This window comes from Rossellomorea pakistanensis (assembly GCF_016908495.1).
Classification (GTDB): Bacteria; Bacillota; Bacilli; order Bacillales; family Bacillaceae_B; genus Rossellomorea; species Rossellomorea pakistanensis.
The window spans coordinates 115,344-173,014 of record NZ_JAFBDZ010000001.1 but is presented as its reverse complement, the minus strand read 5'-3'; the positions used below and the strand labels follow the sequence as shown (position 1 = coordinate 173,014).

The 57,671-nt window shown below is 36.7% G+C and carries 53 protein-coding genes and 2 pseudogenes (2 of these 55 cut by a window edge); 18 read left to right on the top strand and 37 right to left on the bottom strand.

What is annotated here, in order from left to right; genetic code table 11:
- The 7 genes and pseudogenes from JOC86_RS00885 to JOC86_RS00855 all read right to left on the bottom strand — a co-directional run.
- On the bottom strand, positions 1–787 hold the 5' portion of the coding sequence (locus tag JOC86_RS00885; RefSeq protein WP_205167903.1) for a PIG-L family deacetylase. It extends 1,715 nt beyond the left edge of the window; only the first 787 of its 2,502 coding nucleotides appear in the window; the start codon lies at positions 785–787; its stop codon lies off the left edge, out of view.
- Between the two features lie 13 nt (positions 788–800).
- Positions 801–2,000 (bottom strand): ROK family transcriptional regulator, encoded by a 1,200-nt coding sequence (locus tag JOC86_RS00880; RefSeq protein ID WP_205167902.1) that lies wholly within the window; start codon positions 1,998–2,000, stop codon positions 801–803.
- 367 nt (positions 2,001–2,367) lie between these two features.
- A pseudogene (locus JOC86_RS00875) lies at positions 2,368–3,182 on the bottom strand (lipid II flippase Amj family protein).
- Positions 3,183–3,535: 353 nt separating this feature from the next.
- Positions 3,536–4,369: an aminoglycoside 6-adenylyltransferase gene (locus JOC86_RS00870; RefSeq protein ID WP_205167901.1), complete on the bottom strand. Its 834-nt coding sequence runs from the start codon at positions 4,367–4,369 to the stop codon at positions 3,536–3,538.
- Between the two features lie 48 nt (positions 4,370–4,417).
- Entirely contained in the window at positions 4,418–4,783 is a 366-nt protein-coding gene (locus JOC86_RS00865) for a nuclear transport factor 2 family protein (RefSeq protein WP_205167900.1), read from the bottom strand.
- Positions 4,784–4,812: 29 nt separating this feature from the next.
- On the bottom strand, positions 4,813–5,436 hold the full coding sequence (locus tag JOC86_RS00860) for a GNAT family N-acetyltransferase (RefSeq protein WP_205167899.1): 624 nt from the start codon (positions 5,434–5,436) through the stop codon (positions 4,813–4,815).
- Positions 5,437–5,620: 184 nt separating this feature from the next.
- Positions 5,621–6,142: a GrpB family protein gene (locus JOC86_RS00855; protein ID WP_205167898.1), complete on the bottom strand. Its 522-nt coding sequence runs from the start codon at positions 6,140–6,142 to the stop codon at positions 5,621–5,623.
- 164 nt (positions 6,143–6,306) lie between these two features.
- Between JOC86_RS00855 and JOC86_RS00850 the strand changes: the two genes are divergently transcribed.
- The 3 genes from JOC86_RS00850 to JOC86_RS00840 all read left to right on the top strand — a co-directional run bounded on the left by JOC86_RS00850 (position 6,307) and on the right by JOC86_RS00840 (position 8,104).
- Positions 6,307–6,546: a hypothetical protein gene (locus JOC86_RS00850; RefSeq protein WP_205167897.1), complete on the top strand. Its 240-nt coding sequence runs from the start codon at positions 6,307–6,309 to the stop codon at positions 6,544–6,546.
- Positions 6,547–6,738: 192 nt separating this feature from the next.
- Complete coding sequence (locus tag JOC86_RS00845) at positions 6,739–6,975, top strand: hypothetical protein (RefSeq protein WP_205167896.1); 237 nt, start codon at positions 6,739–6,741, stop codon at positions 6,973–6,975.
- A gap of 13 nt (positions 6,976–6,988) precedes the next feature.
- Complete coding sequence (locus JOC86_RS00840; RefSeq protein ID WP_205167895.1) at positions 6,989–8,104, top strand: GerAB/ArcD/ProY family transporter; 1,116 nt, start codon at positions 6,989–6,991, stop codon at positions 8,102–8,104.
- Between the two features lie 88 nt (positions 8,105–8,192).
- Here JOC86_RS00840 and JOC86_RS00835 read toward each other — a convergent pair whose 3' ends face one another.
- The gene (locus tag JOC86_RS00835; protein WP_205167894.1) at positions 8,193–10,010 is read right to left on the bottom strand and encodes a LamG-like jellyroll fold domain-containing protein; all 1,818 of its coding nucleotides are present in this window, start codon (positions 10,008–10,010) and stop codon (positions 8,193–8,195) included.
- 595 nt (positions 10,011–10,605) lie between these two features.
- Here JOC86_RS00835 and JOC86_RS00830 point away from each other — a divergent pair.
- Both JOC86_RS00830 and JOC86_RS00825 read left to right on the top strand, forming a co-directional pair.
- On the top strand, positions 10,606–10,749 hold the full coding sequence (locus JOC86_RS00830) for a YjcZ family sporulation protein (RefSeq protein ID WP_205167893.1): 144 nt from the start codon (positions 10,606–10,608) through the stop codon (positions 10,747–10,749).
- 131 nt (positions 10,750–10,880) lie between these two features.
- A complete protein-coding gene (locus JOC86_RS00825) occupies positions 10,881–11,021 on the top strand; it encodes a hypothetical protein (protein WP_205167892.1) in 141 nt (46 codons plus the stop codon).
- A 592-nt stretch (positions 11,022–11,613) separates the two neighbouring features.
- Here JOC86_RS00825 and JOC86_RS00820 read toward each other — a convergent pair.
- From JOC86_RS00820 to JOC86_RS00770, 11 genes are all read right to left on the bottom strand, one after another.
- Positions 11,614–12,291, bottom strand: a complete 678-nt coding sequence (locus JOC86_RS00820; protein WP_205167891.1) for a GntR family transcriptional regulator — start codon at positions 12,289–12,291, stop codon at positions 11,614–11,616.
- 190 nt (positions 12,292–12,481) lie between these two features.
- Positions 12,482–13,111: a DUF421 domain-containing protein gene (locus JOC86_RS00815; protein ID WP_205167890.1), complete on the bottom strand. Its 630-nt coding sequence runs from the start codon at positions 13,109–13,111 to the stop codon at positions 12,482–12,484.
- 333 nt (positions 13,112–13,444) lie between these two features.
- Positions 13,445–14,560 (bottom strand): Ger(x)C family spore germination protein, encoded by a 1,116-nt coding sequence (locus JOC86_RS00810; protein WP_205167889.1) that lies wholly within the window; start codon positions 14,558–14,560, stop codon positions 13,445–13,447.
- Complete coding sequence (locus tag JOC86_RS00805; protein ID WP_205167888.1) at positions 14,557–15,669, bottom strand: GerAB/ArcD/ProY family transporter; 1,113 nt, start codon at positions 15,667–15,669, stop codon at positions 14,557–14,559. Before JOC86_RS00805 ends, JOC86_RS00810 begins: the two co-directional genes overlap by 4 nt.
- 20 nt (positions 15,670–15,689) lie before the next feature.
- Positions 15,690–17,213: a spore germination protein gene (locus JOC86_RS00800; RefSeq protein ID WP_205167887.1), complete on the bottom strand. Its 1,524-nt coding sequence runs from the start codon at positions 17,211–17,213 to the stop codon at positions 15,690–15,692.
- A 206-nt stretch (positions 17,214–17,419) separates the two neighbouring features.
- Entirely contained in the window at positions 17,420–18,280 is an 861-nt protein-coding gene (locus tag JOC86_RS00795; protein ID WP_205167886.1) for an MBL fold metallo-hydrolase, read from the bottom strand.
- Positions 18,281–18,422: 142 nt separating this feature from the next.
- The gene (locus tag JOC86_RS00790; RefSeq protein ID WP_205167885.1) at positions 18,423–19,343 is read right to left on the bottom strand and encodes a cation diffusion facilitator family transporter; all 921 of its coding nucleotides are present in this window, start codon (positions 19,341–19,343) and stop codon (positions 18,423–18,425) included.
- A 5-nt stretch (positions 19,344–19,348) separates the two neighbouring features.
- Positions 19,349–19,663: a metalloregulator ArsR/SmtB family transcription factor gene (locus JOC86_RS00785; RefSeq protein ID WP_205167884.1), complete on the bottom strand. Its 315-nt coding sequence runs from the start codon at positions 19,661–19,663 to the stop codon at positions 19,349–19,351.
- Positions 19,663–20,706: a flavin-containing monooxygenase gene (locus JOC86_RS00780; protein WP_205167883.1), complete on the bottom strand. Its 1,044-nt coding sequence runs from the start codon at positions 20,704–20,706 to the stop codon at positions 19,663–19,665. The genes JOC86_RS00785 and JOC86_RS00780 overlap by 1 nt, the downstream gene beginning before the upstream one ends.
- Positions 20,707–20,793: 87 nt before the next feature.
- Positions 20,794–21,222: a disulfide oxidoreductase gene (locus JOC86_RS00775; protein ID WP_205167882.1), complete on the bottom strand. Its 429-nt coding sequence runs from the start codon at positions 21,220–21,222 to the stop codon at positions 20,794–20,796.
- The gene (locus tag JOC86_RS00770) at positions 21,222–21,893 is read right to left on the bottom strand and encodes a DsbA family protein (protein WP_205167881.1); all 672 of its coding nucleotides are present in this window, start codon (positions 21,891–21,893) and stop codon (positions 21,222–21,224) included. The genes JOC86_RS00775 and JOC86_RS00770 overlap by 1 nt, the downstream gene beginning before the upstream one ends.
- Before the next feature lie 249 nt (positions 21,894–22,142).
- Here JOC86_RS00770 and JOC86_RS00765 point away from each other — a divergent pair, with 249 nt between their 5' ends.
- From JOC86_RS00765 to JOC86_RS25240, 4 genes are all read left to right on the top strand, one after another.
- Positions 22,143–22,574, top strand: a complete 432-nt coding sequence (locus JOC86_RS00765) for a MarR family winged helix-turn-helix transcriptional regulator (protein WP_205167880.1) — start codon at positions 22,143–22,145, stop codon at positions 22,572–22,574.
- 73 nt (positions 22,575–22,647) lie between these two features.
- Positions 22,648–23,193: an NADPH-dependent FMN reductase gene (locus JOC86_RS00760; RefSeq protein WP_205167879.1), complete on the top strand. Its 546-nt coding sequence runs from the start codon at positions 22,648–22,650 to the stop codon at positions 23,191–23,193.
- Positions 23,194–23,789: 596 nt separating this feature from the next.
- Positions 23,790–24,002, top strand: a complete 213-nt coding sequence (locus JOC86_RS00755) for a hypothetical protein (protein ID WP_205170243.1) — start codon at positions 23,790–23,792, stop codon at positions 24,000–24,002.
- The gene (locus tag JOC86_RS25240; protein WP_205167878.1) at positions 23,900–24,160 is read left to right on the top strand and encodes a DUF2512 family protein; all 261 of its coding nucleotides are present in this window, start codon (positions 23,900–23,902) and stop codon (positions 24,158–24,160) included. Before JOC86_RS00755 ends, JOC86_RS25240 begins: the two co-directional genes overlap by 103 nt.
- Positions 24,161–24,399: 239 nt before the next feature.
- On the opposite strand, the gene JOC86_RS00745 is transcribed toward JOC86_RS25240, so the two are convergent.
- Complete coding sequence (locus tag JOC86_RS00745) at positions 24,400–25,293, bottom strand: R2-like ligand-binding oxidase (protein ID WP_205167877.1); 894 nt, start codon at positions 25,291–25,293, stop codon at positions 24,400–24,402.
- 109 nt (positions 25,294–25,402) lie between these two features.
- A complete protein-coding gene (locus JOC86_RS00740; protein WP_205167876.1) occupies positions 25,403–26,815 on the bottom strand; it encodes a LysM peptidoglycan-binding domain-containing protein in 1,413 nt (470 codons plus the stop codon).
- Positions 26,816–26,985: 170 nt separating this feature from the next.
- Here JOC86_RS00740 and JOC86_RS00735 point away from each other — a divergent pair, with 170 nt between their 5' ends.
- Together JOC86_RS00735 and JOC86_RS00730 are read left to right on the top strand one after the other, a co-directional pair.
- A complete protein-coding gene (locus JOC86_RS00735) occupies positions 26,986–28,623 on the top strand; it encodes an acetolactate synthase large subunit (RefSeq protein ID WP_205167875.1) in 1,638 nt (545 codons plus the stop codon).
- A 16-nt stretch (positions 28,624–28,639) separates the two neighbouring features.
- On the top strand, positions 28,640–30,076 hold the full coding sequence (locus JOC86_RS00730; RefSeq protein ID WP_205167874.1) for an aldehyde dehydrogenase family protein: 1,437 nt from the start codon (positions 28,640–28,642) through the stop codon (positions 30,074–30,076).
- 305 nt (positions 30,077–30,381) lie between these two features.
- Here JOC86_RS00730 and JOC86_RS00725 read toward each other — a convergent pair whose 3' ends face one another.
- Positions 30,382–30,555 (bottom strand): hypothetical protein, encoded by a 174-nt coding sequence (locus JOC86_RS00725; protein ID WP_205167873.1) that lies wholly within the window; start codon positions 30,553–30,555, stop codon positions 30,382–30,384.
- 396 nt (positions 30,556–30,951) lie between these two features.
- Between JOC86_RS00725 and JOC86_RS00720 the strand changes: the two genes are divergently transcribed.
- Positions 30,952–32,163 (top strand): S8 family peptidase, encoded by a 1,212-nt coding sequence (locus JOC86_RS00720; RefSeq protein ID WP_205167872.1) that lies wholly within the window; start codon positions 30,952–30,954, stop codon positions 32,161–32,163.
- Positions 32,164–32,365: 202 nt separating this feature from the next.
- Here the strand turns inward: JOC86_RS00720 and JOC86_RS00715 are convergent, their stop codons facing one another.
- From JOC86_RS00715 to JOC86_RS00680, 8 genes are all read right to left on the bottom strand, one after another.
- Positions 32,366–34,840, bottom strand: a complete 2,475-nt coding sequence (locus JOC86_RS00715) for a S8 family serine peptidase (RefSeq protein ID WP_205167871.1) — start codon at positions 34,838–34,840, stop codon at positions 32,366–32,368.
- A 182-nt stretch (positions 34,841–35,022) separates the two neighbouring features.
- The gene (locus tag JOC86_RS00710; RefSeq protein WP_205167870.1) at positions 35,023–36,444 is read right to left on the bottom strand and encodes a S8 family serine peptidase; all 1,422 of its coding nucleotides are present in this window, start codon (positions 36,442–36,444) and stop codon (positions 35,023–35,025) included.
- 178 nt (positions 36,445–36,622) lie between these two features.
- Positions 36,623–37,270, bottom strand: a complete 648-nt coding sequence (locus tag JOC86_RS00705) for a response regulator (RefSeq protein WP_205167869.1) — start codon at positions 37,268–37,270, stop codon at positions 36,623–36,625.
- Entirely contained in the window at positions 37,245–39,107 is a 1,863-nt protein-coding gene (locus JOC86_RS00700) for a GAF domain-containing sensor histidine kinase (RefSeq protein WP_239587326.1), read from the bottom strand. Before JOC86_RS00700 ends, JOC86_RS00705 begins: the two co-directional genes overlap by 26 nt.
- A gap of 254 nt (positions 39,108–39,361) precedes the next feature.
- A complete protein-coding gene (locus JOC86_RS00695; protein WP_205167868.1) occupies positions 39,362–40,633 on the bottom strand; it encodes a metal-dependent hydrolase family protein in 1,272 nt (423 codons plus the stop codon).
- 13 nt (positions 40,634–40,646) lie between these two features.
- Positions 40,647–41,834: a hypothetical protein gene (locus JOC86_RS00690; protein ID WP_205169907.1), complete on the bottom strand. Its 1,188-nt coding sequence runs from the start codon at positions 41,832–41,834 to the stop codon at positions 40,647–40,649.
- A 54-nt stretch (positions 41,835–41,888) separates the two neighbouring features.
- A complete protein-coding gene (locus JOC86_RS00685) occupies positions 41,889–43,079 on the bottom strand; it encodes an amidohydrolase (protein ID WP_205167867.1) in 1,191 nt (396 codons plus the stop codon).
- Positions 43,079–44,305 (bottom strand): M20 metallopeptidase family protein, encoded by a 1,227-nt coding sequence (locus JOC86_RS00680; RefSeq protein WP_239587325.1) that lies wholly within the window; start codon positions 44,303–44,305, stop codon positions 43,079–43,081. The genes JOC86_RS00685 and JOC86_RS00680 overlap by 1 nt, the downstream gene beginning before the upstream one ends.
- A gap of 233 nt (positions 44,306–44,538) precedes the next feature.
- Here JOC86_RS00680 and JOC86_RS00675 point away from each other — a divergent pair, with 233 nt between their 5' ends.
- Positions 44,539–45,480, top strand: coding sequence for a LysR family transcriptional regulator (locus tag JOC86_RS00675; RefSeq protein WP_205167866.1), 942 nt, complete (start codon positions 44,539–44,541; stop codon positions 45,478–45,480).
- Positions 45,481–45,643: 163 nt separating this feature from the next.
- On the opposite strand, the gene JOC86_RS00670 is transcribed toward JOC86_RS00675, so the two are convergent.
- Entirely contained in the window at positions 45,644–46,603 is a 960-nt protein-coding gene (locus tag JOC86_RS00670; protein WP_205167865.1) for a metallophosphoesterase family protein, read from the bottom strand.
- A gap of 951 nt (positions 46,604–47,554) precedes the next feature.
- Here JOC86_RS00670 and JOC86_RS00665 point away from each other — a divergent pair.
- The 4 genes and pseudogenes from JOC86_RS00665 to JOC86_RS00650 all read left to right on the top strand — a co-directional run bounded on the left by JOC86_RS00665 (position 47,555) and on the right by JOC86_RS00650 (position 52,221).
- Entirely contained in the window at positions 47,555–48,349 is a 795-nt protein-coding gene (locus JOC86_RS00665) for a helix-turn-helix domain-containing protein (RefSeq protein WP_205167864.1), read from the top strand.
- A 164-nt stretch (positions 48,350–48,513) separates the two neighbouring features.
- Positions 48,514–50,001: a DHA2 family efflux MFS transporter permease subunit gene (locus tag JOC86_RS00660; protein ID WP_239587324.1), complete on the top strand. Its 1,488-nt coding sequence runs from the start codon at positions 48,514–48,516 to the stop codon at positions 49,999–50,001.
- A gap of 474 nt (positions 50,002–50,475) precedes the next feature.
- Positions 50,476–50,896, top strand: a pseudogene (locus JOC86_RS00655) (Lrp/AsnC family transcriptional regulator).
- 593 nt (positions 50,897–51,489) lie between these two features.
- The gene (locus JOC86_RS00650) at positions 51,490–52,221 is read left to right on the top strand and encodes a DUF421 domain-containing protein (RefSeq protein ID WP_205167863.1); all 732 of its coding nucleotides are present in this window, start codon (positions 51,490–51,492) and stop codon (positions 52,219–52,221) included.
- A 325-nt stretch (positions 52,222–52,546) separates the two neighbouring features.
- Here the strand turns inward: JOC86_RS00650 and JOC86_RS00645 are convergent, their stop codons facing one another.
- The 3 genes from JOC86_RS00645 to JOC86_RS00635 all read right to left on the bottom strand — a co-directional run bounded on the left by JOC86_RS00645 (position 52,547) and on the right by JOC86_RS00635 (position 54,862).
- Complete coding sequence (locus JOC86_RS00645) at positions 52,547–52,951, bottom strand: hypothetical protein (protein ID WP_205167862.1); 405 nt, start codon at positions 52,949–52,951, stop codon at positions 52,547–52,549.
- 517 nt (positions 52,952–53,468) lie between these two features.
- Complete coding sequence (locus tag JOC86_RS00640; RefSeq protein ID WP_205167861.1) at positions 53,469–54,251, bottom strand: alpha/beta fold hydrolase; 783 nt, start codon at positions 54,249–54,251, stop codon at positions 53,469–53,471.
- 386 nt (positions 54,252–54,637) lie between these two features.
- Entirely contained in the window at positions 54,638–54,862 is a 225-nt protein-coding gene (locus tag JOC86_RS00635; protein WP_205167860.1) for a hypothetical protein, read from the bottom strand.
- A gap of 177 nt (positions 54,863–55,039) precedes the next feature.
- Here JOC86_RS00635 and JOC86_RS00630 point away from each other — a divergent pair, with 177 nt between their 5' ends.
- The gene (locus tag JOC86_RS00630; protein ID WP_205167859.1) at positions 55,040–55,627 is read left to right on the top strand and encodes a lysophospholipid acyltransferase family protein; all 588 of its coding nucleotides are present in this window, start codon (positions 55,040–55,042) and stop codon (positions 55,625–55,627) included.
- A 428-nt stretch (positions 55,628–56,055) separates the two neighbouring features.
- On the opposite strand, the gene JOC86_RS00625 is transcribed toward JOC86_RS00630, so the two are convergent.
- The 3 genes from JOC86_RS00625 to JOC86_RS00615 form a co-directional block, all read right to left on the bottom strand.
- Positions 56,056–56,508 carry a VOC family protein gene (locus JOC86_RS00625; RefSeq protein WP_205167858.1) on the bottom strand — a complete coding sequence of 151 codons (453 nt, stop codon included), beginning with the start codon at positions 56,506–56,508 and terminating at the stop codon, positions 56,056–56,058.
- A 343-nt stretch (positions 56,509–56,851) separates the two neighbouring features.
- Positions 56,852–57,352: a hypothetical protein gene (locus JOC86_RS00620; protein WP_205167857.1), complete on the bottom strand. Its 501-nt coding sequence runs from the start codon at positions 57,350–57,352 to the stop codon at positions 56,852–56,854.
- A 135-nt stretch (positions 57,353–57,487) separates the two neighbouring features.
- Positions 57,488–57,671, bottom strand: the end of a protein-coding gene (locus JOC86_RS00615) for a DUF3888 domain-containing protein (RefSeq protein WP_239587323.1). Its footprint extends 212 nt past the window's final position; only the last 184 of its 396 coding nucleotides appear in the window; its start codon lies beyond the right edge, outside the window; its stop codon occupies positions 57,488–57,490.

The following is a 57,671-nucleotide window of genomic DNA, read 5'->3' as shown; positions in this document are numbered from 1 at the left end:
GCGGACCTGGTTCTATCTCTCTTCCCATTCCTTGGCTTTTATGAAGGTAACGTGATTCTTCACCGATTTGAGGGTATGTCTTCCCGTAAACAGGGTCATAATCACCGACTTCCACACCAATCGTGGCATTTTCTGCATTGGCTGGTAAATAAAGCTTCTTGATCTGCCATGTTTCCAGCCCTTCATCAAGTTGCTCTGGAAATACATTCGGGTCAGCTGCATCCTCAAAGGCTTTCAAACTTAATTGATTGATTGCACGATGATGGCCATGCTGACTTTCAACGTCTAAGAAGGATGGCATGACAATATCAGGCTGATATTCACGAATCAATCGGATAAAACGTTCATACGTAACTTCTTCTCCCCATTTTTCCAACGTTTCGGCTGGAGATTTTGAAAAGCCAAAGTCGTAAATTTCATCACTTGTTGTTTCGCTTAAATGAAAGACTTTTACTCCAGTTACTTTAGAAGCTTCGATCATTTCACGTGATCGGATGATTCCAAGACCGTTCCCCAGTTCACCACCAATTTCATTTTGTCCGCCTTCACCTCGGTTAGCGATAATACTAGCCGTATGAACTCCAAGACCCCTCGATAAATAAGCGAGCAAATGACTTCTTTCATCATCAGGGTGTGCACCTGTATTCATGAAACTCATTATCGTATCCAATGGTTTAACAGCGCTCCATAATTCTTTATCATGTTGTAGTTCTTCTTTGGCCATAGCTGGAGTGAATGAGGACCCAATCAGTAATAGAATGAATAAGAGCAAATGCCATTTTCTCATCTTCACAACCCCTTTACATTTTTAAAATACTTTCATGTTCATTCAATAGCAATGAAACCGCTCCTAGTACTCCCCCCCTATCACCTAGAGTAGCTAACTTAATATCTGCCTGAACAGGGGTCAAACTCTTTACGATTTCCTCTACCCTTGGCAAGAACCAATGTCCACTATTGGAAATTCCACCTCCTAAAAGGACCACCTCAGGATTTAGCAACGATATCGCATTTGAAAGTCCAATCCCGAGCTGTAGGATGACATCTTCAACACATGATAAGGCTAACTCATCTCCTTGCATTGCATCTTCAAAAATTTCCTTTACAGATGGAGGACTGTTTGCATAGGGATGTTCTTTATAGGGTTCTGCGATTTTCATCATCCGCTTAACAATACCTTGCCCACCTACCCGGCGATCTAAAAATCCATACCCTTTAAAACTGTCATTCGTTTCTAACATCGTTTGGCTATCTGTTACCATAAAACCTATTTCACCAGCAGCAAAGCTGTTTCCCCGATATAACTTCCCATCAATCATGATGCCACTGCCGACCCCTGTTCCAATCGAAACCAACAGAATAGTGTTCTTCCCTTTTGCTGCCCCAAGCCAGCTCTCCCCAAGAACAGCAACATTTACATCATTATCAAGATAGACGGGAAGCTTCAACTTCATTTCTGCTTCAGCTTTTAATGGATAGTTTATCCATCCCAAGCTCGGGGCATCAATGACTACTCCATTTTTCACATCCGTCATACCTGGTGCACCAATTCCAACACCTAGGATTTTTTCTGTGGGTACTCCAGTTTCTCTTAAAAGAGAAGCTAATGAATAGTCAATTTTGTCTAACAACCGTTCGTTTAAATGGATTTGCGTTGGAAACGTAGTTTCAGCTAAAATCATCCCACTTAAATCCGTTAGAACCATCATTGTATTCGTACCACCAATATCGACCCCTACAGCATAAGCTGCATGATGATTAAAATAGAGATAAACGGGCTTTCGACCACCTAATATAGAAGCTTCCTTACTCTGTTTCTCCATGATCCATCCTTCATTCAAAAGTTCCTCGACAAGATTAGAAACGGTTGGCTTACTAATAGAACACTGATCAGAAAGCTCTGCACGTGATACTGGTGCATTCTCACGAATATGCTTTAACAGCAATTTCATGTTTTGAACTTTTAATTCTCCTGGAGTTCCTCTTTTTGAAAATTCCATACCAAGCTCCTTACGTTAAGAAGTTAGTAAACTTTACTAACTAACTTAATGGCAAGGAATATTTTTCTCAATATTCTAAAAAGTATTCTGATCTATATTTAGGAAAAGAAAATCTATATTAGCTTCCTTTTTCTTTCATTTTCTTTTACTTACTCTCGATCTTTACTATTTAGGGATATTGATTTAGGTTATACTTTTTTACAAAATAAAAAAATGGCGAAACTTGTTCAAAACGAACAAATCTTACCATTTTAGTGACAGGATAGAATATTTTTATTGAGAAAATTGTCTAAACTTTAGAAAGAAGTACCTATTTATTTCGGGCACCTAAATTTATGACAAAATACATTAGTTCTTTATGAGGAAATTAAATCCACTTTGAAAACCAAGCGACATAATAGGCAGCTGGGATAAATAGTAGTTGTGCCACAACTGTTCCGACTAGCTTCGAGCTAATCATGGTCAAGGAATAGCTTTTCAAATAAATATATTTACTTTCATTCTTAACGACTCGGTCTGCTAAGACGGATGCCCTAGGGTCAATAAATAAGGTTAATAGGATCGTCGCGATTCCATTTATGATACCAGATGATAAAACTGCCGTCTGTGCATAAATCTCTGGCACTAACAAAGAGGCAAAAACTGAGGATAACACCCCTACAGTATAGATAGCTGTAATCATCACATTAGTAACAAAAAGACGCTTAGGAATGGTCTGTAATGTAATTCCGTTCAAATCGGAAAGTCGTGGCAATTTGATACAAGAAAAAAGCTTCATTAGGCCATTTAAATTACACCATTTTTTATTAAAGTAATAATAGAACCTTTTTCATTCGAAAGCTGAATTATGGCTCTCGAAAAAATTTGAATGAATGTTGGAAAAAGGAGAATTCCTAAGCATACTCCTATTGATGTGACAGCAATTAGAATTCGAAATTAATCCTCTAAAAAGGCTAATTGATTGGTTTCAGGTGCTTCTACAATTAGTTTGCCTGTAAGAGGCTGTTGAAACATGGTCGAAAATCTAGAAAGGATAACAAGAGTGCTAAATAACGATACGGCGGTTGCTATTAATTTCACTCTAGCTCCAGAAATTCTAGTAGAGTAGGCCAGGGTTTCAATCATGGTCACAATTAATAGCAAGATAGCAATGAATATTAAATTGCTTGTGAATAAATTCATTTTTGGGACGCCTTAGAAAATGATTTTACATTAAAAAGAATAATTTGGAAATGAAGTGTGAATTCTCCAATAAAATGTACAATCTTAGAAGAGATTACGGCAATAATGTGTTTATTAAGTTTAATTCCCCTCTAATTAAAGATGCTGAAGGAAAAAAATTTAGACGTAAAATGAATATTTTACCTAATAGAGGTAATAGTTGTTTCGATATAGTGAGTTCTAACAGTGTGTACGAAAAGCCAATTTTCAACTAATTGTGTTTTATTTTTAACTTGTGGGGTATTATTTTCAACTTCCAGGTGTTTATCGATTTCTCTACAAATATTGACCAAATCTGCATACTATGCAGGATATCACAATACTTTATTAATAATCTCCTCAACCCAGTCAGAATCCACTACCACTCCAAGCTTTTCACAAAGACTTTGATGAATTCTTTTAAACTCTGGTATCATCCTTTTAGTCATTTTCAATATTTCAAACCCATCCCTACTGCAGTCCCAGCTCTTTAGTAGAGTTAATTGACTAGAATTCAACAAACTTCTCTTACCTTCAATTTTTGCCCAATCCCCTAATCCATTTGGTTGGAATCCAGCATCCATATACCAGCCCGTTGTGATCAAAAGTCTCATGCTATCAAGGCATTTTAAGGCATAATAAATTTCATCTCTTTTAACTCTTCTATAAACCTCGTGAATATAGGCGAAAAATTTAGTACGCCAGAATTCCACTTCTTCAACGGTTGGAGTATATACTACATTCTTAGATTTCTTTTGAATTTCTGCCATTATTCCATTTCGGTCAAGAGCGATCTTACTATTTTGTAACCAAACGGAGGGGCGAAGATCCTCTTGTCTATAATAAAAACAATCTACTTTGATAAAACAGTCAAAATGGATAACAGTATAATTTGACTGTGGATTGTCTTCATAAAATAACACTCTACCCCAATTCGTTGCTCTCACCCTTTTATTTTTTCGATACTCTTCAAATGAATCTTCAGCTACAATGATTCGGAGGTCTATATCAGAATATAAATCTGGATTTTCATTTCCGATTGATCCTCCATAGAACACAGCTTCTATATTTTTATCATCAAGTAAATCATTTTCTATCACTTCTAGTATTCTTTCCCGGTCCTTTGGCAAAGCTAAATCTCTTTCCTTATGACGATCATCAAATCCCACACATTTTGATTACATCTCCTCTATAGTTAACTCCATTCGTTATAATCATTAAATCTTCCGATTGATTATTGTCCCTTGATGAAAAACCATCTGCCATCTTTCGTCTATTAGCTTCCAAATAGAACTCCTTAAAGTTTGCAGGTTCCTCGTTTTGTCTATTACTCGATAGGTGGCTAAGACTACATCAGGAGCTAGAGACTGAATGTCAAAACCTTGGAGTCTCATTTCTCTTACACTAAGTCCACCTTCGCCAAAACAATCCTTTTTCAACCATACATTCCCCGAACTTCCAAATTCAAAAAACTCGTCTGCTAGTATTTGATTCAGTTCTTCTGGCGATTTACGAATTTCAGGGGTTAACAATTGCTCCTCTAAATGAAGTAGATGTTTTTTTAACATAGTTCGATCTTCCATTTCAAATCTCCTTCTTAACCATTTCAGGTTTATTCAAGAATGACTTCTTCAAAAGTACCCGTCTCAATAAATTCTAGTTTCTTATAACAATTGATTGCCGGGACATTAGCTTCTTTGACATTTAATGTAATGGTTCGATAGGTAGGGTATAAATTTTGGATGAGTGCAGAAATGGTTTTGCTAGCTAAATTTTTCTTCCGATATAGAGGATGTGTTGCTACGTTCCCAATTGATACCACACTGTATCGTTCAGACTTAGCCACCAGCCCTGCAATGCTGATAAGGGAGTTATCGCGTTTAATTCCAAAGTAGCACCCTTGATTAATGTACTCTTCGTCTAAAAAATAATCAGGATGGACTTCCTTCAAGAATGATATGATTTCTTCTTTATCCTTCTTCCCAAATTTTTGTACATCGTCGATCTCAAAATCATGAATGGTGTCTATAGAAGAGATTTTCATATTTTTATAGGGAGTGACCTGAATACGATTAGTTTGATCAATTAGATCATTTGCCGAATCTCTATCCAAATGACAGTAAATTCTGTTAGGAAGGAAGGGTTGTAATTTTTTCACTAACTCTTTCTGATAGGAATGATTTCTCTGGTAGCTGCTAGCTAATAACACTGGAATGTCATACTTCAATATAAACATCGCAATGGCTTTTAATTCATTATTGATAGCCAGCCCAAACCACTGAGTACTCTCCCAAAAGCTTCCCTCTAAATTGTTGCAATGATAAAACTAATTATCTGTATCGCTTTTATTAAGGAACCTTTCAATTTGAATTCGATCATGGATTGCAACCATTCTCATTTCTGTATATTCCCTCCTTTCATTATTTTATGTTATATCTCAAACAAGCTAATTTAATTATATCGTTTATAAAATTCGTTTTTGCTGCTGTATATGCTGGTCGATCAAATTTAAACTTGCTTGCTAATTTCTTTTTTAATTCAAAGTATTCATCCCTTTTGTTTGGATGCGCTCTTAAGAAGTCTCTAAAAAGAAGTTTTTCTTTCCATTCATTACTTTTGTATTCACATATATGTAAGTGGACTGTTCCCTGACGCCACCTTCCCTTTCGAAAAAATTTTCGATCAATGACTTCCTGTTTTGGGACATATTCATAGTCGAGCAAATGAAGTGGATCAATGAATTTATTGAAACCATTCAAATGGGACACACCTGCCATCATATCGATGATCGGCTTTGCCCCAAGCCCTGGAATCGCTGTACTTCCAATATGCTGGATATCGATTATAAAATCACCAATGGCATTTAGGATGTTTGTCTTTTCATTCTCATATTGTGTTATCCAATGATGATTGTACTTCTCAATAATCACTTCAATCCCCACCGAAGGGAACCTCCTTTGAAATGTCATCTATTCTTAAAGAATACCATATTTCCAATTTTCAAATTATTGAATGTGAAAATCAATTAATCATCATTATCAATATGAAATTTCATAGGTTTGTCTCATATACATAATGATAAATAATGTTAAGGATTTGATAATCAATGAAGAAATATTTAACCTTTATCATTTTATTTGGCTTCTTTTTTACCCTTGCACATAAAATTGCTTTAATGAGTCTAATCATGTTTTTTAAGGAAGATCCCTTTATGTTAGTCAACTACTATAGTGATTTTGGATTATTAAGCATTAAGAATTTAATCCTTTCTACTCTAGGGGGCACTGTGGCATTTTTCTTTGCTCTCCGCTTTATGAAGTGGGAAAATTCGAAGAGAGAAAAATAAATACTCCATTTAAACATTATTCATCTTAGTAGTAGCGAATGAAGATGAATAGAATTTACATTATTTATTCAACCTTAAATTCCTCAACTTTCTTTCAGTAACTATGGATGTATTTATAGTTTAAAACCCTTAACTTAAGGAAAACATGAAGAAGAATTATATTATGATTCCAAGATAAAGGAGTAGCGTCTTATGTCAGTCATTGTGGGGATTATATTAGTCGCTGCTATACTATTTAAGATCGAAGCTTCACCCCTTATAAGAAAGAAGTTAAAGAAGGAGACTTGGGTGTTTTCAATTTTACTCTTATTTGTTGTAGGATTAAGCATTATCTACAGCTTGGACATCCCTATCCCAAATCCTACTAAAGGTCTTGCGGTGATATTCAAACCACTCAGTGACCTTTTATTTGAGAAATTGTTGAAATAGAAGGTGAAAGACCATGCTTGAAAACGCTAAAATTTCACGTCGCCAATTCAGGTGTTTAGTGATTTTTTTTACTATCGGAACTACGATTCTTGTGATCCCATCCGGTTTAGCATTCCATGCAAAGCAAGATGCTTGGATTGCTGCAGCCCTTGGTGTAGCAATCGGATTATTAGTGGTCATATTATACACCCAATTAAGTCTTCGGTTTCCTCAAAAGACCTTCGTCCAAATGAATGAACAACTGTTTGGAAAATGGTTAGGAAAAGGCTTTTCTATTATATTTATTTCAATGTCATTTCTCTATACGTCTATGGTTTTGTATTATGCAGGAAATTTTCTGAAGACACAATTTTATCCTGAAACACCTGTTGAAGCAATCCATATCATTATGGCGCTAATTTTAATCATGGGCGTGCGTCTTGGACTTGAAACCTTTACGCGAGCGGCAGAAATTTTATTTCCGACGTTCTTCCTGCTTTTCGTTATTCTAGTTATCTTTATTTCGCCACAAATTCAATTTGAAAATATACTGCCCATATTTGATGTAAAGTTAAAACCGTTATCACGGGCCACTTTGTCAGTAATTGTAACTTCATCATTTAATTCAATTGTATTATTAATGATTTTCCCTGCCTTTGTAAATCAGCCAAAAGAAGCACGAAAAGCATTTCTTATAGGAAATTTGATTGGAGGGATCGTGATTGTTCTGATTACATTATTATGTATATTAGTCCTAGGTGCGGAGACTTCCTCTAGACTACTATATCCAAGTTTCGCATTAGCAAGAAAAATCAATGTTGGTGGTTTTATTCAACGAATCGAAGCTGTTTTAGCAATGATGTGGTTTTTTTCCATGTATTTCAAGATGGTCCTTTACTTCTATGCTTCTTGTATAGGAATCGCACAGGTTTTGAACCTAAAAGGATATCGCCCGCTGACGTTACCTTTAGGGGGGATGATCGTTATTCTATCTTTCTTAATTTATCCAAATGTAGTTTACCAACAAAATTGGGATGTCAAAACATCTGAACCCTTTTCGATAACTGTTGGTCTATTGTTACCACTTTTAATGTTAGCTGTAGCTATGGTTCGAAAACGAAAGGAAAACAAGAAAACAACCTCTAACTAGGAATAAGTGATGAAGACCGTTCTGAATTAATCGATTCATAATCATTTTCTAAACCGGAAAGAGCATCCGATGCTCATCCTGTTCAATATTATTCAACAAAATCAAAACGGTCTTCAAAAGAAAAAGGAATCTCAAATTGATCATATTTCCCCGTTAAAAACTTCACATCAAAATAAGTCTGTTTGGATTTTGGAAGCTGATCCACCCATGGTGAATAAGTCTTGAACGATATTTTATTATGTTCCTCATCAAATTCAGCAAATCTCATCCAGCCATTGCCTCCATGATAGTCTTTCTGATAATCAACAAGCATTTGAATTACATCATTTCCTTTTGCATTCTTTTTAATTCTATGAGTTGAACCGAGGTGGTGGCCACTCACTGTCATAAATATCTGGTTGTAATTATTCACCAGCTTGTCCCAAAGCAATGATCCTTTCCCAGTATTAATCGCTGATTTGCCATCACCAGAAACATTGATAATTTGATGTGAGAGTAGGATAGTTGGGACATTCGGATGTTTTTTTAGAATATTTGTTGCCCATATTATGTCTTTTTTAATATGTTTCATGTCAACGGCTAAAAATAAGTAATGATAACTTCCGGCTTTAACGATGGAATAGGAACTATAACCTGTTGGTGATGCTCCTTTATAATATTTTTTGTTGGCGTAATGATCAGGGCCATAATATTTTAAATAAGGATCACCTTTACCGTAATCATGATTCCCAGCGATCGTTATATAGGGTGTATCGGTTTTATCCAGCAGTAATACACTGTTAAATGAATCTTCCCATTGTTGTTTAGAGTCACTTTGGTCAACCATATCACCTAAAAACGCTGTCATTTCAATGTTATAACGGTTTTCCTTTTTTGATATCCATTTCATTTGTTCTTCAAATATTTTTGGCATATATCTTACGGTTTTTTGGGGGTCGGGAACGAATAAAAAGTTATAATGATCCCGATCTGATAGAAGTCGGATATTTTTATTCGTTCCTTTATTAATGTGGTCATTCCGATTATGAGTAAATAACCATTCATCCTCTGTTAGTGGTTTGTTTGCAATTCGAATTTCTTGAATATTGCCAGCAAAGAGCTTATCAATTTCATTGACCGATTCAGAAGCAACATTCCAACCTTTTCCCTTTTGTGCATTAATTCCAACGATTTCAGCGGTAGTATTTCGAAAATCTTGTTCTCCATTGATGTATAACTCAGTGTTTTGTCCATCATTTACGACAGCGATATGATACCAATCGTTTTCACTGTTTAGTGAAAACGACCGATTTGTTTCATTACGATTTGTATTAGTAGGTAAACTTGACCATTGAATATCCGGTAATTTGGACACAGATAATGTAGCAAGAGTCTCTTTTTTGTTCTTATTACCAGCTGTTTGTCCCTGTCTTGTTAGAAGTCCCATACCGTTGTGTTTATCTGGAGAGAAATTTTTCGGTAATTTCATAACCGCCTCTATTGTGTAACCTTCAGTAAAGGTGTCATCATTTATTGGGGCATTTTTTGCCGTCTCAAAGTAGCGACCGACCGAAAGTTGTTTAGAGTTATGAAAAATCATACTCTGTACATTTTCTAATCCGTAATAATCCTCTTCAGACCATTGGATTAAGCGGTTAGTTTCTTTCGGAGATGGTTGACCAATGGTCTTTAACTCTAAGTGATTTTCATTTCCACTTGCATCTTCCATTACCATGTTCCCTTTTGCTATGGAACCTGACTTAATATATTTTCTGGAAAACTTCCAATCGGCTACAATCGAATCCGAAATTGATTTAGACGTACTATTTTGTACCTCAGAGTATGTAGGATTTGAGGCTAATAATGTCAATAGTAATGTACAAACTACTCCAAATTTAAACAAATTCCGTCCCTTACTATTTTCCATTACCTCGGATCCTCCTCACATTGTTTTAATTTCATCCAGTCCAATAAGATTTTACGTAAAAAAACGCTAGGATGTATTTCCTAGCGTGTCCTTATTTCATTATTTAATGACTTGAATTCAGATGAAATTTAATTTGGTGAAATCGACCTATTTACCAATATCAATGTTTTTCCTCGCATTTTTTCAAAGACTGTTTTCGTAAACATTGTTGTTATTTGAAAAGGAGTTAGTTGGAGCGGAAGGATCTCGCTTTCCGCGCGGCGGGCGGTATGCATCCTCGTCGCCTTGCTCCTGCTTAGGTCTCACCTGTCCCGCTACTCCCGCAGGAATCTCGCACTTTCCGCTCCAATCAACCTTTTTTTCTTTAAAAAAACAACAATCTTTTTTTGAAAACAGCCTTTTCAAAAGATTTAATTTAAAATAATTTAAAGCACTTATTGTAGGTTAGATAAATGACAAACCAAACTAGGAACCAAAGACAGGAGTCACAAAAGTAATTTTGTTTGGATATCTTTTATACGGCTATTTAAAATACCTATACAAATAAAAACATTTCACATACACTGTACCATCCCTAAAAAAGGAGTGTTGGTGTATGAGTGAAAAATGTAATGGATCAGGGTTTGCTTTAATCGTAGTTTTATTCATTCTTCTAATCATCGTAGGATCTGCCTATGTAGGTGGTTCTAACTACGGTGGGGGTTGTTGTGGCTTTGGATACGGCGGCGGATGGTACTAAACAAAGAAATTTTTAGGGCAGGTCACTTTGACTTGTCCTTTTTTAGTTTATCTTATATATAGAAACAGAAACGACATGAATACATAGCCTTCCATTGCGGGAAAATAATAGATAGAAGGGAGGGAATCTGTATGAAGAAAAAGAAATTATTTCTCCTATTGGTATCCACAATGCTATCAGGTAGTTTATTAATTGGATGTGATGATGTTGATGAGGATGAACCAGATCCGTCTGAAGAACCAACTGAACAACAAGAAGATAATTCTCAATAGTTACGACTTGAGGCTAATCCGGAACCACAATGATTTTCCATATATAAGGAATGGCTTGTGGCTTTCTCCTTTATATGATATGGAAATTGTGGTTCCTGACATCTTGGTAATGAGTAAGCTCTAACTTTTGGCTATTATCGTATAAATGGTTGTTTTTTGAACAGAATAGATCCCCGTTATGATGAAGGTTTCGGGCATCTTTTCGGCAAAGCAACAAAGGGTTATAAAAACTACCTTTTAATGATATTTATACGAATATCCATTTTAGTTCTCTCCATGGCTAAGTACTATCATCATTTTCATTATCTTGAATGTGGTAATGCAAAACTTTTTGATTTTATGCACGAAAACTTTGAGTAAATGCATAAGGATCAAAATTCATGCACAAAAATGACCAATAAATGCATTAGTTTCCAAATTTATGCACAATTAATTATAAAGGAAACTCCTCCTTCAGCAATTACAAATAAGAACAAAGGGCTTGCCTAAAACCTTATGAATCAGGAATCATTACTTTAAAAAAGGAAGAAAACCTTACCAGACCTTTTTCAAACTGCTTAATTATATTCCTAAAAATGACCTTTATAATAAACTATGAATGCGTTATAAGTGCATTTAATTGCTTCCAATCATTCATGCTTTCAACCATTGTCTTTTTAACTAAAGATTCTGCTGCTTTTCCATTACCGTTTAAGGCTAAATCAATAAGCTCTTGATAATATTCACTTGTTGCTTTTCTCACTTTTGTCTCCTGATAATAAACTTTTATACATTTAACATACATGCTATCTAGGTGATTTAATAGTAATAAATAAAGAGGGTTTGAGGAAAGCTCGGCAATTCCCTTGTGAAATTTCCAATCAAATTGAGCATAAGTATCTGGGGTATCATCTAAAGAATCAATGGACGATAAAAGGGAGACGACATGAATCCTCTGATGTTCGATCGCTTCCCTTATAATAACAGGAGTAATAACAGACCGGAGCTGAAGAAGATACACTATAAATGCGTTAGGTACTTCCCCGGAAATATTGATTATATTGGCAATCGTATGCAAATTTCCTTCCCTCCAAAAATCCTTGACTAATGGTGGCTTTCCTTTTCGAACTGTTACCCACCCATCTCCTTCTAGTTGCTTAAGGGCTTCTCGAATAGTAGGTCTCCCTACGCCAAATACCTTTGCTAACTCTCTTTCTGATACTAGCGGTTCGTGTATCGAATATTTCCCCTGGATAATTTGAGTGATGATTTGCTGTTCAACGGTATTCATTCCAGTAACACCTTCTTTCTTGGTTTGACCAATTTGATCGTTGGTATTACCATGTTTATGTTTATAAACAATAGACTATGCAATTTTTGATGTATGTAAAAACATTAATCTTATAGAGTTTTTTTCCATTAATAAACCCCGACATTCCAATTCGGAATTCGAGGCTTTTTTTAAATTTCTTTGTTATCGTTCATTGCAAATGCTTAGGTGGCGTATTTTTGTCATGAGCTTTCATAGCCACTTCATCAAATAAATCCTGTTGATTGTTCGGTTGATTTAGTTGCTGAGAACCTGACCTTAAACCTGGATTGAGTAATTGTTTTATTTGTTGGATATCTTGTTGTAATAATTGAAATTCTTGTTTTGTAACTGGCTGTGCCTCTTGTTTTAATTCATACCCTACTTGTCCATTAGGTTCTAATGTTGCATATTTGACATCATTTATCTTTGAAACATTTTGCTGCCTTAATTTCATTTCAAGCTGATCTACAGTAAATCGTAATTTCCTAAGATTCTTTTCGTTAATGTTTCCGTTTTCTATCAAGATCTTGGCTTTCCCTGTGATCAATTTCTCTACATTATCGGATTTCAATTGAGCGTATTCTAAAACAATTAGAGTAAGAATGAGGATTGCTCCCACAGCAATAGTTGTCCAAATGCTTTTTCCAGCAACAGGCTGAATTAATAAAGATCCAATACCAACCATGATGACTGTTTGAGCCAAAGTCATTTGGGAAATAGATTTTCTCCCTGCTATTCTTAATAAAAAAGTTCCTGCGATAACGATAAGTACAGCTTTCCATATCCAATCAAATTCCATAACAAGCTCCTCATAAATTGATTCTAATGTTTACAATGTAATACTAGAAGTATTTAACCTAAGATATCTAATGTTTTGAATATAATAAAGAATAAGTGTGTCCGGACAAAGGGCTCTAGCATAAAGGTTCACATCTTGCACAATGAAGAACGTTACTCATCTTTATTTAACACCTATAGACCCCATCTTATCTTCCCAATTCTTATTACTACTTTCCCCTGATTAAAGATAAAATATGAATATAAATCTAAACGATCCCATAGGTAATGGCAGTACTTATCAAATAAAAAAGTTCCAATTACAGGCCTTTATTGAGCCCTAAACATTTATCTTCTACTCCACAACTCCAGTACGCAAAATATTAAAATCTATATTAACATTTACCTTAATATCCTTATATATTTCATGCCATTTCTCACGAGTTAGTTTGGAATCTTTAATTGAGCTCCTATATACTTCACCGAAACCAAAAGCATCGGAATCTTTTGATTTACAATAAGCAATTAGATCTAAAATCTCCTTTTTCATTTCCTTTTTTACATCTTCTTCTAACGTTTTTATATTCTTTGGGTTTTTTAAATCAATGTTTTTATTTATCTCTAATAATCTGGCATCAATTTTTAGATTCATATTGAATTCCAGTTTGTCTTTGTTCTTAAGCTCGATATTATTATTAGTTTTGATGGTGTCTAATACGATCGCTAATTCCTTCGTGTCATCAGCGAACTCGCTTGCATTACTATCCATAATTACTTCAAGGGAACCAGTCTCATACCGTTGCTTGACTAATTTTATATAAAAGCTTTTGTCACTAGAAATGGTCCCTACCATTTTATCATTATTCATGATTGCCATTCCGGTAATCATGATTTGTGGATGGTCCAATTTTATCGTTGGAATGATAGGATCGACCCCTAGTGAATAATAATCATGGAGAACCTCCTGTAATGTAGTTGATGGTATAAGTTCATTTTTAATATTTTGATCAAGTTCTTCATAAACATAACGCCCCATATCAATGTATTGCTCGTTGTCATTCCTTAAAAGCTCTTCGGCATTTCCCTGGACAATCGCTAAATACGTTAAATCACTGATAGAGGGGTCACGGACAAGGGTGTCAATAATCGTCTTCAACCCATTTCTTGCAAGCTCTTCACCAAATAATGCAACACGAAGCTGACCCGAAGCTAATTTTTTTGGTGTCTTTAAATTTGCCTTTATTCTTGAACCTTTACTCGTTATCGCTTTACCATTAACAATGGTTGAATTTTTAGGTGCATCCGGGTCAGATTGCAGTAAGATCATTGTTGTAGAAAGTTGATCATCTTCATCGAAATCGTATCCAACTGTAGTGATGATCCCTATTTTCTCTAAAATATTCATTTCTGCACATCCGGAAAGTACAATGACTAGTGTGAGACAGACAAACGTTCTTAAGATATAATTCATGATTCGCCCCCCTTTGTTGATAAGACTTTCTTTTTAAACAAAGCTAATAGAAAGAGAAGTACAGGATAACAGAATACAACTAGGAAGGCACATTTTGCGAATAATCCATTGATCATATTAATTTCTACTCGAGTCATAAAGAATTGGACAGAGATGAAGATGCCTGCTGAGAAGAGCCAAACAAAACGCTTTTCCCCCTTTTGAAAGACCCGTGCCATCCCTCTTGAAGCTGCCCATAAATATAGCATTAAATTAGGAATGATAATGAGCATCCAAAACGCAACGGCTACATATTCAAAACGCTCAATAAATGGCAGTCGGACAATTTTGAATAAAGATAAAGTGGCCCAGATCGTTCTCTCAAGCTGGTCTCCACTGAAATAAGCGAGTGAGATAATCATTAGCGTTAGATAGATGGCAGTGGTCCAGAGGATGCTTAATTGCACGTATTTCTGTATTTTATTCTTTTCCTTTACAAAGGGAAAAAATATATAAATGATTTCAAAACCAAGAATCGTAAAGGTCATATTATAAACGCCTTTAAGAATATCTGTTAGATTCGATTCAAAGACTGGAAAAAGATAAGAAATATTCGCAAATTGTAGTGGATAGGCAAGGAGCGCTAGCATCCAAATAGAAAGTATTATACTGAAGAAGCAAACTCCTACAATGATTCTAAAACCACCAGTAATGCCGTAGATGATTAACAGCAACAAAGTAATTGAGAAAAACCACGTTGGCACTTCTGGGAATATCCAGGCTTGGACTACTTCGATATAGTTTCGAATAACAACGAAGGCTGCCCCAAAGCAATATAAACTATATACAAAATTTAGAAATCCCCCCAACCATTTACCATATAGATCAAAATGGATTCCGAAAAGATCTGTAGATGGATATAAATTTAATGTCTTTATCATGATCCATGAAATAATACTAGTAGCAAGTCCAGCAAGGATCACCGATATCCAAGCATCATGCTTAGCATCCATATAGATAATCCGTTGAAAACCTTGCACACCTACGCCAATCTGAAGAGCATGGACAACAAAAAATACCAGGAAGGCATTAATCAGAGACTGAGGCTTAGGCTGTATGAGAACTTTCATTTCATTCACCACCACATATACTATTCATAGTCTTGATGTTCTTTTGGGTTATATTTCTGTACATTTTCAGGCCTTGTTTGGAATGGTCTTTTGAAGGTAAACTTCAGTGGTAACCTTACGATACTATCTTTCCAATCGGCTAATCGCGGTGGATAAAAAGGAATCATATATGGACTTCCTAAACTAGATTGACGTAATAAATGAATCAGTAGAAAGCAAAAGGCAAACATAATTCCATAGAAGCCCCAAAATCCTGCTAACAAAATAATCGGAAAACGTAATATCCGTATAACATTGCCCATTGTATAGCTTGGAGTCGTAAAGGAAGCAAGTGCCCCTAATGCAATAATGATGATGAGAATATTGCTTGTAAATCCTGCTTGAACAGCTGCTGTTCCTATGACAATACCGCCTACGATACCCATTGTTTGTCCGACCTTAGTCGGTAAACGAGCACCTGCTTCTCTTAATAGTTCAATAATAAACTCCAAAAGAAGTGCTTCAATAATAGGTGGAAACGGGACACGTGATCTCGATTCACTTAAGGGTACTAACAATGGTTGTGGGATGACCTCATAATGAAAAGTAAGGGAAGCAACATAAAAAGCTGTAAAAAATACCGAAAGAATCATTGCTATAATCCTTAAAAGGCGGAGAAAGCTTGAAACATGCCACTTAACATTCTGATCCTCCATACTCTGAAAAAATTCCAAAAAGCTCTGTGGGCATCCTATTACTAAAGAACTTCCATCGACAATCACAACTATTTTTCCATTTAGCAGCATCGTACTAGATTTATCAGGTCTTTCTGTCAAAAGCATCTGAGGAAAAATAGATAGGGAATTGTCATCAATTAACTGCACCAGTACTGAACTATCAATTATGCCATCGATTTTGATCGTTTTGATACGCTGACGTAAGGTTTGAACCATTTCATCTGAGGCAATTCCTTTTATATACATGATCGATATCGCTGTTCTAGTTTGTTTTCCGACATGATACATCTCATTGCATAATCTAGGATTAGCCAAATAACTTCGAATTAACGATATATTCGTGGCAAGATTTTCATTAAAGGCAATCTGTGGTCCAATGACTTGTGATTCATTTTCAGGTTTAGTAAGGGAACGACTTGTTTTTGATTTAATTTGAGCACTTATGACATAAGGATACCCTTCAACGTGAATGGCCACCGCTCCGCTAAGAATAGAAACCACCGTGTCCTCGTAGTTGCTATCTTTTTTAACTTCAGCAACCGTCAGCATATTCATCAATTCTACTGGTTCTGAATCTAGTCGATATACATGTCGCATTATATCCTGATGAAGCATTGTTTTATCAATCAAAGTATCTATAAAAAATAGCGTTATTTTTGATTCCACTTCTTTATGCTTTAAATCTGAACTATCGTTTAGCCTATTTTTGATTTCATTAATAAATACCGCTTTTTCCGGGCTAATGGAATTACCGTTTTGATGCTCCTTTAGCTCCCGTCCTATAGCATTATGACCGGCACGATTCCTTCTCGATTTTTTAAAAAACATAGGGTTCCTCCCTAAAACCATTACTGTTAACATGCTTTACTTTCGAGTGGAAAATTATACGGCAAAAGAAAAAGGCTGTCCCAAACCAAGGAGTCAGGAACCACCGCATTATCAATCTATAGAAGTAACCCTCAAGATATCTTCTATAGATGGACAATCATAGTGGTTCCGGCCCCCTTAAAGGACAGTCCTATAAACACATTAGTTTAATGTTTCTTTTTATTAACGTACTTCCCGTAATCAGGTATTGCGATTGTCTCAAAGTCGCCTACAAGCTTGTGTAAGCTATTTAATAAGGCTTCACCAGCTAATGGGCTTCCATGACCCGTTATCGCAACGGCTGGTTTCAACGTTTCTAATTTTCTAACAGAATTCCATGCTGCTTCCCAATCTGTTGTAAAGTATCTTGGAGGTCCATTCATTTCGAGATCCTGGGTAAGAACATTGTAAAGCGAATCTTGTTTGACTGTTACAAAAGCATCCCCTACGATTAGTGAACGATCTTCTTCTCTGAAAAAAGATACATGTCCCGGTGTATGTCCTGGTGTGTGAATCCAGCGCCAACCATCCATCTCTGGAACAGACCCATCGCTAGGAAGTTCATGAATATGACTTCCTAAATTGATGGACTCATTTGGGAATAATGGGGACATTTTAGCTATTAATCCACCTTCAACAGTTGAATCAGGCTCTGGATAATTCTCTTTACCTGTTAAATAGGGTATTTCTAATGGATGAGCATACACAGGTACATCCCAATGATTTACAAGCTCAATAATTGCCCCCACATGATCAAAATGACCATGGGTTAGAATGATAGCATTTGGTGGGTTGTTGGAACCAAAATGCTCGTCTGCAAATGCAATAATAGTATCCGCGGATTTTGGCATACCAGCATCCACAAGTACCCACTCACCATTTTCAGGATGACACACATAACAAACATTCACAATTTGGATCGTTTGATAACACAAATTAGCAGCAATCTGTTTCTCAGTACCGCTCCCAATAGAAGTGGCAGGAATGTATTTATAATCATTACCATAACTCATACCCTCTATATCCATTGACACATCACCTCTTAGAGAAAATAATATTCTACCTGTATCCTCCCACCTAAGGCAAAAAATATAAAATAATTTCAAAACAGATTTTAAAATGGTACCTGGCACAATATGTTCTTTTTGTACCAGGTACCATGAACAGTCCCTATACCTTCATATCCCCGTGTACTAGGCAGGATTTTTCTATTTGTATAGTTGTATGCTCGATTTTACAGTGCTCACGTATCGTATCGATTGCTTGCTGGAGAATTTCTTGTTCATTACTTTCATCCGCTACTAATAAGTGACAGCTTAAAGAATCTAAACCAGAAGTGATTGTCCAGATGTGGAGATCGTGAACATTCTTAACTCCTTCGATATTTTCTAGAATTGTTTTCACTTCAGCATGATTCAGTGTCAAGGGTGTCCCTTCCATTAAAATGTGAATGCTCTGTTGCAATACCCCCCATGCGCTTTTTAAAATTAATAGAGCGACAATGACAGAAATAATTGGGTCGGCTGCATACCATTCAAATACAAGCATGAGAACCCCTGCAACAATCGCCCCAACAGAGCCTAATGCATCACCAAGGACATGGAGATAAGCACTTTTTAAATTCACATTATCTTTCACATCCCCTTTACGAAATAACGACCATGCACTTAAAAGATTGGCTAACAACCCCACAACAGCAATCCCCATCATCATTCCACTTGCTACTGTCGGTGGTTCTAAAAAACGGCCATAAGCTTCATAAATAATAAATCCAGCGATAATAAACAATGTCACACCGTTGAAAAGCGCGGCTAAAATCTCAAAGCGATAATATCCATAGGTTTTATTTGCGGAAGAAGGACGGTTGGCAAACCAGATGGCAACCAAGCTCAATGCCAATGAACTAGCATCTGATAACATATGCCCACTATCAGACAACAGAGCTAAACTATTGGTGATGAGTCCGCCAACGAATTCTAGAATCATTATTCCAGCAGTAATCAACAAAGCTATTATTAAACCTTTTTTGTTTCCCTCTCTCGTTTCATCAAAATGATGATGATGATGATCATGACCATGATGATGCCCCATTTACCTCACTCCTTACATTCTTCAACATGTTGAATGACTTGATTCAGGATGCCTACAACATGTTCATCACTATAAGTGTAATAACTTATATTCTTTTCTTTTCGATACTTTACCAATTTCAGTTTCCTTAAATAACTAAGCTGATGTGAAACCGCTGATTGGGATAATTCTAATACTTCTGTAATATGTCCTACCGAACATTCCTCCTGAAATAGTAGATAAAGGATTTTTATTCTAGTTGGATCTGATATGGCTTTTAATAACCGTGACGATTCTTCAACCGTCATTTCCGACAAAAAGCTATGCTGTTGTTTCTCCACTAAACTCTCTCCCAACTTATATGATTCATAATAAAACGCGCATCTTCCCCTACTCCTTGAAGGAGGGCAGAACCTCTTCTTGTTTGCCATGGTAATCCTAGAAAATATAAACCTTTCACAGGACTGACACCTCTATCGTGTTCAACTTGGCGATTATGATTAATGCTATTAGTGATTTTTAACCAATGATAATCCGACTTAAAACCTGTGGCCCATATAATATTTTGAACTTTTACTGAGGCTCCCTTGTTAAATTCAATTAAATCTTTCTCAATTGAAACGACTCTTCCCTTTACCGTGATGGTTCCATTAAGAATCATTCTTTTTAATTCTTTTCCAAAAATAGGATCACCTTTTTTTTGAATCAATTTCCCTATTAGAGATGTATTTGATGCGTTCAAGATTCCTGCTTTTTTAAACCACCAAAAGATACTCTTTCCACAAAGGAATAATGGAAGGTATCTCAATGGCTGGCTTACAGCTAAATAGGTCGTTATTTGTCGTGAAAGTTCCACAGCGATCTGTGCCCCACTATTTCCTCCACCAACCACTAATACATCCCCTTTTTTCAGCTGTGTTGGATTCTTGTATTCTGATGAGTGCAATTGAAGGATCTCATCAGATAAATGATAAGAAACCTCTGGAATCCATGGTTTTTGAAAAGGACCAGTTGCTACAACAATGGCTTTTGATATCAATTCGCCCTCATTCGTCACGATTGTGAAGATTTCATTTTCCTTCGTCACTTGAATGACTTCGCAATTGAATTTAATAGATAAATGAAATACTTCTGCATATTGATTGAGATATGCGGCCATTTCGTCTTTTGTTGGTAATCCATGATTATCACCTAATAATGGTAAACCTGGCAGTGCATTAAACATTCTAGGAGTGAATAACTTCAAAGAATCATACCTATTCTTCCAAACTTCCCCTACCTGTGAGCCTTTATCCAGAATAAGATAATTCATTTGCTGTTTCTGTAAAAAATATCCCATAGCTAAACCTGCTTGACCAGCTCCAATGACGACTACATCATACATTAGAAACCACCTCAATCCTATATATGAACATATGCTCATATATAGTATACATAATCATAAAATAAAAAGCACTTGACACAGTGCTTTTTATTTACGATTTTTTACTGTTAGAGTAATCATGAAAACGGTTATTAGTACAAATGCTGTAAGTGCTAGGAACGGAATGGTGATAAAACCAAACCAATTAATGTATTCGGCATTACAGGGTACTCCGCTCTTACAAGGCTTGAAACCTCCGAAACCTGGAATCTTCTGTTCTAGATAATGCATTAGTGAAATTCCCGTACCAATCATAGACATCGGGAGTACGAACTTCTTTACTGACGAATCATTTTGAAATGTACCGATTCCAAGGATTAATGCAAGTGGATACATGAGTATTCGTTGGTACCAACATAGCTCACAAGGAATATATCCCTTGATTTCACTGAAATAAAGGCTTCCAAGGGTTGCAATCATTGCCACTAACCAAGCTAGGTACAAGAAATAGGAAGGTGACGATTTTTCTTCACTCATTATTCCTTACCTTCCATCTCTTCTTCAATTACTTCTTTTATTTTTTCATAATCAAATGGATCTTCAATGATTGTCCCGTTGATCATAATCGTTGGAGTCAATTGGATATTGTATTCTTTCACCAATTCTTCATCTATATTTACCTGATCCATCGTTGATTGACTCTCCATATCCTTTTCTAGGGTCTTGAGGTCAATTTCCGGAAAAGCCTTCGCAACCTCTAAGACCTTCTCAGGGGTTACCCATAAAGTGTCATGACCTTCAGGCTGCTCATCAAATAATGCTTTATGAAAATCCCAATAAGAATCCGGGGCTTGCTCATATACAGACTCAGCAGCTATCGAAGCCAATGTGGATTCCTCCCCATGAAAAAGAACATTAATAAAAGAAAGCTTTACCTTTCCAGGATTAATATAATCCTTTACCAATTGAGGATAAACCATTTCCCCCCATGCTTTACAAGAAGGACATTTGAAATCGCCAAACTCGGTTACGGTTACAGGTGCATCCTTATCTCCTAAGGTAGGTTGTCCCTCAATTGAAGGTTGATTTGCTGTTTTAGTAGTTGTAGTATCATCTTTATTATTATTAATAATGACAACAGCAGCGACTACCACGAAAACAACAATGGTAAGAAGCACTACTAATTTCATCCCTTTTCCAGATTTCATTCTTTCACTCCTTAACAAAAGACATTAAAACAATACAAGCCTATTTTAGCAAGAAGGTGAAAACATTAAAATAAGCATTTGAATATTAATCGTGACAATTTTTTGAAAGGCTAGTTTATGAACGGATAACTAATTTACATCTAAAAAGTTTCTTATTCAATGGAATTTTAATAAATTGACAAGATAGTAATCTTCTATTAGTATTAGTTTTATAAATTGTTGATATATCAACTAAACAAGGTGATTTTAATGAAATATGAACCATTAGATAATATTGGAGTCTTCATTCATGCGGTTGATTTAGAGATTACCAGCTATGTGAATAATCAGTTAGCACCTTTTCGGTTAACCTCTGAGCAAAATTTAATTATGGCGCTCCTTTGGGAACGAGAAGGAATGACTCAAAATGAAATGGCCACGAAACTGAACAAGGATAAAGCTGGTGTTACTCGGATGCTTTCTACACTTGAAAAAAAAGGTTACATTCGAAGGGAAATATGTTCAAGTGACCGGCGTTCTGTAGAAGTATATCTAACGGAAGACGGGAGAAAACTTGGAAATGATGTTATCCCTATAAACAAAACGATCATTCAGCTTATCCATAAGGGAATGACCAATGAAGAAATAGAGGAGTTACGGAGACTTCTATTGAAGGTTCAGGAAAATGTAGATCAGTCTTAGCATCGATCTACATTAACGTATATTGTAGTTGATATATCAACCAATTTCTTAAAAATTTTTGGAGGTCAAGGATATGAAAATTGTCGCTATTATTGGAAGTATACGGAAAGATTCATATAATCTAAAGCTTGCAAAATACATTCAGAATAAATATAAAGAACGCATGGATATTGAGATTGTAACGGTTCAGGATCTTCCCCATTATGACCAAGATATTGAAATCAATCCGCCTGATTCTGTTATTGATTTTAAAAGAAAAGTGGCTGATGCGGATGCGGTTCTTTGGGTAACCCCTGAATTTAATTATTCTATACCGGGTGTTTTAAAAAATGCTATTGATTGGTTATCTCGTGTAGAAAAAGTCATGATTGGAAAACCATCATGGATTATGGGTGCTACAATGGGAACCTTAGGAACTGTTCGTGCTCAGCAACATTTACGTGACATATTATTTTGTCCAGGTGTTGGATCTCCACTTTTACCTGGAAATGAAGTATATATTGGGACTGTTCATGAAAAAATCGATGACACAGGTAATCTTACCCACGAACCGACTATTAAGTTTTTAGATATGGTTGTTGACAACTTTATCAATTGGTATAACCAACAATTGACTTAAATTAAGAAGGGGCTGTCCCAATGATGTTCTGACACCTAGGGACAGCCTACATTATTTTGCTTCGGAAACTACAGTTTATATGTTGCTGTATATTTAAAAAAACGTCTTTATTGTTTCGTTTTCCATATTGCATTCATGACATTGGTACTCTATTTCCAATGCATCTTCTCTTAATGTGTGAACCGTCTCTCTTCCGCAACGTTCACAATATCTCTTTTGCTCTATTTCTTCCATTAAGGACACCACACTTTTTATGCTTTTTAGCATTTTTAACCAACTAGTTCAAAATTTAAACTTATAAAAGGATTTATTCGAAAATTTATTCGTATTTTACCCGATACTCCTACCGTTCGACACCTATTTACACGATCGCTTCCCCCATCCTTTTGATCTATAAAATTTTAGGTGAGCTCCTTAAGAAAGTCTGTTGTTATTTGAAAGGAGTTAGTTGGTTCCGCTCCATCCAACCTTTTTCAAAACAACAATCTTTTAGAATACAGACTAAAAGAAATGTCAAAATCATTGTTAAAAAGAACATCCGTTACAATCTCACTTTTGAATAAATAAATGATCCATTACAAATAATACTTTCAAAAATGAAAGGTGATGGATTGTTTATGACTAGTCTTTGGTTGAAAATCATTTTATGTCCACTGATCATTGGGATTTCTTCCTTACTTTTTCCTAACGTAAACTTCACAACATTTTGGCAGCCAGTTCTTATTGGTCTTGTTCTTGCAGTTGCTGGATTGAAAAACGACTACTTGGAAAAAACACAAAAACTAGGAGCCTTTTTGCTGATTTTATAGCCTCCACTTTGATTGTTTATCTTTTGTCAATATTTTTGGACGGTGCAGAAGTTACTTTTCTTGGCGCTATTCTTACGGCCATTTTATTAACCCTACCTGAAATCCCCGTACATAATTATTTGGTTAACTCAGGAAGAGCTAGAAAAACACCAGCCTAGGTACTAAAAGGGCATAAAACAAACCTCCTTATTGGAACAGTCAATCTGTTCATCAAATATATGAAGAACGAATCCCGTAAAAAGAAGAATCATGTGCCCCTTTATTTAGCCTTTGCATGTCAAAACTCCTAAAAAAAGTAAATATGTCATTATTAAAGTTGTGAATCTGACACTATTGTTTTTGGACAGCTCCTTAAATTCATTACTTCTTATTCATTTTTATTAAAGCCCTGACTCGACTAAGAGATCACACCTACTTCCTTTTCTGTCAATCTATAGATGTCTTCTATTTTCTTTCCTCTTGCTCTTGCTAGCACTTCCATTCGAATCGATAATTGTTTCATTGAGAAATTAAGTGTTTCTTCTCCGGAGACACCAAAGGTACTTTCTATTTCTGAACTTTCTTCATTTAATCGAATAGAATAAGGTTTGAGTTCTTCCATTTTGTTCACAACCAATTCAAAGAGATGATCATGTTCACTTATAAGCCGTTGAAGAAGAAAAGTTCCATATCCAATATGTCTAGATTCATCTCTCTTTAGCAATCCTACACCTTTTAAAAGTCCGGGCATGATACCTATTTTTTCAAGTGATTGATAGAAAGTGTAATAACCTGTTTCCGCCAGTACCCCTTCCACAAACATATTATAAACAGTGGCAGCTTCGGCAATTGCTTCTGGAGATGCATCATGGATGAGCCGGTTCATCGTGTTCGGAAGTAACTCATAGAAGATCTCTTGATATGTCTTCGTATGATAAATTGAAAGGTCCCCTTTTTCTCCAATAGCGTTTAAGACAAGTCGGAAAAATTCCGTATGTTTAGCTTCTTCAAATAAAAACGTGGTTAAGTACATTTCTTCTTCTAAACGGCCTTCTTTCGCAATAGCCATAATAAGCGGAAGTAAATCTAGAGTAACCGCCTCTTCTCCCGCTTGAAATTGAGAGATTAATCGCAGCACCTCATGTCTTTGACCATCAGAAAGTTCTACCCAATCCTGTGCATCCTGTGAAAAATCAATGTCTGATGGGTTCCAGACTCCAAATTTTTTCGCCTTTTGAAAAAGTCTAAAAGGTAAAGAATCTTCAATAATTCCTCTATTACTAGTCGTTAAAATGGTTCGTTTTTTCTCCATAATTCCCTCCTAAGGTTGTATCAATTGCCTACGCATACATGGATATGAGAAATACATCCAATACATTCCTGAAAATGGAGGAAGTGTTTCAAAATAATATCACAAATTATTAACCTAATTTTCGCACCCTAAAGTTATCTTCTAGTAATACCCAGTTCTGTGGAAACGGATATCCAAGGACCCAGTAACTAATCCCTCTTAAACCGTAGTCTTTCACAAGGTCAAATTTTGCTTGTGCACTACGGGCGTCTTCAAACCAAACTTCATGTGTTCGACCTTGCTCATCTACATATCGATAAAAAGGCGATTGTGCTGTCTGATCATATTGAATCACCGCACCATATTGTAACGCACGACGTATTGCCTCCTGCATATCAAAGGTTTCAGCTTCACTCCCCTGTACATGTGGGAGGGTCCAATCGCGAGCATACAGCTGGAACTCCATAAAAATCTTATTCCTTGGAATCACTGAAACGGCATAATCGATCACACGTCTAATTTGATTAAGCGGTGAAATGGCTTGGGGTGGGCCTAATCGATACCCCCATTCATAAGTCATCAGAATCACAAAATCGACAATTCTTCCGTGTGCAGCATAATCATGTGCCTCATATAAAAGTCCCTGCTGTTCACCACTAACCTTCGGAGCAAGCGCGGTCGAAACAAAATAACCTTCTGGATGCAAACGGTCCACAGCTCGCTGCAAAAATTGATTATACAATTCTCGATCGTCTTGATAAACATTTTCAAAATCAACGTTTAATCCTTGGTACCCTTTCTCTCTCATCGTGTTTATCACATTCGTTAATAACTGATCTTGCAGCTCTGAACTCGATAAAATTTTATGAGCTAACTCTGAACCCGGATCCTGGTACGTAAAGTTTGTAATGCACATCATTGGAATAACATTCTCTGCCAAAGCAGCTTGAATTGTCGCTTCATCATTAATCCCTGTTAGTCCACCGTTTTCTTGCATGATATAACCAAATGGTGATACATAGGTCAAATGATTTCCGACTTTACGAACCTCTCTTGCTCCTTCTTCCCCAAAATTAATGGTATACGCATTTACATCAATGATTGGTTTCTCAAATGGAATGGTTAATATTGTCCCTGAATAGATAAGGTTAGGGTTCTGAATTTGATTGAGACTCATAATCTCTTGAACGGTTGTATTATAACGCTGAGCAATTTGCCACAAATTCTCCCCTTGTTGAACGGTATGAACATGAGCCGGAATAAATAAAACGGTTCCAGGATTAATTCTTGAAGGATCACTAATTTGGTTTGCCTGAACAATCGCCCCTATCGTAACTCGATATCTCTGGGCAATTTGCCATAAAGATTCACCCATTCTTACATTATGGCTTCGCCCAGCAGTTGGCACAACAAGTGACTGACCAACAAGTAAGCGATTTGGGTCAGATAGCTCATTCGCATCAACAATTTGCGAGACATTGACTCGATAACGATTAGCAATCTGCCATAACGTTTCCCCTCTCTGAATAACATGAATAATCATAAGTACCTCCTAAAAATTAGGTCATATGACTACTGTATGCTGCAAGCAGACTTCATGTAACTAAGCAGACAGACTGATAGAAATTCCAGTATTTTTATTAAATCAGTTTAAAAACCGAGTTTATACAGAAAATAGAAAGAGAACTGAATTAAACTGTAAAGGGTGTTTATATGAGAGTTGCTGAATTACTAGTTAAATGTCTCGAGCATGAAGGTGTTGAATATATTTTTGGAGTACCTGGAGAAGAAAACATCGACTTTATGGATGCTCTTTTAGGTTCAAGTATTGAGTTTATCGTGACTAGACACGAAACGAGTGCGGCTTTTATGGCTGGTACATATGGAAGGCTTACAGGAAAGCCAGGGGTGTGTTTGGCGACCTTAGGACCGGGAGCGACTAATCTTCTAACCGGTGTAGCCAATGCTAACATGGACCTTAGTCCGCTTATTGCCATTACGGGACAAGCCGGTTTAGAACGTCAACATAAAATCTCTCACCAGTATTATGATTTGGTTTCCATTTATGACCCTGTTACGAAATGGAACACACAAATAAAAACAGGAGAGATCATTCCTGAAGTGGTTCGTAAAGCCGTTCAAGTGGCAACTCAATCGAAGCCTGGCGCAACCCACATCGACCTTCCCGAAGATATTGCCGCTATGGAAATGGAAATGGAAGCCACTCCTTTAGAAATCATTGATCATTCCTTATCAGAGGCAGGCGATCAGGTTGTGCAACAAGCGGTTAAAATGATTGAACAGGCCAAGCATCCCCTTATTTTAGCTGGAAATGGAATCACTAGAGGTAACGCTTCCGACAGTTTAAAGGCACTCATCGAAAAAGCGAACATCCCTGTTGTCCATACGTTTATGGGTAAAGGGGCCATTTCTTGGAAAAATACTCTCAGTTTACTTACAGCGGGACTAGGTGGAAAGGATTATATTACATGTGGTTTTAACCACTCTGATCTCATTTTAGCTATCGGCTTTGACATAGCCGAATACCCACCAAAGAATTGGAACCCTGAAGCCGCTACCCCGATTTTACACATTGATACAGAAGAAGCGGAAACCGATGCAAATTATCCAGTGACATTGAATGTCTTAGGTGATATTAATACAAACCTAAAAAAATTAACGGATCAACTTTCTTCAATTGAAAGAAATAATGATTGGGTAGCAAATGTACGAAAGGATGCTCTGGATGAATACGAGCATTTTAAAGAAGACGAGAGCTTTCCAATTAAACCGCAGAAAATTGTTTCCGATTTACGATCGGTATTAAATGACGAAGATATCGTTATTTCGGATGTTGGCGCCCATAAAATGTGGATGGCTAGAATGTATCATACGGCTCAACCAAATACTTGTCTAATATCAAATGGATTAGCATCAATGGGAGTGGCTGTACCAGGTGCGATAGCAGCAAAAATGGTTCATCCCCATCGTCATGTCGTTGCGGTTTGTGGAGATGGTTCCTTTCAAATGACAGGAGCCGAACTTGAAACAGCAAAACGATTAAATCTACCGATTATCGTTCTATTATGGAGAGATGAAGGCTATGGATTAATTGAGTGGCATCAGCAGAAAAAATTCAAACGTTCCTCTCATATTAAATTCGGGAATCCAGATTTTATCCAGCTTGCAAAAGCCTATGGATTTGAAGCCATTCAAATCCAAAAAGGTGGAGAATTAATACCTGCTTTAGAAAAGGCAATTTCTTTAAATAAACCAGTGTTTATCGATTGCCCGGTTGATTATCGTGAAAACATGAAGTTAACCGAAAAATTAGACGATATTCATTGTTAAGAATAGGAGGATCCTAATGCGATATGGTTCAATCATTAATGGTCAGGAAAGAAATGAAAAACAGCGAGAAACATTAGAGGTACGAAATCCATTTAATCAAGAGAAAGTAGCAGAGCTTGCCCTTGCAACACAAAGCGATCTTGAAGATGCGGTAAATAATAGCTTTGATACATTTCACTCCACAATGAAAGTTATGCATGCCCATCAACGCTCTGACATATTGAGAAAGGCAGCTGATTTATTAGAAGGAAAAGTAGAGGAGTTTGCGCAAACGATCGTAAAAGAAGCCGGAAAGCCAATTAAATATAGCCGTGATGAAATTAAACGTTCCATCCAGGTCCTTCGTTTTTCCTCAGAACTTGCCAAGAATATTACCGGTGAAGTCATTCCAATGGATGCTGCCATCGGTGGAGAAAACCGAATGGGACTTGTAACACGTAAGCCATTAGGTGTTGTTGGGGCCATCACTCCTTTTAACTTCCCATTGAATTTATCCCTGCATAAAATTGCACCAGCCATTGCAGCAGGGAATACAATTGTGTTTAAACCGGCAGAGAACACCCCTATCTCCGCCTATTTATTAGTGAAATTATTTCAAGAAGCAGGACTACCAAAAGGTGTATTAAACCTGTTGATGGGAACCGGAAAAGTAGGAGAACCACTCGTTACACATAAAAAAGTCCATAAAATCACTTTTACTGGCAGCTTACCGGTCGGAAGAAAAATCCGCGAATCAGCTGGATTTAAAAAAGTAACCTTAGAGCTTGGTTCAAATTCACCAAACATCTTATTCGAAGATGCTGATATCGAGAGTGCTGTAAAAGATTTAGTAAAAGGGGCTTTTGCTTTTTCAGGACAGGTTTGTATCTCCGCACAAAGAGTTTATGTTCATAAAAGCATTTATGATTCATTCCTTGAAAAATATATTAAGGAAACGGAAAGTTTAACGATAGGTAATCCTGAAAAGGAAGAAACAGATATCGGTCCAATGATTAATGAGGATGAAGCAATGCGGGCGAAACAATGGATAGATGATGCTGTCGAAAAAGGTGCCAAGATTGAAATTGGTGGCGAACGGAATGGTACGGTACTCTCCCCTACCATCATGACCAACGTAGACCATAATATGAAAATCATTGCTGAGGAAGTATTTGCACCTATCGTTTCTGTCATTCCATTTGAAACGGAAGATGAGGTCGTTAACTATTCCAATGATTCTATTTACGGTCTGCAAGCAGGGGTATTCACGAAAGATATCGACCGCGCCATGCGGGTAGCGAACCAACTAGAAATGGGAGGAGTATGGATTAATGAAATCTCCACTTACCGCCAAGATAACCACCCATATGGAGGTGTCAAACAAAGTGGAATAGGGAAAGAGGGAGTTAAATACGCCATCGAAGATATGACCGAAATAAAATTCATTGGGGTTAAATTGAATCCAAACCATTAATAAGATTGTTATAGTCGGTCAGTTTGAGTGATTTATCAGTCCTACTAGAAAAGTACAAAAAAGGAGATGTTTCTAGTATAGGGAGAGTCATCATTTTCCATGTCTTAAATGTGGAAACGCACAACTTTTTGATTTCATGCACAAGAATTAATTTTTGTGTATTAAAACTAAAAAAATGCACAAGATTTCAAATTTATGCACATTTCTAAGGAGTCAGAAACCGTAACATAAATAGATAGGAGAATCTTCTATCTATTGACGGTTCCTGATCCTTTTTTGCATTCACTAAGAACTGGGAATAAACCTTATTGAAACCCTCCAGTATCCTTATGATCTCCCATCATATAATTGGAATCTTCGCCTGGCTTAGCGTTTGGGTTGATTGGTTTTTGAAAGTGATCATTACGCTTCTTTCGTCTCCAATCAATGAGAAAGGCAAATGCGAAAATTCCAAGAATAAAAACGAAAAACCATACCATCGAACCCCCCCTTTTTACAGATATATATATGTTTAGTTGACATAAGTTATAGCCCACGATCTAGAAAAATTCGAGTGAATTTTAATAAAACGGTTGGGAAACATCAAGATATATTATTCATTTATCATTGAAAATTCCGATTAACTCAGGAAAACTTTCCACGATTATTTAACCAATGACAAAATCATTCATTTTCGGATCAAATTCATCCAAATTCTTCAAAAAACGGAATATATCACAAGGGTAATTAATTTGCTAGAATGCACGTAAGCGCTTTCTTCCCATTCGAAGAAGCCAAACTAGCGGAGGTGATTTTCTATTAAATAGTTATAACCTTTCTGTTTTTTTAGAATAGTAGATTTGTAAAAAGCTAAAACAAAAGTCGGAGGAATCTAAATGAAATTTAAAAAAATTGCTGCCTTATCACTTGCTGCTTCCCTTGCCCTTTTTCCAACCTTCGGAAATGATGCGTCCGCTCAACAAGATCAACTTAAGAAACCCACTAAAGATATCACGGTCAATAAAAGCATTGCTAAAGATAAGTACGTTAAAGGTGAAGTTATCGTAAAATTTAAAGATTCAGTTGGAACTTCTGAGAAAGGAAAATCTCTTAAAAGTCTTGGGGCTACGAAAGTTCCAGACAAAAATGGAGTCAAATCAGAGTTTGATGTTTTAAAAGTAGGAAATGTAGAAGCTGTTGTAAAAGCATTGGAGAAAAATCCAAATGTAGAATATGCAGAGCCTAATTATATTTTTAATGTAAATTGGACACCAAATGATTATTATTATCAAGGATATCAATACGGTCCTCAAAATACTTATACTGAATATGCATGGGATTACACTAGAGGAACAAGCAGTCAGGAAATTGCCATCCTTGATACAGGTGTTGATTATAATCACCCTGATTTAGATGGGAAAACAATCAGAGGCTACGACTTCGTGGACAATGATTATTATCCAATGGATGAAAATTCTCATGGTACACATGTGGCTGGTACTGCTGCTGCTGAAACAAATAATGGAACAGGGGTAGCGGGTATGGCACCAAATACGAAGATTCTTGCTGTCCGCGTTTTAGACGCTAACGGCAGCGGTTCACTTGCAGATATCGCAGATGGGATTAAATATGCAGCTGATGAAGGGGCAGAGGTTATTAATCTATCATTAGGCTGTAACTGTGATACTTCCACTCTTGAAAATGCAGTAAACTACGCGTGGAATAAAGGTTCAGTCATTGTCGCTGCAGCAGGAAATGATGGTGTCTCTACAACATTTGAACCGGCGTCATATGCAAATGTCATTGCTGTAGGTGCTGTCGATTCAAATGATCGTAAAGCTTCCTTCTCAAATTATGGCACTTGGGTAGACGTAACAGCCCCGGGTGTACAAATCGCTTCAACTGTACCTAATAATGGTTACTCCTATATGTCAGGGACTTCGATGGCCTCCCCGCATGTCGCTGGATTGGCTGGGCTCCTTGCAAGTCAAGGTAGAAGTAATGTCGAAATTCGACAAGCCATTGAACAAACTGCTGATGCCATCAGTGGTACGGGTTACTATTTCGAACACGGAAGAATTAACTCCTATAATGCTGTAAGATACTAATACGAAAGAGGGCTGTCCCCAAAGGGGTCCGGAACCACGATGATTGTCCATTTTATAGAAGATATATTGAGGGTTTCTTCTATATATGAAAGTTATGGTTCTTAACACCTTGGCTTTGAGACAGCCCTCTTGACTTTTTAGTAATCATTGAACCTTATTGAGAAATATCGGTTATGGTTATGATTATGATACCTTCTTCTAATTATCTAAAAAAGGCATTAAAATATCTCGTCATCGCAACAGCAAAATCACCTCTTTTTACTTTATCTTGTGGATGATAGGTTGCTGTAATCGCCGGTTCCAAATCATATGGATCTTGCTTCACAGAGAATTTTGCATTTATTATGTTTAGGTCAAGTGCTAGTTGTACGTATCCCTTTAATTCAGTAGGAATCGTTGCTGCATCTTCGATTACAATTCTTTCATCTTTATATAGGACCGTTACCTCACCGCTAAAATCTTCTGCTTCCTTTTGTAAACCTAAGCTTTGAATTAGGGAATAGGCCAACTCAGCACGTGTCACTCCCTCATTTGGTGCAAATTTACCGTCTGACTTAGGAAGAATTACACCCTTTAATTGTTGCTGTTTGTCTAAAAATGCTGCCCCTTTTGCCACAACGGCTTCCACATAAGGGACATCTATACCAGCAACATCGTGAAAGCTGTCTTCACCATTTAGTGGCAAGGACTGACGAATTCCCGCCCCCATGACAAGATATTTGGCTAAATCTTTTCTAGCTAACGCTGAATCAGCTTTGAACGTACCATTTGAAAAGCCGTCTAGTAATCTTTCATTTACACCCATTTGAATAGCTGCCGCTGCAGGATGTCCGTCAATATCATTTAATCCAGAAAACCCGCTTACTTTTGTGAATGACAATGTACCCTTTATTGTTTCCGGTAATGCCACCCCTACTGGATTAACTTCGTCCCCTCTAAGCCCTCTAATTACAGCTTTCCATGTACCTGCCATCGGTGAATTCACAGATACAGTTCGGTCTGTATATAAAGGGAATAATAAACTAATTCCAGAGCTATATTCGGTTCCATCAGGTGCAATAAGTACAAGGTTCACAGGATTACCTGTTTCTCCAACTAGACCTTTTCCATCTATTTTGGCAACTAGATTGGATAATCCTTCATCGACTTTGAATGAATATGGTTCAGAAGATATAGAGGTTAATGGATTATAATCTACTGAAAACTCAACCCGTTCTGTTAAAGACTCAACAGAACTGTTAAATTGTTGAGAGCTATTAACCGTTTCACCGTATTCTTTGTTATTGATCACCTTATCCACTGCTGCATACGCATTGACATAACCTGCTCCCGCTTCCCATGCCTCATATCCTGGCATATTTGTAGCCGTTTCTTGTAGGATTTGTTTTACTTCAGCTGGTGATCGTTCAGGGTTTGCTTCAAGAATTAGAGCTACAATCCCTGCAACATGTGGGGTAGCCATAGAGGTTCCACTCATATGAGTATAATAAGGAACATGTGCTGGATCTAGGTTCTCTACATCCTGATCGGCTGATAATGATGAAACGGGCGCTAGGACTCGTGTTGAAACAATATCAACACCTGGGGCAGTAATCGTTGGTTGATCCTTCCACGTCCATTCTTCACCGTCTATTGTAAATGTTCCTCCAACTCCTTTTGTGCCTCTTGAAGAGAAGTCAGCCAAAGTGCCATCTTTCTCCCCGGCAGCTACAGAAATAACCCATGGTGCTTTTGAATAAGGATTATGGGTGTCTTCAGCTGGTCCTGAATTTCCTGCTGCAAATAATACCGTAATACCTCTATCGTATGCTTGCTTACTTGCAATATTAATAGGGTGAATAGGATCAAAGTCTCCAGAAGATCCCCATGAGTTTGTAATAACCCGAATATTGTATCGATGTTGATTTGTAATGGCATAATCAAATCCGCCAATTCCATCAAGTACAAATAAAGCAGCTCCTGATCCATAGCCAATCAAATCAGCACCTGGTGCGACTCCTTCATACTTCCCGCTCGACATGGCACCTGTCCCACCTACTGTACCAGCAACATGTGTCCCATGACCTGAATTTGTATCGGTATTGGCCACATCCTCTTGATAAGTAATAGGAAGAAGTCCAGGAGCTAAACTGTTCAAGTTTGTTGAAGCCATGACGTTTTGAACTAGATTTCTTCCTAATTCAATGTCTTTATGTGTACCATCGACACCGCTATCATTAATAACGACCCCAATTCCTTTTCCTGAAACAGGTAAACCTCCATTTGCTTTACGAAAAGAGTCATCTGTTCGAACTTTATTTACACCTGTAATGTCTGTTGCATCTGCATTAAAGTATTCTAGCTTTCGGTTTAGATACAGTGAAGCAATCTGATCACTTTCAGCCAATTTTGTAATTTGCTCTTTTGTAGCTACAACCCCTGCAATTGGAAGAGACTTCATCGTTAGACCAGTATCAATTCCTATATCCTCTAATACATTGAGGTGTTCACTCGTTGGTGCCCCTTCACCATTAAAAGTAACAATTACCTGCAAATGATCAGTCGTTTCTAATGCTTTTGTTAAATAAGGATCAATCACAACCCCAGATTCAGCTTTTACCATTGATCCTCCTCCGCTATGTAAGAATGCAGGAAAAATGATTAGTAATGAAAAAAACAGATACAGCAATCGTCTCATTTTGGTTCTCCTCTCCTTTTTGTAATCTTTGTAACTTTCTATTTTATTATCTTTTATAAATGCTACTATGCCTATTAATCAAAGGATGTAACGTATAGTCACTAAAGGAGTATTCTTGTATCGTACAAAAGTTGTAGGCAGTCATTAAAAAAGCCACCCAAAAGATGGATGACTTTCTTCTATTACTTATCGGTTACTTTGAAAGATTGGTCAACAGCTTTAAATGCATTTACGTATCCTTCTCCCACTTCCCAAGTTTCATATTCAGGCATTGAGGTTGCTGTTGATTGCAAGATTTCTTTAATTTCCTTAGGTGAAAGAAATGGATTGGCATCCAGCATTAAGGCAATGACTCCAGCAACATGAGGTGCAGCCATTGAAGTACCACTCATTGTAGTATAGTAAGGAATATAAGCAGGTTCAATATACTCAATATCTTTTGGGGCACCGAGTGAACCTATAGGTGACAGCACTCTAGTAGATATTATATCTACTCCTGGAGAAGTCACTGTCGGACGATCTTGCCATGTCCATGATTCCCCGTCTACCATCACTGTTCCACCTCTCCCTTTCTCTCCCCGAGATGAAAAGTCGGCAAGTTTTCCGTTCTTGTCCCCAGCAGCAACAGTAACCACCCATGGAGCTTTTTTATAATTTCCAGAGATCGTTTTTTCTTCCGGTCCGGAATTACCGGCAGAAAAAACGGTTATAATTCCACGGTCATACAAGCGTTTTGTCGCTATATTAATGGGATGATTCGGATCAAAACCTGTTCCAGCATCTCCTGAATCTCCCCATGAATTTGTAATGATACGGATGTTATATTCCTGCTGATGGGTAAGGGCGTAATCAAACCCGCCAAGAGTATCAAGAATGGCAAGAGCCGCGCCAGAGCCATAACCAATCAAATGAGCCCCTGGTGCCACTCCTTCATATTTACCACCTGACATGGCTCCCGTTCCACTAACAATACCTGCAACATGTGTACCATGCCCGGAATTATTATCTGTATTAGGAACATCTTCCACATATGTTATGGGAAGCAGCGAATCAATTGCATGTAAATTCGTTGATCCTAAAACGTTTTGAACAAGATGATCCCCATATAAAATATCTTTATGTGTCCCATCAATCCCACTGTCATTTACGACAACTCCTATGCCATCACCTGAAACAGGTAAGCCGCCATTCTGCTTTCTCATCCCATCATCAGTGCGGACCTGATCGACACCTGTTAGATCAGTAGAAGTATCATTTTCATAAGATAGCTTCTTATTTAAAAAGATAGAAAGAATGGCATCATTTCGCGCCAAATGCTCAACTTGAGCTTTTGTGGCCATTACACCTGCTATCGGAAGGCTTTCCAGAATTATGCCATTATTGACACCGGCACTTTTAAGAATATTCAAGTGTTCATCTGTCAATCCTTCTGTGCTTTTAAAGGAAACAATAACTTCAACTGGCTTTGTCGATGTTAGTAATTCCTGCCACAAATCTTCATCAATAACACTGATGTTTGCTTTAGAAGAAGTCCCCTGAAAACTCCACCCCAAAATAATCATTGAGAGCATAAGAACTGAAAGAATTAGTGTTCTTATCTTCATTCACCCATCTCCTTTTTAATTTTCCTAATTATCCACAACTCTATTTTCCCACTTTTCGTATAAAACCACTATTCTCCTGATGGTATATATGTATCTACCTGGAGTACTACTGTATCTACTACTTAAGTAATAGATGGAATCTAAAATCTAATTTCTTACTATAAAGAAAAAAGCCCCCTTAGGAGCTTGGTGGTAATGGAACTAATTGTTTTTGTACCGCATAAATGATCACTTGTGAACGGCTTTTGACATTTAATTTTTTAAAAATTTTACTTACATGGATTTTGACGGTCTTATCACTGATAAACAGTTTATTGGCAATTTCTTTGTTACTTAATCCCTCCACAAGACAAAGAAGTACATCCTTCTCCCGATCAGTCAAATAATGATCTTCCTGTTCTGTATCTCTTTTCTGATGGAAGCTTAGTAGTTTCCTTGTCATAGAAGGATGGATAACAGACTCGCCCTTTGAGACTGTTCGAACAGCCTCGACTACTTGATCGGATGGGACGTCTTTTAGTAAGAAACCATCAGCTCCTTCACGAATCGAGGACATGAAAAATTCACTATGATTATGCATCGTTAGGATAAGGACCTTTATTTGAGGATATTTCTTTTTAATGATTCCTGTAACTTCCACTCCATTTTGGTTTGGCATATTAATATCCATAATCACCAAGTCAGGTTGGAGCTTATCGATTTTTGAAATGGCTTCTTCCCCAGATACAGCTTCTCCTACTACTTTCATATCTTCTTCCATTTCTATTATATTTCTGAGACCATCCCGTAGAACGGCATGATCATCCACTAAGATTAGTTTGATCAATAATCTCCCCTCCTTCAAAACCCATTTTTGGTACGATGATCGAGACTTCTGTACCTTCTCCCTCTTTACTATCAATTTGTAAGGTAGCCTGAATTTTTTCTGCACCATCATTCATCTGTAATATTCCAAAGTGTGGCTTACTTTGAGCATTTAGCATGGCTTTAAATAGTGAGAACCCTTTTCCGTCATCTTTAATTTTTAATAAGACATGCTCAGTTTGATAGCTAGCTAGTACATCGACCTTTGTTGCATTCGCATGTTTAATAATGTTTTGCAGACTCTCTTGTAAAGTATCGTAAAGTACTTTTTCAACCATTGGACTGAGTTCTACCTCCTTCCCTCTTATTTCGAATCCAATATTTACATGATGCTCCTGTTTAATGGTTTCGATCTTTTTAGAGATGGCGGTTGTTACTCCTATTTTTTGTGTCGGATATGGGCGCAGAGCATAAATGGATTCCCTGACCTCTTTTAAACTTCCCCTAAGCCTCCAAATACTATCATTTACTAGCTTTATTGTTTCATCAGGATTTTTTGAGAACTTTTTACCAGCCGTTTCAAGCTTCATGACGGCCCCTGCAAGATTTTGTGCCAATCCGTCATGAATGTCCCTTGCAATTCGATTTCTTTCCTCCAAAATCTTCCGTTTTTCTTTTTCATTAAAAAGCATTTTCGTCTTAATAATGACGGCAAGCTGGTTGGATAGAGTGGCGATTGATTGTACATCGTCATCCTCAAAGCTTTTAGTCCGGCTTCTCCCAACTATGAACATACCCACGGTCTCATTTTCTATAACAAGAGGAGAATAGACGAGTGATTTAATATCACTTTCAAATAGGGTTTCGGCAATGCTCTTCCTTTTTTTGCGATTATTAATCATTACAGGCTTCTTCATATCCTCTAAACCGTTTATCATTTCAGCAGTTAGCTTTCCGTCTGTATTCACTCTTCCACCCTTTATTTCTATCTGCCAATTACCATTTTCTTTCATCCATAAAATGCTCGCGTCCACATTCATAAAGTCGTTAAAGCTCTCTTTTAATTTACTGGACCATTCTTTAGTAGGAAGCATTTGGTTTAATTCGTTCGTAATCGTGAATAACGCCTTTAATCTTCTTTTTTCTTTTTTTAATTTCATAATCATGGAGCAAAGCAGGGCAAAACCCACTAATGGGGAGAAAAAGAAAAAGTAGGAAAAAGCATCAACTTCCCCCCGATTTTGGCTCCCTAAGAGATATAGAAGTAAACCATAAACAATAGAGATGATAGCACTTAAACATTCTGTAAATGTTTTTTGTTTCCATAATTTAAAGGGATATGGCTGGGGGCGAATCCATAAAACGATATCGACAATTGTATTATTAATAACAAGATACATAACAAGTAATAGAATGTATTCTGTAATTCCATAAATAATTGCATTGCCTAACGCCGGTTCGATAATTGGACGAACTAAAGAAAAAAGGATATGTGCTAAGAAAAAACTTAGTACTAACTGTGCTGGATTAAAGAACACAATCCGCCATGGTCGACGTTCTATAATATTGATAATCAAAACAGATAATGCAAACGTTAAAAGGGCATATGGTAATCCATATAAAAGATAGAGGACATAGACAAGCGGAAATGTTATAGTGGTGAACCCTTTCCAAACTGGCATTGGAAAATACTCACTGATAAATAAAAAAACAGTTAATAGACAGAGGATAATCGGTTCTTGAGGTATGTCCATACCAATTAAAGAAACAATTAAGGTCACCCATCCTAGAAAAGAAATAATGAAAAGAAAATGTCTAGAATTCTTCTCTCTTTTTTGTATAAAAGCCCAATCACTCAAGACGCCACCCCTTTTATTAAGAATATTCTGTCAAGTTAATCTTATCGACATATTATTAAAAATACAACAACAAAAAAACCCAGACTGGTCAAATGATAAACACTAACCAATACTGGGAAACTCCATTTAGGAATTTATCATTATATTATAAAGAGGGATATTCTTCTTGACTATTACACAAATGCAGTATTTTACTAGTACCAAGGTTATATTTAGAGAAATAAAATCAAACTCTGATAAAAGTTGGGTGAAATTTATATGTGAGCTATCATTTGCTTCCGACCTACCCGCAAATCTTTTTTAATCTCTCCAGCCTTTGCAACAACTACTATATTATCACTATCTTCAAGGGATCTAATATCCTCTAGAGGGTTCGTTTTTGTAATAATAAAATCGGCTATTTTCCCCTTTTCTATTGTTCCTAACGTATCTTCCCAGCACATACATTCAGCTGCCACCTTTGTTGTTGAAACAATGGCTTCCATTGGGGACATCCCAATATCGCACATCAATCCAAGTTCACGTAAGTTCGTACCATGCGGCATTACCCCTGCATCTGTCCCCATAGCAATTTTTACACCCGCTTTATGAGCTTTGGAGATGCTCTCACGATGAATATCTACTACTTCACGAGCTTTACTTACAGCATAATCAGGCATGTTTTCATTTACTTTACTTGCTTCTAGTACGGATACTGAAGCTAGTAGGGTTGGAACTAGATAGGTACCTTTCATAAGCATGAGTTCTATCGCCTCTTCATCCAAAAAGATTCCATGCTCTATCGAGTGAATCCCCGCTCTGACAGCGTTTTTGATTCCTTCTGCTCCTTGGGCGTGTGCCATTACCTTGATTCCGCGACGATACGCTGCCTCTTGAACGATGACCGATAATTCTTCCTGGGAAAATTGAGTAAACTCTGGATGATCGGTTGGACTCATCACTCCCCCAGTTGCATGGACTTTGATAATATCCGCTCCTGCCCTCAGCATTTCCCGCACCTTTTGTCGGACTTGTTCGGGTCCATCGCAAACCCCAAACGGCATACCTGGGTAACTTTTACTTGTTATATCTAATCCTGAATGCATCCATGAATCTCCATGCCCTCCCGTAATAGTCAATGGGTTGACACTGAATTGCATACGTGGACCCGAAATAAGCCCTTTTTCTACTGCTTGTTTAACACCAAGGTCTGTAAAACCAGCATCACGGACAGAGGTGATGCCTGCATTAATGGTCCGTTTCATGTATTCTACAGACTGATAAAACTTAAGGGAAAAAGGGCTGACAAGGGTTTCTCTTATATCCTTGATTTCCAACATCATATGAACATGCGTATCAAATAATCCTGGAAGAATATATCCATTTTGGGCATCAATCATTTCTACATATTGATTTGGAATTTTGATATCATTCATTTCCCCTGCAGCCACAATAAGATTATTTTGAATGAGTACTCCCGCATTTGCTACAATTTCCTTCCCTGTCCCATCAATAAGGTTTGCATTTTTAATTAACTTATATGTCATATTTTATCGCCTCCTATAAGGTTTTTACTAATATACTAGCGATGATGACAGAACCTACTGTTACAGAAGTAAATCCACCGATAAGCATTGGAGGTAAAATTTCGTTCAGGATTTGTTCTTCTTCTTCCTTCGTTCTCCCCATACTACGACTTACCTCTTGGGAGATGAGATAGTCGGCTGGAAATCCATACATCGCCGTTAAAACTACGGATATTCCTTTAGTCGGATCCCATTTAAATAGTTTTGATCCTATGAAACCACCGATGACTAAACCGATTGTCCCTACAATAAGAATAGTCGCTACTGCTGGTAGAACACTAACGATATTTGCCCACGTAATGGATGCTAAAGAACTAACGACAATAAAGACTAAACCCACCATCGCTATACTAAAGCCATTTGCTCTTTCTAATACTTTATCTGGATAAAACCCAATATATGCTCCAAAAATCCCTATGACTAATCCAAAAAGGCTGTAGCTAATCCCCGTTACGTTTTCTAACCCAACGGCAAGAGCACCGCCGATAAAAATCAGGAATAATAGAATGAAACTACTTTGCATATACTTTTTCGGAATCAGTGGTTTTTTTTCTGACGCTGCGTTTACTATCTCCGATTCTGGTACTTTAGCTTCTGCGACAGCAGCTGCCACATATGTACCTGCATCCATGGATCGTCTAAGATTAAGGGAATGTTTACGTAGTAAAAGGGATGTTAATGGCATACCAATGACTCCTTGAAGTGTTAAGACAATAATAGGGATAGCCACTAAGGAAGCCAGTCCTGCTTCTTGAAGAGCCTCTGATGTCACAAGGTATGCAATTAATCCCCCTGTTAACGGTCCAGCACCTGCAACAGCCGTTCCATATCCAAAAAACAGGGGAATGACTAGCAGCATAAGGAAGACGGAAATCGTAATACCAATTAACGTTATAAGAACAGCTTGATATTGACTTTTCATCACCTTCATCGGAATCAAGGTTCCCATATGAACCAGCAGTGCTGGTTGTAGTACAGCACCTACCACGGCAAATGTCGATGCTTCAATGATGTTTGAAGGGATAATTCCTGTTTTAAAAAGGATAAAGATACCGATCATGACCACGAGGAGCGTCGGCACTTTTGCTCGGGTCGCTATCGACACGACTTCCCCTACTGTAATGATAGCTAATACGATCAAGGTTGCTACTACTGGATCCATCACTAAATACCTACCTTCTTTCTATGGGTTACTTTAACTTAAAAAATTGATTTTTTAAGGATTCACATTAAGTTTAAATGGAGCATTTACAAGAATTTTCAATCCATGCTCAAGTGCTTCTTCATCAACGGTAAACCGTGGATGGTGGTGTGGATAGACAATCCCTTCTTGTTCATTTCCAGCAGCCACTAATAGGAAACACCCAGGCACCTCTTTTGAAAATGCAGAAAAATCTTCACTTCCCATCATGGCACCCGGCTCTAGATTAAGGATAAAGTCTGGACCGAAAACGTCTTCTACCATTTCCTCAAGTTTCGTTGTCAAATCTTCATCGTTTACAACGGAATCGTAGCCAAATTCATAATCAAAGTTGTAGGTAGCGCCGTGTGCTTCCGTTATCCCTTTAATAATTCTCTCCATTAAACTAGGGATTTCCTTTCTTACTTCTTGATCAAAGCTTCGGACTGTTCCATTTAGTTTTACATTTTGAGGGATAATATTTTGTGCTGAACCTCCATGTATTTGAGTGACAGAGATCACTACTTTCTCACGAGTAGCAATATTTCTTGATACGATATGTTGAAGATTATTGACCACTTGAGAACTAATCGTGACAGGATCGATTGCCGTATCAGGCTGAGAAGAATGGCCACCTTTCCCATTAATCGTAATGTTAAAAACATCGCAGTTCGCTGAGACCGGACCATATCCAATCCCAATCTTCCCTGTTTCGAAAGGGGATGCTAAATGAAGACCAATGACCTGATCTACCCCTTTTAATACTCCAGCGTTCACCATTTCTATTGCTCCTCCTGGTGGAACTTCCTCGGCATGTTGAAAAATAAATCGAACTTCTCCATTTAATTGTTCCTTTAATTGTGAAAGAACTTTTGCAGCACCTAATAACATAGCTGTATGTCCGTCATGACCGCAAGCATGCATGACCCCTGGATTTGCGGATACAAAACTGAAGTCATTTTCCTCTTTAATCGGAAGTGCATCCATATCAGCACGCATAGCTAGAACCCTTCCTGGTTTTTCACCGATTAAGCGAGCCACAACGCTTGTCCTCGTTGGTCTAGATACGATTAAGTTCCCAAAACTTTCAAGAGTTTCATAGACAAATTGCGAGGTTTTTTCTTCCTGAAACGATAATTCAGGATTTTGATGGAGGTATCTTCTCCATTGAATGACCGTACTTTTAACTTCATCCACTAGTTCTTCCATCTTTACTGTTTCAATCATTAGATAAGCTCCTTCCTTGAGTTTGTTCGAGAAATCGAATCTTTTTGGTTACATAATATTTTTTTTGGTAGATTTACTAAAATACGAACCCCATCCTTCAAAGCCTCTTCATCAATATCAAATCGCGGATGATGATGTGGGTACATAATACCCTTCTCCTCATTTCGTGCTCCTACCGCAACAAAGCAGCCAGGTGCTTTTGCCAAGTATGCAGAAAAGTCTTCTCCGCCCATCATTCCTTCTCCATGCTCTACATATTCACTACCAAACTCTTCAACGATTAATTCTTCCACTGCTTTCGTGAGCTCTAAATCGTTAATAACCGAATCATAGCCGTATTGATAGTGAAACTCATAGGAACCACCATGTGCTTCGGTTACACCTTTTACGATTCGTTCAATTAAGGAAACGGCCTGTTTTCTTACATTAGGGCTGAACGATCTAACAGAACCACCAATCTGAACCGTTTCGGGGATGACGTTTTTAGCTGTCCCTGCCTGTAAGGTTGTCGTCGAAACGACCAGCTTTTCGGAAGGGTCTAAATTTCGAGAAACGATCTGTTGAAGATTGCTAATAATTTGAGCACTCATAGCGATCGGATCAATAGAATTTTCAGGTTGAGAGGAGTGACCTCCCTTGCCTTTTATTTTTAAATCGAACGTATCTGAGTTCGAAGTGATCGGCCCATAAACAATACCGATTTTCCCTTTTGAAAGTGTCGACATGAGGTGTAGACCAACAATATAATCGACATCATCCACAACCCCTCTTCTCACTAACTCTTGGGCTCCTCCAGGGGGTAATTCCTCAGCGTGCTGGAAAATAAACCTTATTTCTCCCCTGATTTCATCTTTCCTTTGACTCAGGATTTTTGCAGCACCAAGAAGCATGGCAGTGTGTCCATCATGACCACAAGCATGCATGACACCAGCAGTATCTGATGCAAACTCGAGGTTCGTTTCTTCCTGTATGGGAAGAGCATCCATATCAGCTCGTAATCCTAAAACTTTTCCAGGCTTTTCTCCAATAAGTCTAGCCATAACACTTGTCCTAGTGGGACGCGTAACTTTCAACCCGCCAAATGACATAAGTTCATCAAAAACAAATTGCGAGGTTTTTTCTTCTTTAAAAGACAACTCTGGATTTCGATGTAAATGTCTTCTCCACTCCTTCACTTTGTCTTGAACCTCTTTCATGAATGGATCATCAATACTAGCGTTAAGCATGATCGTTTCCTCCTTGACATTCTGAATTATTTAATTTTTCAGATAATTAAATACAAAATAATGATAGCACCGCTCTATTACAAATTAGTAATAAAAAATTTTTATACCCTTATTAAACCCTTATGTAATGGGAGGCAAATAGGATATAAATACTTTTTATATGTCATTTAATGTTATTGAGGACCCTCTAAAATTAAGGTAATATAGAGGAATCTAGCAAAAGGATGTGTTTTATGATGGATTTAGAAGGCATAGAATCATTTTTAACCGTTGCACATAAAAAAAGCATATCCAAAGCTGCGGCTAGTCTTCATATTACGCAGCCTACACTAAGTACAAGAATTCGAAAATTAGAAGAAAGCTTGGGCTATACATTACTGGAAAGAAGCTGGGAGGGAGTTAGATTATCTAATCAAGGATATTACTTTCTGCCTTATGCAATACAATTACTTCGAGAATTAAGTAATGCCTCTACCGTTCTAACAGATTTCAACGTATCAGGATACGAAACATCTATTAAAGATGTTACAAATAATAATAAAGATTTTAAGATTGGGATTAACTCTTGGCTTGCCCCAGTTTTCACAAAAGCCATTATTTCTGTACTAAGTGATCATTTCCCTCATTTAGAGTATAGATTTGTAACAAGACCAACGAATATCATAAAAGAATTAATTCATTATGATGGCATTCACTTAGGAATCTACTATCATAATGAGCAAAAAACGAATTTCTATCATCGACCATTAATAGAAGATGATATGGTCCTTATCTGTTCTGATGAAGATTCGGCCATTATTCAAAATAATATCGATCATATATATAAGTTAGATAAGCCTTACCTGCTATTCGATAACCCTATATTAGCTAATAATACTAACTTGGTGAATTCCATTTTAAGTAGATTAAATATTAATAGGTTTCAAGTTGTTGATGATTTTAATGTGATGACTACTTATCTTACCTCTGGAAAAGGCTACATTATTTTACCTAGAACAGGTCTTTTTCAATTTCCTAATTTCCCTACTTCCCGAATGAAAATGATCCCACTCGGGGAACAGCTGCCAAGTATAGGGATTCATATAGGATATAATAAAAGCACTTTATTCTTAGAAGAAATCAAGATCATCGAACAAGAGCTATCAACATTTTTTAAGAAAGAAAATGTAAGTTAACGTAAACCTAATTAAAAGTTTATTAATCACCATCGATCTCCTAAAAGAAGAAAGAGCCACCTAAAAGGTAGCTCAAACCCAAAGTTATAAAAAGTGAATAATCAAAATACCCGTCTCCTTTACCGAGATATTTTTTAATCTACCCTAAATTTCATACAATCTCTTACTCTAAGTTATAAACCGTATGTTGATACTCTTTTATCCATTCTTTCTTAGCAAAATTCCTACCTTTAATTTCAACACGATTTTTATAAACCTCTATATATAGGCCTTGACTGCCAGTAGAATCGATTATGGTTTCATATCCATTTCCATCTGGTCCCCAGATTCGGTCTACGCCCCCAGAACTAACCATTGTGAAGTCATCTTGTATAAACATGTTTGGGAAACGAAGATCCCAATGCATATGACCTGAAATGAATATAGTCGATGGGTACTTAGCGAGGATCGCTTTGAGTTCTTGGTCCTGAATCACAGCATTTTTATAATAATCAATATCTGTTCCATAAAATGTGTTAGGCAGTGGCTGATGTAGGAAAACGAACATTGGTTTTTTTGAATGACTATGGATTTTTAGAGAATGTTCCAGCCATTTTAATTGCTCTTCACTTAAGAAAGCAGAGTCTTTTGTAGGTGAGCCAACAGGACCCCAACTCTCTGAACCTAAAAAGAAAAATGGGTATCCTTTAATCATTTTCTTATAGTAAACCTTATCATACCCTGTAAAATCTAAAAATCTTTGAATCGATGCTTCATTTCCATCATTCTTGAAAAATTCATGATTTCCAATAGTATAATAGGTTTTCTCCGGATGAGGATACTCATTTAATATTTCTAAAAATTTTTGGTAGCTCTCCTTCTTCCCATCATTAATCATATCACCATTTATAATCAATGCATCTGAATTAGGATTAATTGAATGGAGATCATTTAAGGTATCATGAAATAGTTTTTGAACTCTTTCGTTATCCACTGTAAGCTGTACATCGCTAATAACTGGAAATGTAAGAATTGGTTTCTTATCACTGTTCCCATTTGAAATTTCTTCAGCTTTTATCATAGTAGATGGGTACACTAAAGCCATAACAACTAACAAAATAAATGAGATAAACCTTTTAATCATGTCGCGATCCTCCAAGTTCATTTTTATTCCTACTCACTCTCGTATCCATATCGTTTTTACCCATAGTTAGCCATTTTACTGTTATTGTGTAACCTGCCTCCTTTCTATGAAATTATTGAAAATTCTACATATTTCAATTATAGGGTTGATGGGTTAACAGGTCAATAGATTGCAAATGATTTTTATTGTTACTTCATATGATATTTATAGAATGATAAATCATTTTTTACTATCAAAATTTAAATCATTTTGTGGATTTGAAATTAAGTTTGACTGTTTTATTAGAAACTTCATTATGTATAAAAGCTGTTTTCGTAATATTTGTTGCTACTTGAATAGGGTTTGCTGATTTCCTCTCAAAAGATGCTCGCTTTCGGCGGGCGGTCGGAGAGCCTCCTCGTCGCATTACCCTGCTTAAGTCTCACCCGTCCCGCTGCTTCCGCAGGAGTTTCGCACTTTCCTCTTTCCAATCAATCTTTTTACAAAAATTCATTTTCTCAATACACATTATAAAAACAACAATCTTTTAGAAAACAGCCCTTTTATAAGTTGCACCGTTTTACCCCTTTGGATAATATTGTCTATAAGAGTGTTTTTATATTCAAACGAAGAAGAACACCTGAAGTTGAAAATAGAAAAAAGAAGATCAGAATTATAGAATCGGACCAAATATAAAAACAATGGAAAGAATTTAAGACAAACTCAACTAGATAAAAGAGTTTATCTCAGGAAGACAATGTGATTTTTTTTAAAACTAACAACAATCCACTATCATTAGACCGATTATTATGGCGGTATTCAAAAAATTCCGGGAGTTTCCTATATTACATCAAGAAAATCTGAATTTCCTTCATAAAAAGGACCAGATCATGAATCGGATTGCTGCTTTTACCTAATTGCACAATCATTATTATGCTAAAAGAGAACTGTTAATTGGAAGGAGAAGAAATCATGACGGACCGATATTCAGAAATAGACGAAGCAATCGAATATATTCATCAACATATCTATGAACCTCTTTCGCTTTCTCGTTTAGCAGGTCATGTGGCCTATAGTCCGTACCATTTCACACGCATGTTTAAAGAAAGAATAGGACTCTCCCCCTTATATTATGTCTCTTCGCTCCGACTACAAAAAGCAAAAGAACTGTTAATATGGACTGATTTGAGTGTACGCGATGTAGGGTTGGAGATTGGTCAACAAAGCCTGGGAACTTTCACGTCCCGATTTTCTGAACGGGTAGGAATGACGCCGTCCCAGTTTCGGAATTCGACGATACAAGCAGAGGACCACTTCCAATCATTACAAAGACTTGGCGATTGGCGTACGTTAAATCCTGCTGCATTCCAACACGCCAAAATTGAAGGGACTATTAAATCGGAGCTGCCCTTTGAGGGTGTCATTCTAATTGGTTTATTTTCTAAACCCATTCCTGAAGGTCCCCCTCTATACGGAACATTACTTCCTTCTTTAGGGGATTTTTGTTTCACAAACGTCAAACGCGGAACTTATTACTTGATGGCTACATCGGTCTCCTGGGGGATGAAAACCACCGATATCTTGCTCCCGCATAACACCTTGCGTACACGATCGAAGGAGCCCATCATCGTAGAACCCTCTTACTCCGTTATACGGAAGGAAGTTATACTTTACCCTCCCCGTTTAGACGATCCGCCTATCCTGATTTCCCTGCCCCTGTTGATGAAGAATTTTCTCGATCAAATTCATCAATATAGCAATCGATAAGAAATCACATGAGCTATTTCATGTTAGGATAAAAAGGAATTTTCTTCTATGAAAGAATGGTCCCCCAAACCATAGAAAGGACGATGATCCTATCATGTTACTTTCCTACCGAAGATACAACAATACTTTAATAAGGCATTTTGCCTATTGAAAGGAGAAAGAAATTGAAAAATCAAACCGAATCGCATTTAAACGGTGGGACATTTGGGAGCAGAAGCAACTTTTTGTTGGTCATGATTATGATTTTAGGTGTGTTTGTAGCCATTTTGAATGAAACGCTACTTAATGTAGCATTGTCAAAAATTATGGATGACTTCGGAATCGCACCGAGTACCGCGCAATGGTTGACAACTGGATATCTCCTTGTTATCGGTGTACTCATACCAGTCACCGCTTATTTAATTCAGCGGTTTACAACAAGAAGCTTATTCCTTGGAGCTATGGGATTTTTTACGGTTGGGACATTTGTAGCAGCCATCTCACCAGGGATCGAAGTTCTTTTAATCGGAAGGCTGCTTCAAGCGGCGGGAACCGGGCTGCTCTTTCCTTTACTAACAAATGTAGTTTTCTCCATCGTTCCTATTGATAAAAGGGGTTCGGCAATGGGGACAATTGGGATTGTCATTACTTTTGCTCCTGCGATTGGACCCACTTTATCTGGAATCATTGTCGAGCATTTCAGCTGGCGGATTCTCTTCTACGGCGTTCTGCCAATCGCACTGTTTGTCATAATCTTTGCCTATATGAAGCTTAAAAACGTGACAGAGACGACTAATCCGAAGATTGATCCAATATCGCTTCTCCTTTCGACCTTGGGTTTCGGGGGAATTGTGTACGGATTCAGCAGTGCAGGTGAAGGACATGGGAGTTGGGCGAGCAACGAAGTCCTAACTCCAATTGCCATCGGTGTGGTATCCTTAATCCTTTTTACTTGGAGACAATTGACGATTTCACAACCGCTGCTAGATTTAAGAACATTTAAATACAACATTTTTAGAATGTCGACGTTGATTATGATGATAGTCATGATGGCAATGTTTTCTGCAATGATGTTGCTGCCGATATTCCTTCAGAATGCCTTAGGCTATAGTCCGTTGGAGGCTGGCTTGGTCATGTTGCCAGGAGGGATTGTCATGGGGATTATGTCGCCAATTACCGGCCGACTATTTGATAAATTCGGTGCCAAGTGGCTTGCCCTTATCGGATTAGGATTGATCTCGATTACGCTGTGGCAATTTGCTTTCATTACCTTATCAACCTCTTACAGCACGATTATGATTTTCAATACGCTTTTAATGTTGGGTATTTCTATGGTCATGATGCCGGTCATGACCAACGCTTTGAACGAACTGCCCCCTCCATTATATCCGCATGGAACGGCTATTATCAGTACGCTTCAGCAGGTGGCAGGAGCTGTCGGGACAGCATTGCTTGTATCCATCATGACCAATAGTTCTTCTCGGTTTATAGAAAATACGTTGATTAAGGAAGATGAGGGTTTATTACAAACTCTAGCGATGATTGCTGGTATGAAAAGCGCATTCTTGGTTGCATTCGGACTTGTCGCCTTCGCATGGATCGTTTCATTATTTATAAAACGGCCTGTTGTTCAAGAAAAGGCATTAAAAAATAAGCAAGGTGCTACGAATTAATAAAGGGATGACTTATTTTCAATGTTGGCTGAAGATCGTATCGTAGATTTCTTGATGATTTATTTTATGGTCATTCGTCACTTTATAAAGTTAAACACCCTTCGGAAATAGGACGGAATCGTAAAACATCACAGGTAGAAAATAACAAACCTTTTTATAAACCAAAACAAAAAAACTGCTTGATAAGAATCCATTTTGATTAAGTATTTCAAAATGGATTCTTTTTATTTATATATGCTGGTTTGTGAGCATTTTTCAATCTAGTTTTAGATCAATTCTAAGATCATTTTCTTATTACATTTTTCAAGCCGTTACGATGACCTTAAAGGGGGACGGAAACAATCCCCTCTCGATACCTTATTTTATAAAAATATAGAAGACTTATAAATAAGTTTTAAAAGGATATTTGGTTGTTTAGATTTAATTAATTTAGCATTTAGGTTATTCTAATTTATTAAAAGAGTTGGATATTTTATGGATCAAATTGATAAAAACATTGTGGGGATATTACAGTCAAATGCCAAAATTTCAATGAAGGATTTAGCAGAAGCTGTTCACTTATCTTCCCCGTCCGTAACTGAGCGAGTACGAAAATTAGAAGAGCAACAAATTATTGAAGGTTACCATGCACATGTTTCACTAAAAAAATGAACCGTCCAATTTCTGCATTAATATTGTTTGAATCAAAGGATTGTAAATCATTATCCAATTTTTGCTACAACCATCCAGATGTACTTGAGTGTTACAGAGTAGAGGGGAAAATAGCTATATTGTCAAATTAGCAACGTATTCTGTAGAGAGTTTAGAAGAATTTATTGATGATTCAATGCAATATGGTACGCCCTCTACAAATAGCGTGTTATCTTCTCATGAAATAAATAATCGACCCTTTTAATATTGATTAATAAAAATACAGACAAAAATTAATTAACTATTAAAGATACTTTCTTGTGATCTTCTCCTCTCCTTGAGTTATACTACCAAGATTCTTGCTCAATAATCCTTACTCCATTTGGAAACCGATAAAGTCTTGCCGCGGTCAACAGATTTACCGTCTAGATACAGAGTACCGAAATAAAGAGAAACTAACAAAACGAAACTTGAGTTTTATTCAACCGGGAGATATTTAAGCCCCTTCCTTTACCCATCTGATGGAATTCGCGAGCACTTATTTTATAGCTCATTTCATACCATTGATGACACCTTGGTGCACCCCTGGTGAATATGAAAAGACCCCCCATCAACTTAATGATGGGGGGTTGTTCCTTATTCCATTAAAGCGCTCTATAACAGAATAACTTAGAGCTTTATTTCACTTTTTCAATATCCCACCTTTAGATTTATAAAATATTGGAGAAAAAATATGAAAAAAATGAAGATGTAGGGAAAGGTTTTTCTACAGCTTTATTAAATTTCCATTGTCATGTAAATAATTAATAAATATCTGTGTCATATTAAAATGTAAAGTTTCCTATATGAGGTGATATTATGGAAGATGCATTACAAATATTAAAAATTTTAGGGCGAATTGTCACCATTTTGCCACTAGCACTATTTGCAACACTTTATATGGGAAAACGCTCCATAGGTGAATTGCCGGTGTTTGATTTTTTAGTCATTTTAACTTTGGGAGCTGTAGTGGGTGCTGATATTGCAGACCCAAAGATTAATCATTTATATACAGCGATTGCCATTATTGCAATAGCTTTACTACAGAAATTAATTGCAACTTGGAAAATCAAATATCGAAAAATTGGCCGTTTGTTAACATTTGAACCTACAATGGTTATTTATCAAGGACAATTTTTAGTGAACAAAATGAAAAAAATACAGTATCCGATTGATACCATTTTACAAATGTTAAGAGAACAACAAATTTTTAATGTAAAAGATGTCGAATTAGCTATAGTTGAAGCGAATGGGAGTTTATCTGTTAAATTGTACCCTGAAAAGGAAGTTGCACGCGTCGAACATATTCTACCTCAGCCGAATGTTTTTAATAAGGGAATTGATATACCAGTTGTTATTGAAGGGGAGATTTATGAAAAAGTCCTATACTCAAGGAATTTAAATGAATCATGGCTTTATGAGAAGTTAGAAAGTAAAGATATTTTCGATGTAAAGGATGTCTTTTATGCAGCTGTTAACGATATGAATGAACTAAATGTATGTATTAAAAACACAAATAATCTTCAAAACCTTCCGCCTATTCTACACTAATAAAGGAAGGTTTTAAAATTTTATATCTCTTATAAAACCCGGACATCCGCCTCTTATCCTTAAAACAATTAATAAAGATATAAAGAAATTTCTTTCTTAAACTCCTGTAAGTAAACATAAAAAACAGCAATGACACAACTCTAAGCCAATTACCTTTAAGTAGTTTAATGCATTCCATTGAACCTCAAATAGCATTTCATCCTCATTATATGAGTCTTTCAAATTAGTATAACAAGAAAAAGACTGCCGTAGCAGCCTATTAAATACTAGCGCCCTTTTCGCGAAGATTTGAATATAAAAATACATTGTCAAGATTGAGGAAAATTTAACGAAAGGTTAAAAACCGAATCTTACCATTCACTCTTCTTGAGCTTGTAGCATTCACAACATCTCCATAATAACTTCCTGCTACCATATTAGTGAACGTCACTGTTTGTTCATAATATAAACCACCTCTTGTAAGGTATCTATAAGCAGTACAATTACCTGTTGCTGCACTACATAATCTAACTTTTAACTTATCGCTTGTTTCCCACATGATTGTTACGTCTACATTATCTCCGCTTCTTGCTGTCATGCTTCCGTCCCATAATCCATCCCCTGTTTTGAAATTATACCAACCATAGATACCTCCATAGTCATAATCAGCCGATGATGGAGTAGCAACAGTAACCACGGCTGTTAAGCAAATAAAAAATGCAAAGACAAGCTTGTTAATATTACCTTTCAAAAATATCCCTCCTAATAAGATGATTCAATACACTTATAAGCTTATTATTTGGTGAAAAGAATTTCTCCTATTTTTTTGAGACAAAAACATGATTCTTTTTCAATAAATTTTCGAGTAAGAAGTGTTTAAATAATCCCTGATCGTGCTGGCTCCGTTTCTAGTGCATCTCCAAGACTTATACCAACATATAACATTTATCCTGAAAGTAAATAACCAGGCCGTTAACTTAATAACAATTATTTCAAAATTCTGACTTCCCACTATATAGTACTCAAGAATCTGGCCCGTTTGTTCAATATTAAGTTTAAAAGGTTTTGTGTAGGTAGTGTTCAAGCCAAACAAAGAAATAAGATAGATTAAACACCACAACAAATTAATGATGGGATGTTGTTAGGATTACTTTAATGCGCCCTATTCTTTAATAAGTGCTTAATGTTTCTAATCATAATCTACATTAGAATGCTTAAATTGTCTTTCAAGGCATTCCCGGAGACACATTTTCATAATGCCGGGCAAGCTACTGTTTTAGAAACTTCGAGAATATTGTCAACACCACTTCAGGGTTAGGCATATGATCCTGTCCCTCAAGCATACTGAAATCTGAGTTTGGAATTCCTTCGCTCAGCTGGTACGCGACCTCGTGTATAGAAGAAGGACTTTCTTCGCCAACAATAATCTGCGCTGGTGTAGTTAGTTGGGAAGCTCGTGCAATAGGTGGTAGATCCATGGCTAACGTAGTGTCGTATGCAAGTGTTGGTGCGAGTGCCACCATAGTCTCCCATTGTGGTGATTGCCGCATACCGGTAATCACTTCTTTAGGTATGCCTATCCCTTCCAAGAAGATGCTTATCGCTTCGTCATTCTTACCGCTATAGAGAAGTTTATATAAGCCTTGACTCAACTCTTTGAATTCTTTTTGATTTGCATCATCATTTGCATAGGCTGGGTCATACATAACCAGCTTTCTCACTTTGCCGCCTAGCCGCATGGCAGCTTCAAGCCCAAGAATGGCACCCGATGAATGACCATAAACATAAGCCGTACCACCAGCTGCGTCAATCATTGCTTCAATGTCTTCTAGTTCTCGTTCAATTGTGTACGGTAGTGTATTACCGCTGTCACCACGCCCGCGTCGATCATAATTGTAGACGGTAAATTGTTCTGCAAATACTTTGGCATCATGCACGACCGGTTCAAATGAGCGAAAACAAGTGGCTCCTGTTATAAATATTAGTGCAGGGCCTTTACCAAAGACATCATAAGCTAACGTTGTGCCGTCTTTTGATTGCGTTGTTTTCATTATTTATCCCTCCTTTTTTAAAACCGGTATATTCTCCGGCCTTTTACTTGTCACATCTCATAAACTTTCATACTCATTTCAACTATATCAGATTACTTTTGAAGAGACTTCTTCTGGATTGCTATTGTTCTATCTGTGTCTTAAATCTATATCCATTCTTCAACAATCTGGCCCGTTTGTTGAAGAATAAGTTTAATAGCATTTGGATATGAAGTTTTCAAGAAAAGAAATAAGGAAGATTAAAACACCCCGTCAATTTATGATGGGGTGTTGTTATTCTATTAAAGCGCCCGATTGACAAGATCATATCTACATTAACATGTTAGAAATTACTAACATGAATAAAAGCACCCTTTTAGTTTAAGTTCAGCTATATACTGAGCTGGTTAATTTTTAATAAGTAAAAATTGGATTAGTACGAGTGCAGCCGCTCCCATTATTGGTGCGATTTTTAACATCATGAACCCATTAGTTTGGTTATCTGTAGAAGCGTCTACCCGTTGAGCAATATCTACAGATTGTTTTGCAAATGTTGTAATATCTTCCATAGATTTATTAACATTTTGTAAATCAGGAAATGGAGCAGTTGGGCTTATCGTGACAAATCGCATTTAAATACATAATAGATTATTACAAGTCTCCTTTCCAAATAAAAAAGCACCATATCAAAGGCATATTTAAATGCCCGATAGGTGCATCCACACTCTTGTGAATATTACCACTTATAATTTAACCTAAGCAAAACCATACTATAAATTAATAAAAAATCTCTTGGAAGTGCAAATGGAATGCTTTATTCTTTACTAAAACCTGCCGCAAGATTAATTATACATTTAAAATTCCGTATTAAAATCACCGGGTTGGAACACGTTCCCACTCATAGCGCATTGATTATAGCTGCTAACCATGTAAGCAATTATGACCCCATACTATTATCTTGTGTGATAAAACGAAAAATTCATTTTATGGCAAAAGCCGAATTATTTCATAATCGTTTTTTAAAGTGGTTTTTTACTTCCATTAATATGATTCCAGTTGATCGCCATAGTGGAATCGTCATACGTCCTGTACGCCAAGGTTTAAAAGTTATTAACAATGGAGAAGTTTTTGGTATTTTTCCGGAGGGAAAAAGGTGTAAAAATGGAGAAATTGTTCAACCTAAAAAGGGAGTAGCTTTTATAGCACGTAAAACGAATACCCCAATTCTTCCAATTGTAATTATTGGGGTAAAAAAAGGTTTTCGAACACCCATAAAGATTGTGATTGGACCACAAATTAATTTTTGTCATCTAGACATTTCAGATTACTCATCTCTTTCACAATATGTTATGAACCAGATTAAAGAGCTAGAAAAAATGCATTATACGGATAACTAAATTGGGGGAGTACCAGCGAAGCTGTCACCACCCGTAATAAGGAATAGCAAGTTAATTTCAAATATTTTTTGCATAACCACAAACGCTAAATGAAGTTTGCAAAAACGCCAACCCCTTCTCTATCAACGGTTTGGCGTTTTCTCTTTTTTTATCATCAATGAATGATTTTATACATCATTGAAGAATCAACGTTTTCAGCTACCGAAGAAGCCTGACGAATGCATAAAAAAGTAGTATTTTATGCATCCTCTTATTAGATTAAATGGCACGTTTGTGGAATATTAAGTTTATAGTATTTTGAGTTTGTAGTGTTTCAAGCTAAGAAAAGAAATAAGGAAAATTAAACGCCCTATCAAATTAATGATGGGGTGTTGTTCTTATTTCATTAAAGCCCCTGATTGTAGAGTAAATAATGGAAAGTACACTATTTATTTTTTCCAATTCTGTATCTCTACAATATTCCCTTCGGGATCTTCTGCATAAACAACTGTTAATACTCCAAGGGACTCGTACTCTTTTTTTTCTAAAGCTCCATATTTCTTTCCACCGCATTCGATTAACTTATTCAAAACTTCTTCAACATTATCCACTACAAATGCAATATGCCCAAACCCTTGATAACTAATATTTGATTGATGCCTCTCAGGGTTTTCTGGATAATATTGAAAAATCTCTAAAGTTGGTCCTGCATCGTAACCAGGTAAGGTTAGATGGATGCCTTTAATACTAACATTGTCTATATTAGTTACTTTTTCTATCCATTTGCCTGAAAGATCTCTTTCGGGAAATACAGGCTTACAATCAAAAACATTAACATAAAAATCAGACAATCTACGCCAATCTTTTGCAACAATGTTTGTGTGAGCATATTTAATTGACACCGAAATCTCCTACCTTTGTTAAAAAAATAGCCCTGCTTTAACATATCATCTTAATAGATAATTTACCTTTTTTTTTTCTAATAAGTTTCTCTTTTTATAACATAACTTTTACATTTCAAGGTGAATTATTTTTTCTTCCTTATTCAAGATATAACCTGTTTGTTGATTATTAAGTTTAAAAGTATTTTGAGTATGTAGTGTTTAAGTAAAAAAGAATTAAGGAAGATAAAACCTCATCAATTAATAATGGAGTTGTTCTTATTACATTTAAGCGCCCTTTTATGGAATAACACTTGAGCTTAACTATTAGCTGGTTTAGTTGAAGAAGAAGTATCTTGTAAACCTATTCAATTATTTCATAAACCAATATATCGAATAATGTATCATCGGTATAAAGTAATATTGCCCACTCTCCCGACTCTGGTATTTTTACATTAGATGGCATATGTGCATCTGCACCATTGTTTGGTCCACCAAGTCCCTTAGTCCAACTATCTATTAAAATCTGATGGACAGTTTCTGTTTCTTTATGAAAACCAACAACCGTTAATTTCTTGTTTTCTAGGTCTTCAACTCCCCAAAGATGCCACATCCACTTTTGAACTTCTAAACTTGGCATATTTACACCAATAACACCTGATTTATTTTCATTTCCAATAATATCTCTATCACCAAACTCAACTGCTTTCTTTTCCCAATCGATTGTTTTAAAATCACTTACTTGAACAAAATCAGGAATATCTTCAGGTAAAACAATTTCTTTTTTAACTGTTTCATCCGATGTACAAGCTGCCATAACAAATAACATACTAAATAAAATAAATATCAACGGAATTCTTTTCATAAAATCATCCCCCTAATTTCTCCATTTTCCAACGGTGTAATTATACCAAAAATTTCAATATACTGGTTAACTATCCTGCCTTATAACTGATTAAAGACCAAGAAAAATGGACTGCTAAAAACAGTCCATCGTTGTTCAATTCTTGCTCCCTTTAGTTGAAGTTCGAGGATATGTTTTCAAGTGTTTATAACTTATGAGTTTCCCTCTTGTATTTATCACGACTTCATCTTCCCCATAACCCATATGAGCACGATAGTAAGGGTATACTTTAAGCGTCATCTCATATAATCCACCAACTCCATATAACTGTTTTATTTTA

Coding starts and splice junctions, on each gene's coding strand:
- JOC86_RS00815 (WP_205167890.1), bottom strand. CDS start 13,111: ATGGAATTTGATTGGATATGGAAAGCTGTACTTATCGTTATCGCAGGA.
- JOC86_RS00880 (WP_205167902.1), bottom strand. CDS start 2,000: ATGGAATTTTCAAAAAGAGGAACTCCAGGAGAATTAAAAGTTCAAAAC.
- JOC86_RS00775 (WP_205167882.1), bottom strand. CDS start 21,222: ATGAGTGAAGAAAAATCGTCACCTTCCTATTTCTTGTACCTAGCTTGG.
- JOC86_RS00720 (WP_205167872.1), top strand. CDS start 30,952: ATGAAATTTAAAAAAATTGCTGCCTTATCACTTGCTGCTTCCCTTGCC.
- JOC86_RS00715 (WP_205167871.1), bottom strand. CDS start 34,840: ATGAGACGATTGCTGTATCTGTTTTTTTCATTACTAATCATTTTTCCT.
- JOC86_RS00725 (WP_205167873.1), bottom strand. CDS start 30,555: ATGGTATGGTTTTTCGTTTTTATTCTTGGAATTTTCGCATTTGCCTTT.
- JOC86_RS00665 (WP_205167864.1), top strand. CDS start 47,555: ATGACGGACCGATATTCAGAAATAGACGAAGCAATCGAATATATTCAT.
- JOC86_RS00850 (WP_205167897.1), top strand. CDS start 6,307: ATGAAGAAATATTTAACCTTTATCATTTTATTTGGCTTCTTTTTTACC.
- JOC86_RS00760 (WP_205167879.1), top strand. CDS start 22,648: ATGAAAATTGTCGCTATTATTGGAAGTATACGGAAAGATTCATATAAT.
- JOC86_RS00675 (WP_205167866.1), top strand. CDS start 44,539: ATGATGGATTTAGAAGGCATAGAATCATTTTTAACCGTTGCACATAAA.
- JOC86_RS00805 (WP_205167888.1), bottom strand. CDS start 15,669: ATGAAAGTTCTCATACAGCCTAAGCCTCAGTCTCTGATTAATGCCTTC.
- JOC86_RS00820 (WP_205167891.1), bottom strand. CDS start 12,291: ATGAATACCGTTGAACAGCAAATCATCACTCAAATTATCCAGGGGAAA.
- JOC86_RS00740 (WP_205167876.1), bottom strand. CDS start 26,815: ATGATTATTCATGTTATTCAGAGAGGGGAAACGTTATGGCAGATTGCT.
- JOC86_RS00730 (WP_205167874.1), top strand. CDS start 28,640: ATGCGATATGGTTCAATCATTAATGGTCAGGAAAGAAATGAAAAACAG.
- JOC86_RS00690 (WP_205169907.1), bottom strand. CDS start 41,834: ATGGATCCAGTAGTAGCAACCTTGATCGTATTAGCTATCATTACAGTA.
- JOC86_RS00840 (WP_205167895.1), top strand. CDS start 6,989: ATGCTTGAAAACGCTAAAATTTCACGTCGCCAATTCAGGTGTTTAGTG.
- JOC86_RS00825 (WP_205167892.1), top strand. CDS start 10,881: ATGAAGAAAAAGAAATTATTTCTCCTATTGGTATCCACAATGCTATCA.
- JOC86_RS00790 (WP_205167885.1), bottom strand. CDS start 19,343: ATGGGGCATCATCATGGTCATGATCATCATCATCATCATTTTGATGAA.
- JOC86_RS00685 (WP_205167867.1), bottom strand. CDS start 43,079: ATGATTGAAACAGTAAAGATGGAAGAACTAGTGGATGAAGTTAAAAGT.
- JOC86_RS00680 (WP_239587325.1), bottom strand. CDS start 44,305: ATGCTTAACGCTAGTATTGATGATCCATTCATGAAAGAGGTTCAAGAC.
- JOC86_RS00770 (WP_205167881.1), bottom strand. CDS start 21,893: ATGAAATCTGGAAAAGGGATGAAATTAGTAGTGCTTCTTACCATTGTT.
- JOC86_RS00810 (WP_205167889.1), bottom strand. CDS start 14,560: ATGAATTATATCTTAAGAACGTTTGTCTGTCTCACACTAGTCATTGTA.
- JOC86_RS00745 (WP_205167877.1), bottom strand. CDS start 25,293: ATGGAGAAAAAACGAACCATTTTAACGACTAGTAATAGAGGAATTATT.
- JOC86_RS00670 (WP_205167865.1), bottom strand. CDS start 46,603: ATGATTAAAAGGTTTATCTCATTTATTTTGTTAGTTGTTATGGCTTTA.
- JOC86_RS00795 (WP_205167886.1), bottom strand. CDS start 18,280: ATGGATATAGAGGGTATGAGTTATGGTAATGATTATAAATACATTCCT.
- JOC86_RS00845 (WP_205167896.1), top strand. CDS start 6,739: ATGTCAGTCATTGTGGGGATTATATTAGTCGCTGCTATACTATTTAAG.
- JOC86_RS00735 (WP_205167875.1), top strand. CDS start 26,986: ATGAGAGTTGCTGAATTACTAGTTAAATGTCTCGAGCATGAAGGTGTT.
- JOC86_RS00865 (WP_205167900.1), bottom strand. CDS start 4,783: ATGGAAGATCGAACTATGTTAAAAAAACATCTACTTCATTTAGAGGAG.
- JOC86_RS00710 (WP_205167870.1), bottom strand. CDS start 36,444: ATGAAGATAAGAACACTAATTCTTTCAGTTCTTATGCTCTCAATGATT.
- JOC86_RS00830 (WP_205167893.1), top strand. CDS start 10,606: ATGAGTGAAAAATGTAATGGATCAGGGTTTGCTTTAATCGTAGTTTTA.
- JOC86_RS00755 (WP_205170243.1), top strand. CDS start 23,790: ATGAAAGGTGATGGATTGTTTATGACTAGTCTTTGGTTGAAAATCATT.
- JOC86_RS00800 (WP_205167887.1), bottom strand. CDS start 17,213: ATGTTTTTTAAAAAATCGAGAAGGAATCGTGCCGGTCATAATGCTATA.
- JOC86_RS00835 (WP_205167894.1), bottom strand. CDS start 10,010: ATGGAAAATAGTAAGGGACGGAATTTGTTTAAATTTGGAGTAGTTTGT.
- JOC86_RS00630 (WP_205167859.1), top strand. CDS start 55,040: ATGCTTTATTCTTTACTAAAACCTGCCGCAAGATTAATTATACATTTA.
- JOC86_RS00765 (WP_205167880.1), top strand. CDS start 22,143: ATGAAATATGAACCATTAGATAATATTGGAGTCTTCATTCATGCGGTT.
- JOC86_RS00780 (WP_205167883.1), bottom strand. CDS start 20,706: ATGTATGATGTAGTCGTCATTGGAGCTGGTCAAGCAGGTTTAGCTATG.
- JOC86_RS00635 (WP_205167860.1), bottom strand. CDS start 54,862: ATGCGATTTGTCACGATAAGCCCAACTGCTCCATTTCCTGATTTACAA.
- JOC86_RS00620 (WP_205167857.1), bottom strand. CDS start 57,352: ATGAAAAGAATTCCGTTGATATTTATTTTATTTAGTATGTTATTTGTT.
- JOC86_RS00695 (WP_205167868.1), bottom strand. CDS start 40,633: ATGACATATAAGTTAATTAAAAATGCAAACCTTATTGATGGGACAGGG.
- JOC86_RS00650 (WP_205167863.1), top strand. CDS start 51,490: ATGGAAGATGCATTACAAATATTAAAAATTTTAGGGCGAATTGTCACC.
- JOC86_RS00860 (WP_205167899.1), bottom strand. CDS start 5,436: ATGTTTATATTGAAGTATGACATTCCAGTGTTATTAGCTAGCAGCTAC.
- JOC86_RS00640 (WP_205167861.1), bottom strand. CDS start 54,251: ATGAAAACAACGCAATCAAAAGACGGCACAACGTTAGCTTATGATGTC.